Source organism: Blautia sp. MB18-30 (assembly GCF_023669475.1).
GTDB lineage: Bacteria > Bacillota > Clostridia > Lachnospirales > Lachnospiraceae > Blautia_A > Blautia_A fusiformis.
Map to the genome: position 1 here is coordinate 115,344 of NZ_JAMOYY010000003.1, position 45,678 is coordinate 161,021.

Annotated in this window: 32 protein-coding genes, 8 tRNA genes and 1 riboswitch (1 of these 41 cut by a window edge); of the genes, 5 read left to right on the forward strand and 35 right to left on the reverse strand. The window is 45.9% G+C overall.

The window, feature by feature from the left end; all coding sequences use genetic code 11:
- The 17 genes from dusB to NCY57_RS02380 form a co-directional block, all read right to left on the reverse strand.
- Positions 1–405, reverse strand: partial view of a tRNA dihydrouridine synthase DusB gene (dusB, locus tag NCY57_RS02300; protein ID WP_059086948.1) — the 5' portion only. The gene continues 564 nt to the left of window position 1, outside the view; only the first 405 of its 969 coding nucleotides appear in the window; the start codon lies at positions 403–405; its stop codon lies beyond the left edge, outside the window.
- A gap of 9 nt (positions 406–414) precedes the next feature.
- Positions 415–783: a DUF6145 family protein gene (locus NCY57_RS02305; RefSeq protein WP_015526724.1), complete on the reverse strand. Its 369-nt coding sequence runs from the start codon at positions 781–783 to the stop codon at positions 415–417.
- Positions 784–914: 131 nt separating this feature from the next.
- Complete coding sequence (locus NCY57_RS02310) at positions 915–1,721, reverse strand: biotin--[acetyl-CoA-carboxylase] ligase (protein WP_173739829.1); 807 nt, start codon at positions 1,719–1,721, stop codon at positions 915–917.
- Positions 1,721–2,719, reverse strand: a complete 999-nt coding sequence (gene argF, locus NCY57_RS02315) for an ornithine carbamoyltransferase (RefSeq protein WP_015526726.1) — start codon at positions 2,717–2,719, stop codon at positions 1,721–1,723. The genes NCY57_RS02310 and argF overlap by 1 nt, the downstream gene beginning before the upstream one ends.
- Before the next feature lie 26 nt (positions 2,720–2,745).
- A complete protein-coding gene (locus tag NCY57_RS02320) occupies positions 2,746–3,687 on the reverse strand; it encodes an SPFH domain-containing protein (RefSeq protein WP_015526727.1) in 942 nt (313 codons plus the stop codon).
- A 3-nt stretch (positions 3,688–3,690) separates the two neighbouring features.
- Positions 3,691–4,131: an NfeD family protein gene (locus NCY57_RS02325; protein ID WP_021652591.1), complete on the reverse strand. Its 441-nt coding sequence runs from the start codon at positions 4,129–4,131 to the stop codon at positions 3,691–3,693.
- Positions 4,132–4,147: 16 nt separating this feature from the next.
- A complete protein-coding gene (locus NCY57_RS02330; RefSeq protein ID WP_173739828.1) occupies positions 4,148–4,924 on the reverse strand; it encodes a TrmH family RNA methyltransferase in 777 nt (258 codons plus the stop codon).
- 36 nt (positions 4,925–4,960) lie between these two features.
- Positions 4,961–5,620, reverse strand: a complete 660-nt coding sequence (locus NCY57_RS02335) for a potassium channel family protein (RefSeq protein WP_129975155.1) — start codon at positions 5,618–5,620, stop codon at positions 4,961–4,963.
- Positions 5,621–5,633: 13 nt separating this feature from the next.
- A complete protein-coding gene (locus tag NCY57_RS02340; protein WP_021652589.1) occupies positions 5,634–7,028 on the reverse strand; it encodes a TrkH family potassium uptake protein in 1,395 nt (464 codons plus the stop codon).
- 8 nt (positions 7,029–7,036) lie between these two features.
- Positions 7,037–8,026: a 6-phosphofructokinase gene (pfkA, locus tag NCY57_RS02345; RefSeq protein ID WP_059086454.1), complete on the reverse strand. Its 990-nt coding sequence runs from the start codon at positions 8,024–8,026 to the stop codon at positions 7,037–7,039.
- 68 nt (positions 8,027–8,094) lie between these two features.
- Positions 8,095–11,562, reverse strand: coding sequence for a DNA polymerase III subunit alpha (locus NCY57_RS02350; RefSeq protein WP_250789441.1), 3,468 nt, complete (start codon positions 11,560–11,562; stop codon positions 8,095–8,097).
- A gap of 105 nt (positions 11,563–11,667) precedes the next feature.
- Positions 11,668–12,510: a CvfB family protein gene (locus tag NCY57_RS02355; RefSeq protein WP_021652585.1), complete on the reverse strand. Its 843-nt coding sequence runs from the start codon at positions 12,508–12,510 to the stop codon at positions 11,668–11,670.
- A gap of 178 nt (positions 12,511–12,688) precedes the next feature.
- A complete protein-coding gene (locus tag NCY57_RS02360) occupies positions 12,689–14,275 on the reverse strand; it encodes a Na+/H+ antiporter NhaC family protein (protein ID WP_373152707.1) in 1,587 nt (528 codons plus the stop codon).
- 185 nt (positions 14,276–14,460) lie between these two features.
- A riboswitch (Lysine riboswitch) is annotated at positions 14,461–14,631 on the reverse strand.
- A 193-nt stretch (positions 14,632–14,824) separates the two neighbouring features.
- On the reverse strand, positions 14,825–15,067 hold the full coding sequence (locus NCY57_RS02365; protein ID WP_015526736.1) for a helix-turn-helix domain-containing protein: 243 nt from the start codon (positions 15,065–15,067) through the stop codon (positions 14,825–14,827).
- A gap of 204 nt (positions 15,068–15,271) precedes the next feature.
- On the reverse strand, positions 15,272–15,973 hold the full coding sequence (araD, locus tag NCY57_RS02370; RefSeq protein ID WP_015526737.1) for an L-ribulose-5-phosphate 4-epimerase: 702 nt from the start codon (positions 15,971–15,973) through the stop codon (positions 15,272–15,274).
- A gap of 64 nt (positions 15,974–16,037) precedes the next feature.
- Positions 16,038–16,745 (reverse strand): acyl-[acyl-carrier-protein] thioesterase, encoded by a 708-nt coding sequence (locus tag NCY57_RS02375; protein WP_147603692.1) that lies wholly within the window; start codon positions 16,743–16,745, stop codon positions 16,038–16,040.
- Between the two features lie 146 nt (positions 16,746–16,891).
- Positions 16,892–16,963: transfer RNA gene (locus tag NCY57_RS02380), tRNA-Gln, on the reverse strand.
- A 275-nt stretch (positions 16,964–17,238) separates the two neighbouring features.
- On the opposite strand from NCY57_RS02380, the gene NCY57_RS02385 reads away from it, so the two are divergent.
- Positions 17,239–18,699 (forward strand): nicotinate phosphoribosyltransferase, encoded by a 1,461-nt coding sequence (locus NCY57_RS02385; RefSeq protein ID WP_015526739.1) that lies wholly within the window; start codon positions 17,239–17,241, stop codon positions 18,697–18,699.
- Between the two features lie 72 nt (positions 18,700–18,771).
- Positions 18,772–19,335 carry a M15 family metallopeptidase gene (locus tag NCY57_RS02390; protein ID WP_173739827.1) on the forward strand — a complete coding sequence of 188 codons (564 nt, stop codon included), beginning with the start codon at positions 18,772–18,774 and terminating at the stop codon, positions 19,333–19,335.
- 76 nt (positions 19,336–19,411) lie between these two features.
- Here the strand turns inward: NCY57_RS02390 and NCY57_RS02395 are convergent, their stop codons facing one another.
- Complete coding sequence (locus NCY57_RS02395; RefSeq protein WP_022426132.1) at positions 19,412–19,960, reverse strand: stage V sporulation T C-terminal domain-containing protein; 549 nt, start codon at positions 19,958–19,960, stop codon at positions 19,412–19,414.
- Positions 19,961–20,073: 113 nt separating this feature from the next.
- Positions 20,074–22,188 (reverse strand): polyphosphate kinase 1, encoded by a 2,115-nt coding sequence (gene ppk1, locus NCY57_RS02400; protein ID WP_330605175.1) that lies wholly within the window; start codon positions 22,186–22,188, stop codon positions 20,074–20,076.
- Between the two features lie 343 nt (positions 22,189–22,531).
- On the opposite strand from ppk1, the gene trhA reads away from it, so the two are divergent.
- Positions 22,532–23,197: a PAQR family membrane homeostasis protein TrhA gene (trhA, locus tag NCY57_RS02405; RefSeq protein WP_022426134.1), complete on the forward strand. Its 666-nt coding sequence runs from the start codon at positions 22,532–22,534 to the stop codon at positions 23,195–23,197.
- A gap of 164 nt (positions 23,198–23,361) precedes the next feature.
- On the opposite strand, the gene NCY57_RS02410 is transcribed toward trhA, so the two are convergent.
- The 8 genes from NCY57_RS02410 to NCY57_RS02445 all read right to left on the reverse strand — a co-directional run bounded on the left by NCY57_RS02410 (position 23,362) and on the right by NCY57_RS02445 (position 38,584).
- Positions 23,362–24,159: a leucine-rich repeat protein gene (locus tag NCY57_RS02410; RefSeq protein ID WP_173739825.1), complete on the reverse strand. Its 798-nt coding sequence runs from the start codon at positions 24,157–24,159 to the stop codon at positions 23,362–23,364.
- A gap of 10 nt (positions 24,160–24,169) precedes the next feature.
- Positions 24,170–30,532 carry a leucine-rich repeat protein gene (locus NCY57_RS02415; RefSeq protein ID WP_250789442.1) on the reverse strand — a complete coding sequence of 2,121 codons (6,363 nt, stop codon included), beginning with the start codon at positions 30,530–30,532 and terminating at the stop codon, positions 24,170–24,172.
- A 295-nt stretch (positions 30,533–30,827) separates the two neighbouring features.
- Positions 30,828–31,070 (reverse strand): GIY-YIG nuclease family protein, encoded by a 243-nt coding sequence (locus NCY57_RS02420; RefSeq protein WP_022426137.1) that lies wholly within the window; start codon positions 31,068–31,070, stop codon positions 30,828–30,830.
- A 432-nt stretch (positions 31,071–31,502) separates the two neighbouring features.
- Positions 31,503–32,930, reverse strand: coding sequence for a glycoside hydrolase family 32 protein (locus NCY57_RS02425; protein ID WP_173740152.1), 1,428 nt, complete (start codon positions 32,928–32,930; stop codon positions 31,503–31,505).
- Between the two features lies 1 nt (position 32,931).
- Positions 32,932–34,851, reverse strand: coding sequence for a PTS beta-glucoside transporter subunit IIBCA (locus NCY57_RS02430; protein WP_173740151.1), 1,920 nt, complete (start codon positions 34,849–34,851; stop codon positions 32,932–32,934).
- A gap of 541 nt (positions 34,852–35,392) precedes the next feature.
- Positions 35,393–36,373 carry a LacI family DNA-binding transcriptional regulator gene (locus NCY57_RS02435; protein WP_021652887.1) on the reverse strand — a complete coding sequence of 327 codons (981 nt, stop codon included), beginning with the start codon at positions 36,371–36,373 and terminating at the stop codon, positions 35,393–35,395.
- Between the two features lie 255 nt (positions 36,374–36,628).
- Positions 36,629–37,597: a M23 family metallopeptidase gene (locus tag NCY57_RS02440; protein WP_173723512.1), complete on the reverse strand. Its 969-nt coding sequence runs from the start codon at positions 37,595–37,597 to the stop codon at positions 36,629–36,631.
- Positions 37,598–37,762: 165 nt separating this feature from the next.
- Positions 37,763–38,584, reverse strand: a complete 822-nt coding sequence (locus NCY57_RS02445; protein ID WP_173740150.1) for a SpoIID/LytB domain-containing protein — start codon at positions 38,582–38,584, stop codon at positions 37,763–37,765.
- Between the two features lie 293 nt (positions 38,585–38,877).
- On the opposite strand from NCY57_RS02445, the gene NCY57_RS02450 reads away from it, so the two are divergent.
- Positions 38,878–40,023: a metallophosphoesterase gene (locus tag NCY57_RS02450; RefSeq protein WP_330605219.1), complete on the forward strand. Its 1,146-nt coding sequence runs from the start codon at positions 38,878–38,880 to the stop codon at positions 40,021–40,023.
- Here the strand turns inward: NCY57_RS02450 and NCY57_RS02455 are convergent.
- Entirely contained in the window at positions 39,987–43,991 is a 4,005-nt protein-coding gene (locus tag NCY57_RS02455; protein WP_173740148.1) for a carboxypeptidase regulatory-like domain-containing protein, read from the reverse strand. The genes NCY57_RS02450 and NCY57_RS02455 overlap by 37 nt on opposite strands.
- Before the next feature lie 129 nt (positions 43,992–44,120).
- Here NCY57_RS02455 and NCY57_RS02460 point away from each other — a divergent pair, with 129 nt between their 5' ends.
- Positions 44,121–44,540, forward strand: coding sequence for a DUF3592 domain-containing protein (locus NCY57_RS02460; protein ID WP_173740147.1), 420 nt, complete (start codon positions 44,121–44,123; stop codon positions 44,538–44,540).
- A gap of 302 nt (positions 44,541–44,842) precedes the next feature.
- On the opposite strand, the gene NCY57_RS02465 is transcribed toward NCY57_RS02460, so the two are convergent.
- From NCY57_RS02465 to NCY57_RS02495, 7 genes are all read right to left on the reverse strand, one after another.
- A tRNA-Lys gene (locus NCY57_RS02465) sits at positions 44,843–44,915 on the reverse strand.
- A gap of 64 nt (positions 44,916–44,979) precedes the next feature.
- A tRNA-Phe gene (locus NCY57_RS02470) sits at positions 44,980–45,052 on the reverse strand.
- 5 nt (positions 45,053–45,057) lie between these two features.
- Positions 45,058–45,131 (reverse strand) — tRNA-Met (locus tag NCY57_RS02475).
- 15 nt (positions 45,132–45,146) lie between these two features.
- Positions 45,147–45,219: transfer RNA gene (locus NCY57_RS02480), tRNA-Thr, on the reverse strand.
- Positions 45,220–45,226: 7 nt separating this feature from the next.
- Positions 45,227–45,308, reverse strand: a tRNA-Tyr gene (locus NCY57_RS02485).
- Positions 45,309–45,316: 8 nt separating this feature from the next.
- A tRNA-Val gene (locus tag NCY57_RS02490) sits at positions 45,317–45,389 on the reverse strand.
- A 29-nt stretch (positions 45,390–45,418) separates the two neighbouring features.
- Positions 45,419–45,492: transfer RNA gene (locus NCY57_RS02495), tRNA-Asp, on the reverse strand.
- Between the last annotated feature and the right edge of the window lie 186 nt (positions 45,493–45,678).

Here is a 45,678-nt window from a genome sequence, read left to right on the forward strand (position 1 = left end):
GGAAACTGCTCCGGAAACACTGCGGACGATCTCTTCGATTAGCTGAGGATCCTTCAGAAGAGCTGAGCCCTCGCCATTATTTACCACCTTGGGAACCGGACATCCCATATTGATATCGAGAATGTCAAAGGGACGCTCCTCAATGCTTTTTGCCACCTCTGCCATAAGGTCCGGCTCGCTGCCGAAAAGCTGCATGGATACCGGATGCTCCCCGGGATCGATTTCCATCAGCGCCTCTGTATTCTTATTATGAAAAGAGATCGCCTTGGCACTGACCATTTCCATACAGATCAGGCCTGCACCCTGCTCCTTGCAAAGTCTTCGAAATGCCAGATCCGTAACCCCTGCCATCGGTGCAAGCACAAAGGGGTTCGGTATCTCCACATTTCCGATCTTCCACTGCATCTTCATGGATCATTCCTCAACGGCATCTGCTTTTTTCTGCAGTTCCTCATCCGGGATATCTCCCAGGAAAAATACCTTGTAATACATTTCCAGAGATTCCAGAAGCTCTCTTTTGTCCCGCTGGAGTTCCTTGATCTTCAGTGCACTTCCGATCTCGTCAAAACGGGCATCTGCCTCCAGGGCCTCAGTCTTAAACTGCAGACTGCCGTCCTCATCAAATTCCAGTGTCAGGATCCCGCCTACATCCTCTGTGAAAAGCACACACATGATCTGCAGCTCCTGCTTTACCGTCTCAGGAAGAGACGCAAAATCCTGGTTAAAATAATATTTCTGCTCATAAGAGCTTGCTCCGCAGAGCACAATGTTATCCTGATACATAAAATCTCCTTTATTTATAACTTGACACTCCCCACAGCTAAAGCAGGGAGATTCTTGTTTTTTCCACTACTGCAATAAAACATCAACGGAAAATCGCTGCCGGAAATTTTATCCGATCTGTGCTGCATGTTTTACACATAGCTGTATAAACCACGTACAGAAACCTCTCCGGAATTTACTTCCTCGACTGTACCGTCTGCACGCTCTACCAGAAGCTCTCCGCCGGCATTGATCCCTCTTGCGATCCCCTCATATGGATCATTCTGATCCAGTACACGTACCGGCTGGTTCAGATTGGCCAGCATTTTCTCATAATCCGGTTTCAGGCCGCTGAGATCCTCTGTCTGTACAAATCTCTCATAATTTTCCTCAAAATGCTTCATCACAAGTCCGACTACCTGTGCCCGGTCAAAGGGATGTCCGCTTTCCAGATACAGAGAGGTAGCCTTATCTGCCGTCTCTTCCGGGAAGCTTTCTATATTTACGTTAATCCCGACTCCGATAACTGCACAGCCGATCTTATCCTGCTTCATGGTCATTTCGGTTAAGATACCGCAGATCTTTTTGCGGGAAACAACTACATCGTTAGGCCATTTGATCCCTACCTCAAGACCGAGCTCTGCTACTGCCTGTGCAACTGAAAGTCCCATAACAAGTGTCAGCATCGGCGCCTTCTGCGGAGAAAATTCCGGGCAGATAAGGATACTCATAGTAATGGCACTGTCCGGCGGCGCACTCCATCGTCTTGTAAAACGTCCGCGTCCTGCGGACTGATATTCTGCCACAAACAACTCTCCGTGTCCTGCGCCTTCTTCCCTCCAGGCACGTTTTCCCCAGAGGTTGGTGGAATCTGTTTCTCTTGCAAAATGGACGGTTTTGCCCGCCCATTTTGTATGTGTTGCCTGTGAAATTATTTCTTCATTAAATAAATCTGACATTATTTCTCCGGCTCTCCTAATGTTGCAACGATCACAGCCTTAATGGTGTGCATACGGTTCTCAGCTTCGTCGAATACCTTGGACTGCGGAGACTCGAATACTTCGTCTGTAACCTCCATATCTGTAAGGTTGAAACGCTCGCCCATCTCTTTTCCGATCTTTGTCTTAAGATCATGGAATGCCGGCAGACAGTGAAGGAAGATTGCCTTTTCACCGGCGTTCTCCATTACATGTCTGGTAACCTTGTATGGTGTCAGGTCGTGGATACGCTCTGTCCATACTTCGTCAGGCTCGCCCATGGATACCCATACATCTGTGTAGATGATGTCCGCATCTTTTGTTCCTGCCTCCACATCCTCTGTGAGAGTGATGGTGGAACCTGCCTCTTCTGCCCACTGCTGACACTGTGCTACAAGCTCATCATTCGGGAAATATTTCTTATTGGTGCAGGCTACGAAATCAAGACCAAGCTTGGAGCATACAACCATCAGGGAGTTACCCATGTTGTAACGGGCATCGCCCATGTATACAAGCTTCAGGCCTTTCAGTTTGCCGAAATGTTCACGTACTGTCAGCATATCTGCAAGCATCTGTGTCGGATGATACTCGTTTGTCAGGCCATTCCATACCGGTACACCTGCATGCTTCGCAAGCTCCTCAACAATATCCTGACCGAAGCCACGGTACTCGATTCCCTCATACATTCTTCCGAGAACTCTTGCAGTATCTGCAATGCTCTCCTTCTTTCCGATCTGGGAGCCTGTGGGATCCAGATAGGTAGAACCCATTCCCAGATCATGAGCTGCCACTTCGAAGGAACAGCGTGTTCTTGTGCTTGTTTTTTCAAAGATCAGGGCAATATTCTTACCTCTGTAATACTCATGAAGCTCTCCTGCTTTTTTCTTTGCCTTCAGATCTGCTGCAAGGTCGATCATGTAAGTGATCTCTTCCGGTGTAAAATCTTTCAGTGTCAGGAAATTTCTTCCTTTAAGATTCATAATATGTCCTCCTCATGGCTGCAGATTTATTTCTGCTCTGCCGGTTTATCTGTCATGATTTCCTTCAGGGATGTTGCCAGCCCTGCGATGCCCTGTATCTCGGACGGAATGATGATCTTCGTTGCCTTGCCGTCAGCAACCTTTGTAAGAGCCTCCAGACTCTTCAGAGTAAGAACAGATTCATCTGCTCCTGCTTCCTTGATCATACGAAGTCCTTCTGCAGTTGCCTGCTGTACTTTAAGGACTGCCTGTGCCTGTCCTTCAGCCTCTTTGATCATACGCTCCTTCTGAGCCTCCGCATGAAGGATCGCCGCCTGCTTCTCAGCCTCCGCATCCAGGATAGCGGACTGTTTTTTACCCTCTGCAACAAGGATGGTGGAACGTTTCTCTCCTTCTGCTTTCAGAATGGCTTCTCGTCTCTCACGCTCAGCCTTCATCTGTTTCTCCATGGCATCCTGGATGGCTGCCGGAGGAATGATGTTCTTAAGCTCCACACGGTTAACCTTGATTCCCCATGGATCTGTAGCCACATCAAGGGAAGCACGCATCTTGGTATTGATAACCTCTCGGGATGTCAGTGTCTCATCCAGCTCCATATCACCGATGATGTTACGAAGTGTTGTAGCAGAAAGATTCTCGATCGCCATGATCGGATTCTCAACGCCATATGCGTAAAGCTTCGGATCTGTGATCTGGAAAAATACAACCGTATCGATCTGCATGGTTACATTATCTTTGGTAATTACCGGCTGCGGTGGAAAATCCACAACCTGTTCTTTCAGGTTTACTCTTCTTGCAACACGCTCAATGAACGGAACCTTGAAATGGATTCCTGTACTCCAGGTAGCCTTGTAAGCGCCAAGACGTTCCAGTACCACTGCATAGGCCTGCGGTACAATGCGGATACAGGATGCAAGTACCCACAGCACAAGAACGATGACTACAAGCAAAACAACAACTCCACCCATAATTTAGCCCTCCTTGCTAATTTCTTTTACGATCAGCTTCACTCCGCGGATCTCTTCGATTTCAACCACTGCACCTGTTGGAATTTCTTCCCCGTCATCTGCGGTCCGTGCAGTCCACTCGATGTCATTGATCCTCACCTGCCCGGTCTGGGCCAGGTTGTTGACCGGCTGTATCACTACGGCTCTTTTTCCCAGAAGGCTCTCTGCATTGGTCTTTTCCACGCCCTTGTTCATGTAGCGGACCGCCAGAGGTCTGGTAAAGATCAGAAGCACCACGGAAACTCCGAAAAATAAAAGGAGCTGTACAACAATTCCCCCACCAAGCCACGAGGCAATGCACGCCACAAGAGCACCGCCTGCAAACCAGACAGTGGTAAGTCCTACCGTGATTGCTTCAATTACCAGTAAAATTGCCAGTATTCCAAGCCAGGCCAAAGGTGTCATAAAACCCCCTCCTCTCTTATTCTCTTCTCTGTCTTGCAGCTTCGTACATCAGAATTCCTGATGCCATGGCAGCATTCAGCGATTCTACCTTTCCGCACATGGGAATGCGGATCAGACAGTCTGCTGCCTCCGTTGCCTGATCAGTCAGGCCCTTTCCCTCGTTTCCGATGAAAAATGCGGTACCACCCTTATAGGATTCCTGATCATAGGAATTCTCGCCCTTCAGATGAGCTGCAAAACTGCGGATTCCCTTTTCTTTCAGCTTCTTTTCTAATGATACCACATCTTCCACGTATAGAAAAGGCATTCTGTAAATGGAGCCCATGGTAGAACGGATCACCTTGGGATTTGTGATATCCACGCAGGTTTTTGTGAGGAAAACTCCGCTTACGCCGGCGCCCTCACCGGTCCTGAGAATGGTTCCCGCATTTCCCGGATCCTGAAGATCCTCCAGAACCATGACCAGAGGATTTTTTCCCGCCAGTACCTCCTCCTCGCTCCAGGAAGGCAGCTTCAGAACTGTCAGGATCCCCTGGGGAGTCTTGGTATCACACATCTGACGGAATACGGAATCCTTCACGATCTCGCAGGGATATTTTTCTGCCTGAGACATCAGCTCTCCATCCTGGGAAACGGTCTCGGAGACAAACACCTGGGAAACCCAGCTTTCCGGTGCTTCCAGAAACATTTTCCGGCCTTCTGCCACAAAAAGTCCCTGCTCTCTTCTGGCTTTTGCCTTCTGGTTCAGCTGCATGACATTTTTTATTTTTGCATTTGATACACTGGTTATCATACTTTTATTTCTCTCCTTCCGGCAATCCGTATTCGGTTAACGTAATTCCTCACGACTTGCATTCAGATCCTTGTTTTTTCCTATGGCGATTATGGAACAGTTGTCCGGAAGCGGTTCGGAAGGATCCAGATCTACCGTGACATTTTCACCCTGCTTGATGCCAATGATATTAATGTGAAAACGCTCCCGTACATTCAGATCTGCCAGATTTTTTCCAATCCAGGATACCGGCATGGAAAACTCCGCCATACTGAACTCCGCCGAAAGCTCAAACACATCCAGATACCCGCCGGACATAAGATTTCTGGCAACCCGCAGTCCCATAGACTGTTCCGGATAAATGATCTTATCTGCACCAATTTTGTCAAGTATACGTCCATGAAGAGAATTCATACTTTTTGCAACTACAAAGGGCACTCCCAGATCTTTGGCCTGCATGGTTGCGGAAATACTGGCTTCCAGATTTTCGGCAACTGCGATAATGGCTACATCCACATTCTGAACTCCCAGAGCCTTCAGGATTCCCGGTTCACGGACATCTGCTTTTACCGCATAGGTTACTTTTTCGGAAATCTCTTCGATATTTTCTTCTTTGTCATCAATGGCAAGGACATCACAGTCTGACTCTGCCAGCGTCACCGCCAGAGTCATTCCAAACTGTCCAAGCCCGATCACGGCAAAAGATTTATTTTTCATTCTATTCTCCTGTTTAACCGATCATGATATCTTCTTCACCGAGATGCGTGGTGCTTCCCGGCCTGTTGCGTACACGCATCACAACTGCTGTTCCAAGTGTCAGCGGTCCGATACGTCCCAGATACATGGTAAGGATCACGATCCACTTGCCTGCCACATTCAGCTGAGGTGTCAGTCCTCTGGAAAGTCCTACTGTAGCCCCCGCAGAAGTGATCTCATATAAAACATCTGCCAGATCCACTCCCGGCATTACTGCGGACAAAAGCACCGTCATGGTAAAAAGGATCAGCACACTGGTTCCTGCAACAACCATGGCAGAACGGAGATAGCTCTCACGGATCCTGCGGCCGTATACCTCTACATCCTTTTTTCCCTGAAGATATGCTGCAATAGAAAGGATCAGAACCGCAATGGTAGTAGTCTTCACACCACCGGCAGTGCCCATGGGTGATCCTCCGATAAACATCCACAGCAGGGAAATGATCACGGTAGGTGTGGACAAAAGCGACTGATCCATAGTATAAAATCCCGCCGTACGTGTTGTCACTGACTGGAAAAAGGATGCCATGAGCTTTGTTCCCAGTGGTGCCCCCTTTAGCGTGGAAGGGTTTCCGGATTCAAAAATAAATACCAGAAATGCTCCTGAAAATACCAGGATCCCGGTCATCGTAAGGACCAGCTTGCTCTGAAGCCGCAGTACACGAAAAACTCTGGATGGGGAGAGCTCTTTTCTCAGAACCTTGCGGAATTTATCCCACAGATCCCACCAGACGATAAATCCAAGACCTGACACAATGATCAGGCCAATCGTAGTGATATTGACCAGCGGATTGCTCACATATACCGAAAGGCTTGTTTCCCCGAAAAGATCGATCCCTGCGTTGCAGAATGCAGATACCGCCAGAAATATGGCATGCACCAGACCTTTTTTTATTCCAAATTCCGGTACAAAGCAAAACGCATACAGGACCGCACCGATTCCTTCTGCAAGAAACACGCATTTCACCACACTGCGGACTACAGCCACGACTCCACCCATTTCATCCAGGTTGTAGGATTCCTTGATGATCCGCCGGTTTTTCAGGGAAATTTTCCGCCGGAGGCTGATGAATATCATATTCGCCAGTGCGATCAGTCCGATCCCGCCGATCTGTATCAGGCACAGGATAACCGCTTTTCCAATGGGGCTCCACTGGACTGCCATAACAACTGTGGAAAGTCCTGTTACACATACGCTGGTCGCCGCTGTAAAAACAGCATCCGGGAAGGTAACAGCCTGCCCGGGTGCACTGCAGAACGGCATCCACAAAATAAGTCCACCTACAAAAATCACCCCCGCAAAGCCGAGGGCAATTATTTGTGACGTATTCAATTTATGCAATCCGTCTGAAACTTTTTTTAAGTTCATAAATATCTTTATTTTCTGTAATTATGAGAAAGAGAATTGCAGACCTCCCACATGTAGGAATCTACATTCTTCTGCATTGCAAGAGCCTCATTGATGTCGAAATCAACAAACTCACCATGACGGTATCCAACCACACGGCTGCGTTTTCCGGCAACAAGAAGATCTACTGCAAGAGCACCCATCATGGACGCATATACACGGTCCTTACATGTAGGGCTTCCACCACGCTGCATGTGACCAAGGATCGTTGCACGTGTCTCGATACCTGTTGCAGCCTCGATACGCTTCGCCATAGCCTCTGAATGGCCGATACCCTCAGCATTTACGATGATATGGTGTTTCTTGCCTTTCTTACGGCTCTCTACGATATTGTCAATAAGCTTCTGCTCATCGTAATCATATTTCTCCGGGATCAGGATATCCTCAGCACCGTTTGCGATACCGCACCATACTGCAAGGTATCCGGCGTTACGTCCCATAACCTCTATGATACTGCATCTCTCATGGGATGTGGATGTATCACGTACCTTGTCAATAGCTTCCATAGCTGTATTTACAGCAGTATCGAAACCGATGGTGTACTCGGTACATGCGATATCAAGGTCAATAGTTCCCGGCAGGCCAATGGTATTGATTCCAAGGTTCGCAAGCTTCTGAGCACCTGCGAAGGATCCGTCTCCACCGATAACAACAAGGCCGTCGATCCCATGCTTTCTGCAGATCTCTGCAGCCTGCTGCTGTCCTTCCTCTGTTCTCATCTCTGCACATCTGGCAGTATAAAGAATTGTTCCGCCTCGCTCAATCGTATCGGAAACGTCCTTTGCTGTCATATCTCTGATCTCCTCATTTAAGAGACCGCTGTATCCTTTATAGATTCCCTTTACGTTCAGTCCGCTGCTTAATCCTCTTCTGACAACAGCACGGATTGCAGCATTCATTCCAGGTGCGTCACCGCCACTGGTCAAAACGCCGATCGTTTTGATTTTGTTCTCTGCCATATTGTTATCCTCCATCTTATGAAACAACCTATTGTAATACACATATTCGGGTATAGTTTATAGCATTTTTATAAGTTTTTCAATACTCTCTCCACAATTTTAACATTGGAACTTCCATATTTTTTACACATGCGCTCCAGCCAGGAATCCTCGATATGGACCTGATAAGCAGGGGGAAGTTTCTTCATTGCCTTGACATCTTTGAGATAAATAACCACCGTGCTGTTTCCTCTGGATTCCATCAGATCATCTACCAGACCGGTCTCGGCTTTTGCGTACTCTTCCCGGCTTTCAAACTGGAGCCACAGTTCTCTTGGCATATCATCAAAAAGACGGACCTTTTCCAGGATCAGCTTGCTGGCTTTGTCGTCTTCTGCGGATACTCTTCCCTGAATAAAGAGCCGGGCATCTTCATTCAGGAACATCTGGCATTTTTCGTAATCACGTGGAAATACCACAACCTCCACGGTGCCTACCAGATCTTCCACTGTAAGGAACGCCATTACCTTATTATTCTTTGTATATTTTATGGTTTTATCCGTGATCATTCCACCCACGATCACTTTCTGATTATCGTAAACCTCCGGTATCCCTGTTTCATCATCCGGCTGAAAATCAGAAGTTTTTGCAGAGATCATTTTTTCCATCATATTCCGGTAACGCTCCAGCGGATGACCGCTGAGATAGATGCCGAGAACTTCCTTCTCAAAGGTCAGTATCGTCTCCTTCGGATATTCTGCTGCCTGCGGCATACGGATCTCAAATTCCTTTTTATCTTCTTCAGGCGCAATATCAAAAAGACTCAGCTGTCCCGCCATGGTATGCTTCTTATCCTGGTTGATACTGTCTATGATCTGCGTATAAACCGTCATTTTCTGATTCCGGTTTCCCTCCAGGCAATCCAGCGCTCCGGCCTTGATCAGATTTTCCACAACTCTCTTGTTGATCTGGTCGATATTTCGCTCAATAAATGTTTTCAGGGAGGTATATTCTCCGTGCTCCTCACGCTCCCGCACAATCCCCTCGATTACCGGACGGCCGATACTCTTGATGGCAGAAAGTGCATAACGAATGGAACCATTGTCAACAGAAAAGCCATAAACACCATGATTGATATCCGGCGGAAGGATCCGGATCCCCATCTGGCGGCATACAGAAATATACTCGGCAACCTTGTTCGGCATTTCCACAACGGATGTCATCAGTGCAGCCATAAATTCTACCGGATAGTAATATTTGAGATATGCCGTCTGGTAGGAAACCACTGCATAAGCGGCAGCGTGAGACTTATTAAAGGCATACTTTGCAAAATCTGTCATCTCATCGTAGATCTTGTTTGCGATCTCCTCGGAAATACCGTTGGCGATACATCCCGGTACTCCCTCTTCCACGTTTCCGTAAACGAAATTCTGGCGTTCTTTTGCCATAACAGAAGCTTTTTTCTTGGACATGGCACGGCGCACCAGGTCACTTCGTCCAAGGGTGTAGCCTGCAAGCTCACGGACGATCTGCATAACCTGCTCCTGGTATACGATACAGCCATAGGTCGGCTTCAGGATCGGCTCCATCTGCGGACAGTCATAACGGATGGTATCCGGACGGTTTTTTCCGCGGATGTACTGCGGAATGAAATCCATGGGACCCGGACGGTAAAGCGAAATTCCCGCGATCACGTCCTCAAGGCTCTGAGGCTTCAGCTCCTTCATGAAGCTTTTCATTCCGGCACTCTCCAGCTGGAACACGCCGTCAGTACGTCCTGTTCCGATAGAATCCAGTACCTTTTTGTCGTTGTAGTCGATCTTTTGCATATCCAGAAGCATACCGGTACTTTTTTCCACCATTTTCACAGCATTCTGGATAACCGTCAGGGTACGGAGACCCAGGAAATCCATTTTCAGAAGTCCCAGCTCTTCCAGTGTTGTCATGGTAAACTGCGTGACAATGGAACCATCCTGTGCTCTGGAAAGGGGTACGTATTCCGATACATCCTTCTGGCTGATCACAACACCTGCCGCATGCATGGAGGTATGCCTCGGAAGCCCCTCCAGACGTTTTGCCAGATCGATCAGACGATGGATATCGTCCTGTTCCTCGTAAGCCTTGCGAAACTCCGGATTCATTCCCAGTGCCTTGTCAATGGTGATATTCAGCTCCTGTGGGATCATCTTGGCGATGGTGTCCACCTGGGCATAAGGCATATCCAGAACACGGCCTACATCACGAATGACACCGCGGGCTGCCAGTGTACCGAAGGTAACGATCTGAACCACGCAGTCATCACCATATTTTCTTCTTACATAATCAATAACCTCCTGTCTCCGTTCGAAGCAGAAATCCACATCGATATCTGGCATGGATACTCGCTCCGGATTCAGGAAACGTTCAAAGAGCAGATCATACCGGATCGGGTCCAGCTGGGTGATCCCAAGTGTATAGGCAACCAGGCTTCCTGCGGCAGAGCCTCGTCCCGGACCGACCATGATATCGTTGTCCCTGGCATATTTGATAAAATCCCATACAATGAGAAAGTAATCTACATATCCCATGTTTTTGATCGTAGACAGCTCATAATCCAGGCGCTTTTTCAGCTCCTCTGTTACCGGATGATAACGCTGCTCAAGTCCCTCATGGCAAAGCTTGTTCAGATATTCCCAGGAGGTAAATCCGTCCGGCACATCATATTTCGGCAGCTTGGTCACACCAAATTCAATCTCCACATGACATCTCTCCGCGATCCTGTGCGTGTTTTCCAGCGCTTCCAGCGCATATGGGAAAAGCCTCGCCATCTCCTCCGGTGATTTCACATAATACTGGCCGCCCTCATAGCGCATTCTGTTCTCATCGCTGAGCTTTTTCTGAGTCTGCAGACAAAGAAGAACATCATGTGGTTCCGCATCCTCTGCCATAGTGTAATGCACATCATTGGTGGCAACCAGATCGATCCCCGTCTCTCTGTGCATACGGAGAAGCTGCTGGTTTACAGTCTGCTGCTCCGGGATCCCATGATCCTGAAGCTCCAGAAAGAAATTTCCTTTTCCGAAAATATCCTGGTAACGTAATGCCGCGATCTTAGCATCCTCATACATTCCACGTGCAAGATATCTGGCGACCTCTCCCGCCAGGCAGGCACTTAAGGCAATGATACCCTCGTGATATTTTTCCAGAAGCTCCAGATCCACACGTGGCTTGTAATAAAACCCTTCCACAAATGCCTTGGATACAATTTTCATCAGGTTGCTGTATCCTTGATTATTCTCAGCCAGCAGGACCAGATGATAATAACGGTCATCCCCACTTCCCACTTCTCTGTCAAAACGGGAGCCCGGAGCCACATAAACCTCACATCCGAGGATCGGATTGATCCCGGCTTCTCTTGCAGCCCTGTAAAAATCGATCACACCATACATAACGCCATGATCGGTGATCGCCGCACTGTCCATACCCAGCTCTTTTACTCTGGCTACATATTCTTTGATCTTATTGGAGCCATCCAGAAGGCTGTATTCTGTATGGACATGTAAATGTGTAAACTCCAAATTTATTCTCCTTATCGTAAAAAACAGGGCTCCGGATCCTCCCCGCTCTGCACTTTTCTCTGAACGTGCCGGAGCGTGTCTGATCCGGAGCCGGTCAACACCTTGTTATTTTTTAATGTAGATCCTCTTGTCACGGATCTCTACTTTTCCTTCCTTCATCAGATGACCGACTGCACGCTTGAATGCGTTCTTACTGAGGCCAAACTCTCTCTTGATGACTTCCGGTGAGGCATGATCATCAAATGGCAGCACCCCTGCAAATTCCTCGATCACGCTGAATACGCTCTCTGCATCCTCATTGATCTGGATGTAAGCCTTCTGGCGGTCACTGACGTTCATCTTGCCATCCTCTTTCACCTCTGTGACACGAAGATCAAGAATAGCTCCCGGTCTGTACTTGCCTGTTGCCTCCCGTGCCGGGATCAGAGCGGAATATTTATCATCTACCGCAACAAAAACGCCGAAATTCCCACTGATCTCATAGACACGCCCCTTTACCGAATCTCCCGGTACATAAGGAGTTCTGGTGGAAAGATAATGATACACCTTCATGGTTGCACAGAGTCTGCTGCTCTTATCTACATAAAGAGCTACCAGACACTCCTCGCCTTCACGGACCCGGTTGGTCTGCTCATGATACGGAAGAAGAAGATCCTTCTCCAGTCCCCAGTCAAGAAAAGCACCAATCCTGGTAACCTGTTTTACCTTAAGGACTGCTGTCTGTCCTACCTGAAGCATCGGCTCACGGGTAGTTGCGATCAGTCTGTCCTGGGAATCCTTATAGATGAATACTTCGATCTCATCACCTGCTTTGGTTCCTTCCGGTACCTGTTTGGACGGAAGAAGCACTCGCTCATTCTGAGGTGCGTTTCGGTCCTCTCCAAGATATATTCCGAAATCCACGGTTTTTACAACCAGTAATTTCTGTTTTTTACCTAATTCTATCATTCTTACTCCTGTTCCTTAAAACTATATATGATCATTTACTATTTGCTGTCTGTCCTGCATTATAACATAAGAGAATTATTATAGAAAGCACAAAAAAGGCAGCTTCGGAAATTTCTTTCCGTCACTGCCTTTTATTTGCCATTCATGGGGGAATCTGCCCCCACATTGGGTCAGTCTGTTATTCTGTTGGTTTCTCAACCGGCATCGGGTTCATCATTTTAATGACAAAAAGTACGATCAGCATCAGCACGATTCCCACCGGAAGAGCGATCCATGCTGTTTTTACAAAGCCTGCAACAATATAAGTTACAAAGGATACTGCCGCAGCCAGGATCGCATACGGAAGCTGTGTGGAAACGTGAGTCACATGATCACACTGTGCTCCTGCGGAAGCCATGATCGTTGTATCGGAGATCGGTGAGCAGTGGTCTCCGCAAACTGCACCTGCCATGCAGGCGGACATGGAAATGATCATCATCTCAGGACTGGATTTCTCAAATACCGCAACAACGATCGGGATCAGGATACCAAAGGTTCCCCAGGAAGTACCTGTAGCAAATGCAAGTCCACATCCAACCAGGAAAATAATGGCCGGAAGGATAACTTCAATACCACCGGCAACAGAACGCATGGCTTCTTCTACGAATACCGCTGCACCAAGTGAGTCTGTCATAGCCTTCAGTGTCCATGCAAAGGTCAGGATCATGATCGCCGGTACCATAGCCTTGAATCCTTCCGGGATGCATCCCATACAGTCTCTGAAATTGACCACACGGCGGATCATATAGAAAATAATGGCAAACACCAGACCAAAAGCACTTCCCATTGCAAGGCCTGTAGAGGCATCACTCTGTGAAAATGCGGTAACAAAATCTGTTCCGCTGAAAAATCCTCCTGTATAGATCATACTGATGACACAGCAGATAACAAGCATAACGATCGGGATCACAAGATCGATCACCTTTCCTCTCGGATTCGGTGTCTCATCATCCGTTGCATTCTCATACGGTCTTGCAGATGTTGTATAAAGATCTCCGTTCAGAGCATTGATCTCATGTGTTCTCATGGCACCAAACTCGGTTTTCATCAGTACCATGCCAACCATCATTACAATCGTAAGGATCGCGTAAAAGTTATACGGGATGGTTCTTACAAAAATCGCAAGTCCATCCTGTCCCTCTACGAATCCGCTGACTGCAGCAGCCCAGGATGAGATCGGTGCGATGATACATACCGGAGCGGCTGTCGCATCGATCAGGTATGCAAATTTCGCTCTGGATACGTGATGTCTGTCAGTTACCGGACGCATAACGCTTCCTACTGTCAGACAGTTAAAATAATCGTCAATGAAGATCAGGATTCCAAGGATGATCGCTGCAAGCTCTGCACCTACACGTGTGTGGATCTTTTTGCTGGCCCATCGTCCGAATGCGGCAGAGCCGCCGGCCTTGTTCATCATACATACCACAGATCCCAGGATTACCAGGAAGATCAGGATACCTACGTTATAGCTGTCAGAAAGAACCTTGATGATTCCTCCCTCAAAAATCTGTGTTACCGTTCCTTCAAATTTAAATCCAGAATAGATCAGTGCTCCTACTACAATTCCCACAAACAGAGAACTGTATACTTCTTTTGTGATCAGTGCAAGGACGATCGCAACAAGAGGTGGAAGCAGTGCCCAGATCGTTGCATACAGAGCAGGCTGGTAAGTCTCCTCCGCATCCGCAGCCAGCACAGTCAGGGGACTTGCCAGTGCGCCCATGAATACCATTGCCATAACAGACAATGCTGTTCCTGCTTTTTTACTCATTTTTCTCCTCCCTTTTCGGGGACAAAAAAACGGAGGCTGTCTCTTCTTAAGAACACCTCCGGTTAAATAATCCTTATTTAACTAATAGCCTGTCAGAAAATCTCCATTCAGCATATTAAATGCAGATCTCCCGAAGTGCTACCGATAGCGCTCCACATCCGTGACAGTACAACGCATATTCTGCGTTATCCCAGCACCCTGTCATCTGGCCTTCCAGAGCACTTCGGCAAATTTTCCTTTCTTTATGAACAGCCTGCCAGGGCCTTGCATCCATAAATACTGATAAAATCCGCGCCTCTATCTTCTTATCCGTGACCGTTTGCCCTCCGCAGGACTTCCCGGCCATCTTTTTTTCTTTATACTGTAGCAGTTTCCGACATAAATATCAAGTAGTTTACACAGATTCCTGCCATTCAGACCAATATTGTTACTTTTCACTCCGTTTTCAGTAACACGCTTCGCGGAATATTACCAGCGAACTGTAATCCAATTTTGCCTTATTTACTGCTCATTCAGCAGCCACTTCACATCCACTCCCAGCACCTTTGCAAACACCCGCAGTTCATAATCTGCTACAAAACGTTCTCCTCCTTCGATCCGGCTGATACTGTCACGCTCCAGCATCACTCCTTCCACCTGCATTTTTGCTGCCAGCGCAGATTGCGACATCCGTTTCATATTCCTCATCTGGCGTATTTTTTCTCCGGAAACGTTCTTTTTTCCCTGATAAGTGTATATTTTCATCCTGCCACCTATTTTAATAAATGTGTTAATGTTCTGCATTTTTCTTGACATTAGCATATATTTCGGCGGCACCTGTGTTAAAGGTCAGCAAATCTGACATTTTCTGCATTTTTCGACAAAAAATGCCGCGGTACTGTTCCGCGGCATTTCCACTCAAGCGGATATTGACGATCCACCATCGGGTTAAACTGTTTTTTCTTCTGATCAGTCTTCCTGTCCTACCTGACCATAATATGCATTTGCACCATGTTTTCTGTAGTAATGCTTATCCTGAAGCTCCTGCGGTGCCGGTTTTACATCCGGATTGATCAGCTCGCAGCGAGATGCCATCTTGGCAACCTCCTCAAGAACAACTGCGTTATGAACTGCCTCATGAGCATCCTTACCCCAGGTAAAAGGTCCGTGGTTCTTACACAGCACAGCCGGTACTGCTTCATAATCTTTGTTTTTGAAATAATCAGCAATAAGAACTCCCGTGTTCTTCTCATATGCCTCTTCGATCTCTCTTTTGGTCAGATTACGTACACATGGTACTTCTCCGTAAATGTAATCTGCATGTGTGGTTCCATAACACGGGATCGATCTGCCTGCCTGCGCCCAGCTTGTTGCCCAGGATGAGTGGGTATGTACGATACCGCCGATATTCGGAAACGCTCTGTAAAGAACTGCATGTGTCGGTGTATCAGAGGATGGATTGTATCTTCCTTCTACTTTATTTCCATCAAGATCTACCACTACCATGTCTTCCGGTGTCAGCTTGTCATAATCCACACCACTTGGCTTGATCACAAAAAGTCCCTGCTCCCTGTCGATCCCGCTGACATTTCCCCATGTAAAGGTAACAAGACCATATTTTGGCAGATCCATATTTGCTCTGTAAACTTCTTCTTTTAATTTTTCAAGCATAGCGCGCCCTCCTTTTACGGTATAGTTGTTTCAAAAACGATGTACTAATCTCTACCGCCTGTATTTATTTTGTAAACTCAACTACTGCGTAAGGTTCTTTATCCTCCGCGTTAAGAACTACAGCTTCTTTATTTTCTGTCATATATACTTCCGGAATGATAACATTATCCAGTACTGCCTGACGTTTATATTCAGCACGAAGCTGACCAACTTTAAAATCCTCAGGCAGATGATCCGCTGCCATCCGGATATACTGACAGTTGTTCACATGATGATTGGTGTCCAGATGATGCTTCTGTACGGAAAAAGCATTCTGCACTTCCCGTTCCTTCGGAAGCGCGATCTTTCTTGGTGCATAATCCATCTCTATTTTTTCGCCCAGATCATAGGGATCTGTATCTACCGGTGTCAGCTTTTCCGGAAGACCGGTTTCTGTATTGATAAAGGACCAGTAGGAATTGGCCCATGCCAGCTTCTCACCATCCATTGTCTCAAGAATAAAATTACGCATTCCGATAAATCCACGAAATCCATAAGGAATTGTTGTTACTTTTATATTTTCACCAAGCTTTGGATACCGCTTCATGATCACCTGCCATGCAGAAAGTACCCAGGCTCTTTTCTGTTCCTTTAATACTTCCATGCCGACTCCTGTCTGCTCGGATTCAAAGGTACAGCAATCCTGAAAATAATCCAGAACTCCCGGCAGCGTCAGACATCCATCTTCTCCGATCTCACTGAATCTTACTCGACTCTCAAAACTGTAACTCATTCATGCCTCCTGTCATACTGTCTATACTTTATTGTAACACTTGGCAGGAAGAAACGCACTTGTTTTTTTTGGGGCGCAGCGGATTGCGAATATCTTCTTATTTTTGAGTACAAAAAAAGTACCTCGTAACTGAGGTACTTAAGAAGCAGGGCTACAAGGATTCGAACCTTGAACTGACGGAGTCAGAGTCCGTTGCCTTACCGTTTGGCGATAGCCCTATGTGTTTTGTTTTTCGCTTGCCTTATCGCTTGCGACGGATGTTATTATATAACAGCTTTTTTGAAATTGCAACCCCTTTTTTTAATTTTTTTTATTTTTTTTCAAAATTTCTTAAACTGCTGTTAAAACTCCTTATTATATGCGGGTTTACGCAGTAAAAAAAATTTTACAATCCACTCCTTTGTGTTATAATAAGCCGTATAATAAAAAGAGCGGAAACAACCGTGTATTTCCCTCCGGTCACAATATCCGGAGGCATCCAAAGGAGAACGCTATGCGAGCAAATAACCTTACTCTGCTCACGGACCTCTATGAGCTTACCATGATGCAGGGATATTTCAAAAACCCTACCAACCAGACCGTTGTCTTTGACATGTTCTACCGCAACAATCCGTGCGATGGCGGTTTTGCCATCTGTGCAGGACTGGAGCAGATGATCGAATACATCGAAAATCTCCGTTTCTCAGAAGAAGACATTACCTATCTGAGAAGTCTTGGCATCTTTGAGGATGATTTCCTTGAGTATTTGAGCAACTTCAGATTCACCGGTGATATCTACGCAATTCCGGAGGGAACCGTGATCTTCCCGAGAGAGCCGATGGTCAAGGTTATCGCACCGATCATGGAAGCTCAGCTTGTAGAGACGGCCATCCTGAACATTATGAACCATCAGAGTCTTATTGCCACTAAGGCAGCACGTGTATGCCACGCAGCCAAGGGCGATCCCATCATGGAATTCGGTCTTCGCCGTGCCCAGGGTCCGGACGCCGGGATCTTCGGTGCCAGAGCTGCAGTGATCGGCGGATGTGCCGGTACTTCCAACGTACTGACCGGCCAGATGTTTAACGTTCCGGTTCTCGGAACACATGCTCATTCCTGGATCATGAGTTTCCCGGATGAGTACACTGCCTTTAAGACCTATGCGAGACTTTACCCGAATTCCTGTACTCTTCTGGTTGACACCTACGATGTCCTGAAATCCGGTGTTCCCAATGCGATCCGTGTATTTGAGGAGATGCGTGAGGAAGGTATCCAGCTGAAAAACTATGGAATCCGTATCGACAGCGGTGATCTTGCATATCTTTCCAAAAAAGCTTACAAGATGCTGGCTGCTGCCGGTTTCGATGATGCTACCATTTCTGCATCCAGCGATCTTGATGAATATCTTATCGAAAGCCTGAAGGCACAGGATGCCAAGATCAATTCCTGGGGCGTCGGAACCAAGCTGATCACAGCCGATAACAATCCGGCATTCGGCGGCGTATATAAACTTGCCGCTGTAAAGGACGCTGACAGCGATGCCTTCCAGCCGAAGATCAAGCTTTCCGAAAACACAGAAAAGGTTACCAACCCGGGCAACAAGACTGTATACCGTATCTACAGCAAGAAGACCGGCAAGATCAAGGCCGATCTGATCTGCCTTGCAGATGAGAAATTCGATCCGGAAGAAACTATGGTGATCTTCGACCCGGTTGACACCTGGAAAAAGACCAAGGTTCTTGGCGGAACCTACGAACTCCGTGAGCTCCTTGTTCCGGTAATTAAAGATGGTAAGAGCGTTTACAAGTCTCCATCTGTCATGGAACTCCGCGACTACTGCAAACAGGAGCAGAACACACTGTGGGATGAATCCAGACGTTTCGTTAATCCGCAGAAGGTTTATGTAGATCTCTCCCAGTCACTCTATGACATGAAGAAGGCTCTCCTGGAAGAAATGAGTGAAAAAGAGCTCTGATAAACAGAAATAAGCATTCATAAACCCTCCTTTCTTATCATAAGCTTATGGATAAGGAAAGGAGGGTTTTTATTGCACAGAGAATTTTATACCCGGCTGATCAGTAGGGAGCATCCTCTGCCGGAAGCCTTTGTGCCGGAACATCTTATCGATATCGGACTTCCATTTGAAGCAGCACCGGGAGATCCGAAGCGGCTTCTGGAGTATCAGGCTGCAAAAGCCGCTTCCCAGCTTTTCCATGCCTGTCACAGATGCGGTCTGAACCTGTGGGCAGTTTCCGGATATCGTTCCTACCAGCGACAGAAGGAGCTTTTTACAGGAAGTCCTTTCGTTGCAGAGCCAGGAACAAGTGAGCACCAGAGCGGACTTGCTCTGGATGTATCCTGTCCTTCCATCCATATGGAGCTCTCCGAAAGGTTTTCCGCAACAGGAGAAGGCCGCTGGCTGAAAAAGAACGCTCCGCTCTATGGTTTTATCCTCCGGTACCCCAAAAGTAAAGAGGAGATCACCGGCATCCCTTACGAGCCCTGGCACATCCGCTATGTGACCAAACCTCTGGCTTCCTGGCTCACCATCACAAATCTGACTCTGGAAGAATACCACAGTTTTCCTTCCCGGTGCCCGCACCCTCCCTGATCTGCTGCCTCCTGGCATCTGCATCTGATGTTTATATCTTGATCTTCACACATTTTTCTGTACATCTGATGCACGTTTACTGCTCCATCTGTCTGCCAAGAAAACCGGCTGCTGTGCGGACAAGTGCACGCTCCGTGTCACCCATTTCCGCTTTTTCGCTTCTGGACAGAAGGATCACGGCCCCGATCGCATCGCTGGCACACAGAACAGGCTGTATCATTTTTCGTTCAAAAGAATCACTGTCATCGACAATGATCGGGATATTTTCCCTGCTGCTCCGACTGATCAGTCTGCATTCTCTGCCGGCAATGACTGCATCCAGATCAGAACTGATCTCTTTTCCTTCCAGTTCCCGGCTTCCGCTGCCGCATGCCGCCACGACCTGATCACGATCTGTAATACAGGCAGTCAGTCCGGTGGTCTGTACCAGCGCTTCCGCATATTCCGCAGCAAACGTATTCAGCTCTCCAATGGGCGAATATTTTTTCAGGATGATCTGTCCTTCCCTGTCTGTAAAAATCTCCAGTGGCGTTCCTTCCTTGATCCGCAGTGTCTTTCGTATCTCTTTTGGAATCACAACCCTGCCCAGATCATCGATCCTGCGAACAATTCCCGTTGCTTTCATCTTCCTGAATTCCTCCTGTATTTTCTGTTCATTGTACGTCAATGTTATGTTAACTATTTGTTTTTCATATGGTTATTATGCGAAAAACTGGGAGAAATATGCATAAAAATCTCTTATTTATCTGTCGCAGGAGCCGCATTGTCGTATGCCTGCTGCAGAAATACTTCCTGAGAATTAAGCGGAGCATTATCGGATGGTTCGATCTTATAAATTCCCTTATTGTTCATGCTCCTTGCTTTTCGATTATCACTGAGCATTGTCACAAACATTTCCTGGATCTGCATACGGATATCCGGATCCTCGATAGGTGCCGCAACTTCTACACGACGAAGAGTATTTCTTGTCATAAAGTCCGCAGAGGAAATATAGATCCTTGCTCTCTCCTGTGTTCCGAAAATATAAATGCGGGAATGTTCCAGAAAACGTCCTACAATACTGATAATGTGGATATTTTCTGTCTGTCCCTTCACTCCCGGGATCAGACAGCAGATACCACGAATCACCATATCAATGTGTACTCCTGCACAGGATGCTTCTACAAGCTTGCTCATAATACGTTTATCTGTCAGAGAATTCATTTTCAAGCCAATATATGCCGGTTCTCCGGCCTTCGCATGCTCGATCTCCTCATCGATCATGGCAAGCACTTTGTTCTGAAGACATCTTGGTGCCACAAGAAGATACTCCATATCTTCAACGGTTTCTCCCATTGCCAGTGCCTGGAACACTCTGGCCGCCTCCATACCGATCTTCGGGTCCGCAGTCATCAGAGAAAGATCTGTATACAGACGAGCTGTTTTTTCATTGTAGTTTCCTGTTCCGATCTGTGTATAATATTCCACATTTCCATCTTTTTTCTTCATGATCTGGCAAAGCTTGGAATGTACCTTATAACCATCCAGACCGTAGATCACGTGACAGCCCGCATCCTCCAGGAGCCGGGACCATCCAATATTGTTTTCCTCATCAAAACGCGCCTTCAGCTCCACCAGAACGAAAACTTCCTTTCCGTTTTCTGCTGCTTCGATCAGAGCCTCCACAACCTTACTCTGTTTTGCCACACGGTAGAGTGTCATCTTAATGGAAACTACAGCCTCATCATTGGCAGCCTCATGAAGCATTGTAAGAAACGGCTTGATGCTTTCATATGGGTAGGAAAGAAAACGGTCCTTTTTCGCGATCTGGTCAAGGATCGGTTCGTGATTGTTAAACAGAGGAGACTTCTGAGGAATTCTTTTTTCATAAAAAAGCTCTGTTCTTTTTCTCAGGCCATCCTGGATCTGGAATACAAAAGAAAGATCCAGTGGTATATCTCCCCGGAATACATAATTCTTGTCCACTTCCAGATACTCGCAAAGTGTTTCAACAACATCTCCGTCCATTTCTCTTGACAGCTCCAGACGGATCGGTGCCAGTTTCTTTCTTGCCTTGATCAGTTCTACCATAAACTCACGGTAATCCAGATCTTCATCATAAAGAGCATCTGCGTCAATATCCGCATTTCTGGTAATACGAAGCAGGGACTTTGCCTTGATGTGATAGCCCTTGAAGATTTTTGAAACAAAGTGAAGGATCAGCTCTTCAGACAACATGTAGGTGCCGGTTTTTCCCGGAACCGGGATCAGACGCTGGATACCTGCACTGCTGCACGGAATGATACCCAGCTTTTCTTTTCCTTTTTTTGTTTCCAGAACTACTACCGCATAGATCTCCTTATTCCGGAGAAATGGAAACGGCTGTCTTTTTCCGACGATAGACGGAGAAATAACCGGAGCCACCTCTGCTTCAAAATAGCGGTCCAGATAATTGCGATCCTCTTTTTCGATCTTATGGAAATTCAGCATATGTATGCCGTATTGTTCCAGCTTTTCCATGATCTCTTCATAAACAACATCTCTTTTCCGGTTCAGCTTTTTTGTTCTGGCAAGGATCGCGTCCAGCTGTTCCTCCGGCGTCATATTGGTTTTATTTTCACGGATATCCTTTGCCAGAAGCATCTGATCCACCAGAGATCCCACACGTACCATGTAAAATTCATCCAGGTTGCTCTGATAGATAGACGCAAATGTGAGGCGTTCACACAGCGGATTTTCCGGATTCTCAGCCTCCTCAAGTACCCTTTCATTAAACTTCAGCCAGGATAATTCCCTGTTCATGTATATTGTATCTGCCATTTTTTCCTCCTGCGTCGCCATGTATTTTTCTTTTTCGGCCGACTTTGTCTGTATTTATCCGTATCATATCAAGCAGGCATCCAGATTTTGCCTGACTGCAGGTTCATGAATGCCTTTGCTTCACGGTTTGCATACAAGTATACTGATCGAATGTTTATTCAATAACAAGACTTTGTAAAATCCTGATAAAATTTTTTTTGAAATTAGGGGTTGCATTTTTGAATAATAGTGGTATAGTATTCATATACTTGATATGTAGTTTTGAATACTACATGTTATTTTATCAATTTCTACATTGCTATATCGTGAAACGTCACTATGATCCATCATTGATGAACTGATCATGAAGTTGTCCATATGATATAAACAGCAGTTTTTTTGCAGGAGGTGTTTTTATATGAAATTTAAATTAAAAGATCCGGGAAGTGCCATAACCCACGGAATCGGCATGCTTCTTGCCGTGGCCGGAGCCACTCCGCTGATCGTGAAGGCGGCCAGAAGCGCAGACGTTCTCCATGTTTTTGCAGTAAGTGTTTTTATCCTTACCATGATCCTTCTTTACCTGGCAAGCACACTTTACCATTCCGTAAACTCTACAGTCAAGGTGAACCGCCGTCTGAAAAAAATGGATCACATGATGATCTTTGTGATGATCGCCGGCAGCTACACTCCTGTATGCCTGATCGTTCTCCACGGACGCACCGGCTATATCCTCTGTGCCCTCGTATGGACCGTTGCCATCATCGGAATGATCCTCAAGGGCTGCTGGATCAACTGCCCGAAATGGCTTTCCTCTGTGATCTACATTGGAATGGGCTGGCTGTGTGTACTTGCTTTTGTTCCGATCTTCCACAATCTGCCCCGCGCAGGCTTCGGATGGCTCCTTGCCGGCGGTATCATCTATACCATCGGCGGTGTGATCTATGCTTTGAAGCTTCCGATCTTCAATGCGAAGCATAAGAATTTCGGTTCCCACGAAGTATTTCATGTTTTTGTGATGCTGGGAAGTGTGTGCCATTTTGTTGTAATGTATTTCTTCGTAGCCGGTATGGCAATCCACTGAGTTACTCTGTAGTCAGATGGATAAAAGCCTCCTCGAATATCTGCAAAACTTAAAGCCCCGGAATACGGGCAGACCTCAGGAAGTTGAAGTTATGACTTCTCTGAAGTTGCCTCGTGTTCCGGGGCTTCTTATTATACCTGATCCGGCCTGTGATCCCGATGATCTCAGCCGATGGTCAGTGTGGAAAGGCCACTGCAGTTAAAATATGCAAATGCACCTATAGTCTGAACGCTGTCCGCAATGTCAAGCTTTACAAGATTTTCGCAGTCTGCAAATGCATAAGGTCCGATGCTGGTAACGCCTTCCTCGATCCGGACCTCTGTTATCTGGTCGCGGTATCCATTCCAGGGGACTTCTTCCTCATTTTGCCATTCATTCATAGCTCCCTGTCCTGTGATCTCGAGAACTCCGTTTTCATCAAGGCTCCAGGATACGGTATTCTCCTCCGCTCCGCAAAAACCACTCTTTTCTCCTGCCGGATCGATTTCTGTTTCCATATCTTCCGATGCTGCGCTCTCCTCAAATGCTGCTTCCGGCTGATCTTCCTGATCATCCGGGAGCATTTCCTGCGGAATGTCCGCTTCTTCATTTTCCGGAAGCTCTATTTCTTCCGGTATTTCCGATGTATCTTGTGTCTCCGGATTATCCGGTGCCTCTGAAACGTCCGCTGTTTCCGTATCATCCGGTACTGCCGGTTCCTCTGACATGTCTGGTGTCTCTGAGATCTCAGATTTATTTTCCGGTTCTGCTTCGGAAATTTCTGCTGCATCCATTGCCGGAGCTTCTCCTGTTTCAATCCCTGTAATGGATTCTGCCGACAGATCCGTCACAGTATCCGATACAGCTTCTGCTGACTCCTCCGCACTGAATGTATCCGCCGCAAAAACACTTTCCATCCATATCCCGCAGGTCAGCATACTGACTGCTGTAAGCCCTGCAAGTATTTTTTTATTTATCCTCATTTCCATGCCTCTACTTTCTGATCCTTACTGCTTTTACCTTGCTCCAGGAAGAATAGTATTTCTTTGTTCCTGATTTTTTGTATGTGCGGATCCTTACATAATACGTTTTGTTTTTCTGAAGCTTTGTCAGCGTGTATTTCGTTTTGGATACTCCGGCCACTGTTTTTTTGCTGCCGGATCTGAAATTTTTGTTTACGGAATACTGGATCTCATATCCGGTCACGTATCGGTTTTTCTTCCATGTGATCTGCGCTTTTCTGCCGGACAGGTTCTTTGCTGTCGTCAGGGTGGTTCCTGCCGGATTCACTGTGACTGTAATACTCTTTGTGGCGGCATTATATCCTGCTGTGGCAGAAGAACGGATCGTGATCCTTGCACTGCCGGTGAATTTTGCCGCAATGGTGATCCTTCCTTGTTTGTCTACTTTTACAGATTTACTGCTGGAAGAATATTTCAGCTGAGCTTTTCCGGAAGCTTTTGCATTGATGCTGATCTTTCTGGCTTTTGCATACCAGGTCCGCCGGATATTGGATGCTTTGATGGTATTGCTGCGTTTCGTTACTTTGATGGTGCAGAATGTGGAACCGGAGGTATAATTGGTTCCCTTTGCAGCGTATGCCATGATCGCCGCGGTTCCTCCGCCTTTGATGGTTACTTTACCGGTGGATGGATCGACAGCTGCAACTTTCGGGTTGCTGGAACTGTAGGTTATGGTTCCATCTGTTGTTTTTTCAGACAGCACACAGAGGAATGGTTTTGTGCCGTATTTTACAGTTATTGTTTTTTTGTCAAATTTCAGGCTCGGCTCTGTCTGTTCGATGAGGAATCCTGCTTTATAGGTTCCGCTGTAATTTCCGGCTCCTGTGATCTCCAGTTCTGCATTTCCCGCATTGGTGTTATTGCTGCATTTTACGGTGTAATCTGTATTTTTCTGCAGTGTATAGTTTCCATCCATGATGACCATTTCCGGTGTTTTTTCGGTTCCGTCATAGGTGTATTTCTGCTCTGTGATCTTGATATCACACAGCGCAAGGCTTCGTTTTGCCGGACTGTTTGTTTTTGGATCCCATGGCACCCAGGTAATGTTTCCACCGTAATCCTGGAGAATATCCAGAGACCAGGTTTTGTCTGTGTATGGATAGTATACGGTTGCAGTTACATTTTTGAAGATGTTATTTCCGAGTTTCGGGCTGTTGCCGTAGAAATAGATATTCTGCAGATTTTTGCTGTCTGCAAATGCGTTGTCGCCTATTTCTGTTACGTTTTCTTTGATATTCAGATCCACCAGGTTTGTACAGTTACTGAATGCGCCCGGTTCGATCACAGTTGCATTTTCCGGAAGTGATTTTCGGATCTCAAAGGTTATTGTGGCTGTTCCTGTATAATCGCTGTCGGTTTTGGCGATCGCAGTGATCTTTGCTGTTCCTGGATTTACATTATCTGCGAAATATACCTGGTAGTCTTTTCCTTCTGTCAGTGTTTTTTCGTTGTAAGTGATGGTTACTGTCGGTGTTTTTTCGGTTCCATCATATACATAGGTCTGTTCTGACAACTGAATGCTGCAGGCTGACAGATCGATCTTCGCTTTTTCCAGTATCGGAAGCTGTCTGTATTCTTTGTGTGATGCATTTCTCCTGCAAACTCTTTCTGCCTGTCCCGGTTCTGTATAAGTTGCAGCCTTTATTGTTTTCCACTCTCCGTAATCATGGCCTAATGCCGCTGTTGTGGTCTGGGCTTTGAGTACGGTTCCGCAGACGCTGCAGTGACTTCCTTCGGTTTTTCCGGTTGTCTCACAGGTAGCTGCTACTGCTGCGTCTTTCACTACTTTGTGGCCTGTTGCTGCGATCGTTTCTGTGCGTGTTTTCTTGCAGCGGGTACAGGTGTAGGTCTTCGTTCCGGCTGCGGTACAGGTCGCTGCTTTTGTTACCTTTCCTCCGTCCCAGCTGTGGCCTAACGCTGCCACTGTGGTCTGGGCTTTGATCACTGTGTTGCAGACACTGCAATGACTTCCTTCTGTCTTTCCTGCGGTCTCGCAGGTGGCTGCTACCGCCGCGTCTTTTACCGCCTTGTGACCTGTGGCTGCGATCGTTTCTGTGCGTGTCTTTTTGCAGCGGGTACAAGTGTAGATCTTTGTTCCGGCTGTGGTGCAGGTCGCTGCTTTTGTTACTTTTCCACCGTCCCAGCTGTGGCCAAGCGCTGCTGTTGTGGTCTGGGCCTTTATTACTGTATTGCAGACGCTACAGTGACTTCCTTCGGTTTTTCCGGTTGTCTCACAGGTGGCTGCTACCGCTGCGTCTTTCACTGCTTTGTGACCTTCCTTAACAACAGTTCTTGTGCCGAGTTTCTTTAAAGTGCCGCCGCTTCCGGTGCCTGAATTATCAGCATACATCACCCAGATTTCCAGAGTATTATTTCCTTCCTTCAAGCTGCTTCCGGAAATCTTCACTTCATATGCCCTGGCATTCGGGATTGTCTGTGTAGTGGCATTCGCGGATGTAGTATAACTGATTCCATTTACCACATATTTAAAAAGTGAAATCTCTCTTGAACTGTCTCCGGCCCATCCTTTAAGGATAATCTCCTCACTGTCCTTACAGCTGATCTTCGCATTATCAGCCGGTGAAAGAATCTCGTCACCAGACTGTACTTCCTCCGAAGTATCATCATAAAATTCCACACTTACCGTATAAGACTTCTTTGTAACCCCATCCGGCGCTGTAAGCGTATATACAACCGGGCTGGTAAAATCATGCGTCGAACCATTCCAGAAGTCTGAAGAAAGTCCAGTTCCCATACCTGAGCCATAATCAATCGAAGGCTTCAATTTTGTAACATTCGTCCCCTTCGGCACCCGAAGAACGATCGTATCCTCCCCGATCGCACCGATAACATCCTGCTTCAGTCCAGGATTTTCCACCTTCTTAAGCACAAAACTGTAAAATGCAGCCTGATCAGAAGGAACCACATGGATCGTCACAGTCACCTGAATACTCTCCTGTGTCTCTGTATCGCTGATCTTATACTGTGAACTGTAATCTCCGGCTGACGCCGTAACAACACCCGTATAGCCAAAAGCATTATATTTTTCTCCGGGCAGATTCGTGCGATTCAATCCTGCCGGCAGCTTTTCCTCAATTACTGTAGTCGCATACGTTCCACTTCCACCAGTCACATTATCTGTGCACAGATACTGCGCCGCACTTTTTCCTACACTGACATACAAATCCAGTGCCGGTACAGTCAGCGGACTCCGCACCGTGATCGTCGATGACGCCACAACTACCGAGCCATACTCTGACGGCAGTTTATCCGTCGCATAAAATACGATCGTACTTCCGCTGTCATCACTTTCCAGAACCTTATCTGCTGCAACCGTTGTAAAGGATCCATTCTTTCCAAAAGCAACATGAACACCATATTTCTCCAGCTCATCCGCTTTAAATATCGGGGTCTGCGTCCCATCATTATATGTGATCTGCAGTTTCACACCGGACAGATCCAGCGTGTTCCCAACTGTAAACTGAGTTTTTGCCGGTGCTGCAAGCACGGAAAGCTTCTTTGCTTTTCTGGCTGTTACCGTAATACTTACCGGAATTTCTTTTCCAAAATAATTGAATATCACGGAGGTATCCTCAGACTTCAGCGGACCTGTTTTATCATAGGAAAAGCCACTGTAAATATATACATAACGTCCACCTATTGTGGCAAAAAAGCTGGCGCCTGAAGGATCAAACTTCTGGTTTTCACTGTATGTCGTCTTCGGATGACCGGAAAGCACAATACTTGTAATATCACTGGCAGATGGTTTTTCGACTGTCATCGACCAGCTGGTCTGTTTTCCCTTATAATTGATCGTCAGTTCCCTTGTCCCCGTTTCCGAATTTTCAAATCCGGCGATCATATCCTTCGTGATCGTTACTGATGTAGAATTATTAACAATAAGCCTTCCCCAATACGCCGGAACTTCTCCCACGTAACATTCTTTCGGTACACCGGAAACAGACAGCGATCTGATCGCCGATGCATCTGCACGTTCCGGCAGTCCATCCTTGGAAATCTGCCAGTCTCCGTCAAAGCTCCAGCCTTTATATGAGTTCGGATTCTTCATCTGCTCTGCTGTAAGAACACCACCTGTTGTAAGCGTCTGTTCCGTGTTTGTCCCAATGAGCGCTCCCTGGCCGTTTTTACCATAACAGTCCGAAACATGTCCATTCAGACCGATAGCAGAATTGAGTACATTTGCATTTACCTGTGCACAGATCTGACCTGTAACTGCTGTTCCGCCAGTCACGCGAAGCGTACCTGTAAAAGCACACTGTTTCACATATCCGCCCATGTTTCCAAACTGTTCGATCCGGCCGGCAATGCCTCCAAGGTAAACCTGATAAGAATTTCCGTTAGCCTGTGTGACAGAAAGATTTCCTCCTGCAACACATTTTTCAATAGTACCAATGTTTACTCCTGCGATACCACCAACATAGCTGTCTGTAGCTGTCATGGATATGGAAATATTTACTCCGGACGAACAGCCGCTGATAGTACCGGCCACCTCATTCTCTCCGACAATCCCGCCAAAAGCCGGATGGCTCATGGAACTGGTAGAGCCCATATGTCCTGTTACCGTTCCGGTTACCCTGCAATCCTGGATCTTACCGGTATTATACTGTGCCACAACACCATGGATATCATGACTGTCATAATCAAAATCCGCAACAATATTCAGATCCTTTATCGTTCCTGCATTCTGCTGGATCAGAGGCTTTTGGAGACCGGTTATTGTGAAACCGGCTCCGTCCAGCGTTCCACTGAAATACGATGCCGAAAAATTTGTCCTTCCGTCTGTACTGATATTTTTTGTCAGACGATAGTATGCTCCCTGGTTTGCCTGAATCAGATTAAGATCATCGATCGAAGATATCTTATATGGATTTGCAAACGTACCATCTCCCTCTGCCGGTGCAAGGGAAGAGCTTCTGCTTCCAATGATACGATAAACAATCCCTGCGGAGCCATCCGTCGGAACGGTAAACTTACCGTTCGACAGCTTCACCAGGATTGCCGATGCTGCCGGCAATGTATGGTTTTCATTGCTGTCCCCTGCATAAAACGGAAATGTCGCTGCCTTTGCCGCAGCAATGGTATCCCCGTAAAAGCTGTATTTACCGGAGCTCTCACCGGCTGCAACTGCCGTATAAAAATCCGCCATAAGCTCCTTAAAAGAAACTCCGGTTACTTTCTCCAGATATTGCTCACAGCTGAGAGAAGAAGCATCGATCGTATAAAACTTTGGAAGCACCTTCATAGGCTGATAGCTTCCTGCCATCCGGTCGATAACATATCTTACAAAAAGATACGGCATTCCATAGTCCTGTGCATTGTCATCCCGGTAATTCTCGTAGATCAGCGAAGATCCTGAACGGATGACCGTATTACTTCCAATACCATTCAGCCAGCCGCTGCTGTCCGTTCCTCCCCAGAGATAGTCCATGACAGCCACTGCAAGACCCTCATTCAGCCACGAATATCTGCCGGTACTCATAAATCCGGTTTTCAGCCAGAGGATTGCATGCTGTCCCTCATGAACAAGAAGGCCATTTCGCTTTGACATCTCCCCCGAAACATAAGAGGATGCTGACGGTGTGTTGATATGGATTGCTGTGATCCCTTCATCATACATATACATACCGCTGGCGCTGCTTAAAGACTCCAGCAGGATCGACAGCTTGCCTGAGCCATCCTGTGCCGGAAAATCACCTGCACAGAGCTGGTTAAGGATACGGTAAGGCTGACCATCGTAGACAGCTGCCATATCCGCAGCAATCAGAGATGTTTTCCCTGCGGTATCGTAATCTGCCTTCAGGGTCTCATCCATCCACACATAGCAGTGTTCCCCAACTCCGATGCATACATATGTTTTTCCATATGTATCATGGCCGTTAGTTCTATAGATGTACTTTTTTTCACCTACCTGATAGGTGGTCGCCGCAGCCTGTACAGCAGTCAGCATCGGTTGGTCATCCTGCATGTATGCCTGCAGCTGATCATCCTCCAAACTCTGTACCTGCCCCACATCTGCTGCCTCTCCCGCAGTTCCCTCTGTTGCCGCCTGCGCCGATGCATTGCTTCCACCCTGCACGACTGCATAATCTTCTGCTTCAGAGTCCGCCGCCTGTGCCGATGTCCCGTCAAACTGCAAGGTTCCCGTATTTCCGGGATTTGTGGTATCTGTGTTAATGATAACTGCATATTCCCCGGAAAATGTTTCTCCTGGCTTACCCTCCTGAACTGCTGCAAAAACCTCTGTTCCGCAAAATAACCCCAGAAACAGAAAACAGCACATAAGCCGGAGACAAAAATCTTTTGTCTTTTTCATCCTCTTTCCTTTCCTCTTCTCAGCTGACTGAGTTCTTTGATTTTTGTGTTTATTCTACCATGTTCACAATATTCACACAATTCCAAATATTTGATTTTTATTATCATAAAGCGTCTTTTTCTGCCTCCGTTGCAGCTGCCCGCCTGCCGTGTATACAAAAAGAGCGATAAGCTCTGATATTGGTATCGTGCAGAACTTTTCGCTCTTATTGAACTACTCTTATTGATATTCAGCATGACTGCCTTCAGCTCCAGTGACGGGTCTGCATCCGGAATTGAAAAGATTTCCGACAGTTTCAGAACTTCATCAACTCCAGCTTCTTCTCCCTGGTCAGCTGCTTGATCCGGTACTCCCGGCTCATGGCCTCCTCCTTTGTGGCAAAGCCTTCGTAATACACCAGCTTCACCGGCCTTTTGGCCCGGGTATATTTGGCGCCTGCTTTGCCTTCATTATGGGCTTTCATCCGCCTGGCAAGGCAGTTTGTCCAGCCGGTGTAGAGCGTGCCGTCCGCACACTGCACGATGTATGTATAGTTCATAGCAGTCTCCTCTTCTATAAAAAATTTATGCAATACAATGCCAAATGCCAGTACATCTTCAGTAACATCAACCCTGATATTTGCCTTCCTGTAAAACAAATATCTGAACACTTTTCTGGACAGTGTGATCTGTCTTCCGTGATATTTCCTCTCCTGTAAAACAAACATCCAGTCGGCCGCATTCTTTCTATGTAAAGACAGCCACCAACATTTCTTCAGCAGCCGTCCTTCTATCCTCAAGCAGCCGGCACAATTCATGTATTTCACTTACATCAAAAAAATAAAAGCAGGTCGGGATTCCGGCTGCGGATTTTCCCACCTGCTTTATTATACGGTCATTTCTTATTTCTGTGAATATGGAATTCACTGCATAGCTGCTCTATAGGTATTCGTATTCTGATCTTGCTGTATTTCACGATCAATAAGCTCTGCCTACTCCATCACATAATTCTTCAGCACATAAATCTTCCCATCACACTCCACAGCCTCCACCTTCACAGTCTGCTCATCCGTTTCCGGATAATACCTGGTAGAAAAAACAATTTCTCCACCATTCACATAGATTTCCACTGCTGTGGTATCTGCAAGGATTCTGAAAGCTTCAACCTTACCGGACGGAACATGCGCCTTACGTACTTTACGTCCGGCACCGGCCTTCTCGGAGAGAGTTAAGATCACATCTCCGTCCTGATATTCCAGGAAGAGATTTTCCCCAAGGCTCACTTTACCCTGCTCACCTTTTACCTGAACATCCAGATCAAACGGTCCATTCACCGGAATCTCCGCACTGGAACCGCTGACAGAAACGCCAGTCTTTCTCAGCCCGTTCAGTTCTTCCACCGGATACTGATAAAGCATTCCGTTTTTATACGTAACTTCCCTTGGAACAGTCAGGCAATGCTGCCAGCCTTCGCTCTCTGCTGTAGGATTCACATACTCCTCATCTGCATCCGGCATTCCCATCCAGCCGATCAGGATCCGTCTGCCCTTTCCATCCTGGAATGTCTGGGGTGCATAGAAATCAAAGCCGTGGTCCCATTCCCGGAAAGCTTTTTCCTCCGGCTTTCCATCCTTCAGGATAAAGTATCCGGACTGATAGATGTTCTGAAAACGGAACTCTTCTCTGGTCAGTCCCTGGGGAGATACAGAAAGCACCTCCTGTCCCTCAAGAGTGAAAAAATCCGGGCACTCCCACATGTATCCGAATGCCTTTTCTGTAGTAAGCTCACTGTCAAATTTCCAGTTCTTCAGATCTTCGGATCTGTAAAAAAGTACGGCGCCCTGGTCGCTTTTCTGACGGCCGCCAAGGATCATCCGGTACTCTTCCCCCTCCTTCCAGACCTTCGGGTCACGGATGTGGCAGGTGTAATTCTCCGGATAATCCTCACAGGAAACTGCAACCTCCTTTGTTCCGAAATGAAGGCCGTCCGCACTCTCCACATGAAGAGTGCTGGACTGTCTTCCGTTATTGATATAATCATAATCTCCATCCATCTTGATGTTTCCTGTGTAGAAAAGATGAAGCTTATCTTTCTCCGCAATCGCAGAGCCTGAGTAAACACCATGACAGTCATAAATGCTGTCCGGCAGAAGCGGAACCCCTTCATATCTCCAGCTGATCATATCTTCACTGGAGTAATGTCCCCAGAATTTCAGTCCACCGTTGGCCTCAAACGGAGAATACTGGAAAAACACATGATATCTTCCCTTGTACCAGCATAATCCGTTCGGGTCATTGAGCCATCCCACAGGCGGCATCAGATGATGGGTCAAACGGTTTGTCTGCATCGTCCTATCAACTGCTGCCGTTTCCTCGATTTTTCGCACTTCCTCTGCAAGGACCTTGGTCAGAGAACTCATTTTATTTTACCTCCAGTACTTCAGAACCATTATTTACTGTTCCTTCTGCAAGCATTTTTACTTCTTCATAATCATCGGTATTGGTTACGATCAGCGGTGTGGTCACATCATAGCCGGCTGCCTTAATAGCATCCATATCAAAGGTGATCAGTGTCTGGCCTTTTTTGACCACGTCACCGTCCTTTACATGAGCGGTGTAGAATTTACCGCCAAGCTCAACAGTGTCAACGCCGATATGGATCAGCAGCTCCAGACCACTTTCTGTTGCAAGCCCGATGGCATGCTTTGTGTCAAAAATTGTAGAAACCGTAGCGTCACAGGGTGCTTTTACTTCACCTTTGGACGGAATCACTGCCATGCCCCTTCCAAGGACTTCAGATGCAAAGGTTGCATCCTTTACTTCTGAAAGCGGGATCGCAGTTCCCTCAAGCGGGCTGTAGAGGGTCTGTGCACCTGTCTCTGAAGTTTTCTCCTGGGCAATTTCTGCCGGAGCATCTGATTTTTTCTCTGCTTCAATATTTTTTTCAGCTGTTTCCTGTACCTCATCCTTATATCCGAACATCCAAGTAAGCACAAAAGCCACACCAAATGCGATGGCAAACATCAGGATATAACCAACTGGATTATTCAGGCACAGCAGGATTCCGAAGATACCGGTAACACCTGTTCCTGTGGCACCAAGACTGCTAATGGAGGCAAAAAGTGCTCCGCATGCACCACCCAGGCAGCCCATGATAAACGGCTTTCCGAAGCGGAGGTTTACACCGAAGATTGCCGGCTCTGTGATTCCCATGCATGCGCTTAAGGCAGAAGGAACAGCCATGGATTTGATCTTCTGATTTCTGGATTTCAGGCCTACAGCAAGAGCTGCACCACCCTGTGCAATGTTAGCTGCAGATGCAAGTGGCAGCCAGTAGGTAACGCCGAATTTGGCCAGCTGTCCAAGGTCAATGATAGTGTACATGTGATGAACACCAGCAACAATAGTCGGTGCATAAAAGGCACCCATGATAAAGCTTCCGATTCCAAATGGCAGTGCGATCAGCCACTGGATCCCATCCAGAAGTCCGTTCTCAACTGTTACGAAGATCGGTCCGATAATGGAAAGTGTAAGATAGCCGGTTACAAAAACACTGACAAGCGGTGTTACAAAAAGATCGAACATTGCAGGTACGACTTTATGAAGTCTCTTCTCAATCTGTGCCAGTACCCAGACTGCAATGATAACCGGGATTACATGTCCCTGATATCCAACCATGTCAATGGAGTAAAGTCCGAACCATACTTTCTGTGTGGCCTGTACGCCTTCCGTGGCAACTGTCCAGGCGTTCTGCAGATTCGGATGAATCATGATCATACCGATAACCGCACCAAGGTAAGGGTTGGCGCCGAATACTTTTGCACCACTGTAAGCGATGAGGATCGGCAGGAATGTGTACGCTGTGTTACTGAAAAGCTGTGCAAATACATAAATGGAACCATTGGTGTTAATATTCAGGAAGCCGTTGTTTACCATAAAGTTCAGGGCTTCCATGATTCCCATCAAAAATCCGCTTGCTACGATAGCTGGGATGATCGGGACAAAAATATCTCCCAGTGTCTTGATCAGTCTCTGTATCGGATTAGCCTTGGATGCTGCCACCTTCTTAAGCTCATCCTTACTACTCTCTGATATTCCGGCGATCTGGATAAATTCATCATAAACCTTGTTTACAACTCCTGTTCCCAGGATGATCTGCATCTGTCCCTGTGCGAAAAACACGCCCTTCACACCGTCGATGTTCTCTATATATTCCTTATCCGCCTTGTCATTATCCGCAATGACCAGACGAAGCCTTGTTGCACAGTGCGCCGCGGAAATGATGTTTTCTTTCTTTCCTACATGATCATAGATTTCCTGTGCTGTCTTTCTGTAATCCATGTCCTTCCTCCTTTTCTGCTACTGTTCCCGGACAGTCATCTCTTTCTTCTTTCCCTTTCTTCGGATCAGATCTGTCTGTTCTTTCTTCAGCTTCCCGGGATTTATTATCTCTGATCCATTGTTTTTCATTTATTTATGAGATTGATTTCATACATCCATTCATACAAGGGACGGTAATTTTTCCATTTTTTAAGCTTTTTGATGATTTCAGCACTTTTCAATGGTATGTTTTATGTTATTGCTTGTGTTCTTATGTGGAATCGTTCTCACATCTTACTTGTATTATAACTACTGCATTATTATTTGTAAATCCGCAACATCGCACAAATTTCTTCAGTCAAAATTGTACATATTCCATAAGAACAGATGCAAAACAGACAAACCAGTCAGGACATCGCAGAAAAAATCTGGCATTTTTCTGTGTTTGCTCAGCCATAACACAGCACCACACCAAAAGAAGCAGGTCTTTTTCTCCCAAAAGATCTGCTCCTGTTCCACAATAACTTATAATTTCTTCCTCTGTCTGCGAGGATATTCTCTGTTACCTGTGAGATTCCCGTTCCACAAGCTCACATCCCATTTTTATTTCCTTGCTGATCCCGGTATCGTTCTCAATAAGATCAGCCAGCATGGCTGCTGCCTCCATTCCGCTGGTCTTATAATAAAAATGTACCGTTGTCAGCTTCGGTTCCACGATCTTACCCGGAACTCCATCCCCAATCCCTGCGATCTGAACATCCTCGGGAATGCGAAGCCCGATCTCCTTCAAATAAGTCATGGCTCCCACCGCCATAGTATCCGTAGCACACACAAGAGAATCTATGGAAGGCTCCTCCTCAAAAAGCTCCTTCGCCATCTCATACCCGGAATCCATGGTAAAGCTTCCGATCTTCATCCTCTCCGGCACGACCTCCAGCTTAGCTTTATGGATAGCATCCATAAAACCCTTTTTCCTGCAGGCACCAACTGCCTCGTCCTTATCTGTAACGCCGATATAGGCAAACTTTTTCCCCTTCTCCGCCAGCTTCTCCGTGACCTGAAAAGCTGCTTTATGATCATCCTGATAAATACATGGATATCCGTCCAGATGCTGTCCCAGGATCACGATCGGTACCTTATAATCCTTCAGCATCTGTTTATGCTTTCTGGTAAACATGGTAGCAATAAAAACCACTCCGTCCACCTGACGTTCTTTAAACAGAGAAAGGTATTTCAGCTCTTCTTCCACATCATTATTGGTATTGGCCAGAATAAGCTGATATCCTCTCCGTGTAAGAATATCACTGATCCCTGTCACCTCACGGCTTATGGTATCTGAATTGATCTTTGGAAGGATGACACCGATGAGACTGGTTTTTTTGGTCCGCAGTGTCTGTGCCTGGGAGGATGGCTGATATCCTGTCTCCTGGATCACCCTGCGGATGACTTCCTTTTTTTCACTGCTGACATATCCATTATTCAGATATCTGGATACCGTAGCTCTGGAAACTCCGGCAAGCCTGGCTATTTCATTAATGTTCATAACTTATGTACCTCTTCTTTTGTCCTGTTATATCTGTCCTTGTATGCATATTTATAATATAGATTATACACGGTTTCTTTCCGGTAAAAAAGATTCTTTTCCTATGTAAATGGAAATTTTTATTACTGCTCACTCCGTTCTCACTAATACGCTTCACAACGCAGAGAATACGGGATGCATATATCTCCCATCCCGTATCCTCCATACTCTGTTTCTAAAAATCTCCCCGGCATATCTGTTTTTCGGTTTTCCCTGTCATTCCAGATATTCAAACGGATCTACCGGCACGCCATCCTTTTTCATTGCAAAATAAAGATTCGGGCCTTCTACAGAATAATATTTGGTAGGTGCGCTGATATTTCCGATCACTTCGCCCTCCTTTACTGTGTCACCTTCTGCCACAGTAAGGTCCTTCAGCTGCCCATATACTGCCTGATAACCATTTCCCAGCTCCATAGTCACAGTCGTTCCCGTACAGGCATCCTGTACAACAGAAAGCACCTGGCCATCTGCCGCCGCATACACCGGCGCATCCTCCACTGCCTGCAAAGCAATGGCAGAGCTCACACGATACTGATCCAAAGTCGGATAATATACGGTTTCATCCATATTGTAATCCACAAGAACCGTTCCTCTGACCGGCCATTCCATAATGGAATCCTCCGTAAAATCCAAAGCCTGTGCCGCAATTCCGACAGCTGAGGTCTCTGCGGTATCTGTGGAAGCTCCAGCTCCGTTATTCACCGCTCCCTCTGCCGATGTATTTCCGGCATTATCTGCTGTATTTCCAGTGCCATCTGTGCGGCTTCTGTCTGCACCTGCTGCCGCAGACACGCTCCTATCCTCCGTACCACTTCCATTATCTGCATCTGCCGCTGCATTTTCGGCTGTACCACTTCCTGCAGTCTCACGGATGCTTCCTGTCACTCCATCTGCTCCGGCTTCTGAAGCTCCTGACAGACCTGCTTCATCTCCGGTTTCTCCATCAGAGATCTCATCCTGTGCTGCATCCTGCCAGCCATCTCCGGCAGCTGCCGCATCCTCTGCGTTTTCCCCGTCCGAAAGCTCTTCTTCCAGCCCGGTCTCTTCTACCTGTACAGAATTTTCCTCCTGGGGATTTTCTGCGATGGGCTTTGTTCCAAGCTGATAAACAGTAATCCCAAGTGCCGCCACTGCTGCCAGAACACCTCCGTTGATAATACCTCTCACGATTTTACTTTTCATATTCTTTCCACCTCTGTCTGATATGTTCATTTTCAGTAACAGAAAAAGCAGTAAAGCTGCCGTTTCGGTCACCATTTCTATATCTATAGAGTGTCCAGAATATGGCTGTCTATTCATTTTTTGAATATTTTTTTATCAGACGTTGCTTCGGATGCCTGACTTTCTTTAATCCTCAGCTTTCAGCTCCATCTCCGGAAAATATTTTTTCAGGATCTCCTCCGCACTGCTTCCGTTTTTTGCCATCTCATTTCCACCAAACTGGGAAAATCCCACACCATGACCGCTACCACGCACTCGCAGATAATAAATATCATCCTTTTTCTTCAAACTGAAATTCGCGGATTCCAGTCCCATTCCCGCTGCAAAGCTTTCTCCCTCCAGAAGTGTTTCCCCAATCGTAAGCTCTGTCACATAACCGGCACTGTCCCGTTTTTTGATCTTCAGCTCCCCGGAAAGCTGCCCCGCAGGAATTTCCACGATTTTTATATGATCCGGAGATTTTTTGTCCTCACTGCTATCTGCCGATTTCAGATATGTATACGCCTCATCATGAAAAGCCTCTTCCCCGCTGCGGGTTTTCCCTGCGCTTCTCTTATGCCAGGGAGTCAGCCTCACTTTTCCTTCATATGTAAGTACCTGTCCATCCGTCTCTTTTTCTGCCTGCTCATAGATCTGCCTTTTTTCTGCAAAAAAATATCTCCAGACTTCCTCTGTACTTCCGTTTTCCCTCAGGATCTCTGCCAGATTTTTCCCCTCGCCCAGCCACCTTTGAATATTCGACCGTGCGATCACAGTCTGCGCTTTTATGGTTTCTTTTTTCATATCCGGGGAAATCTGCGAAAAAACAATGACCGGGAGATATTCTTCCATATCCGGCACCCTCTCTGCCAGGACCCTGTCCGGTCCATTAATGGTTGCCGCCGAAAAATAAGGAAGAACAATTGCTAAAAACACCAGACAATATCGAAGAAGCGCATATTTTTTCATAAAAACACCATAAGCGTTCTTTTTCCTAATATATGTTCTTTTGCCAAAAATTATTATTTGCTGTATACTATAGCAGTTCTATGAATCAATGCATCAAAAAAAGTTATTCCGAACATGCTGCAGTAATTTATGGAAATGCTATGTATCAATCCAAAAAGTATCTGCAGCGATCAGTCCTGCTCACCGCTTATTGCTTGCCACGAATGGAGGTATCACACACCATGCTTGCCATCTTTCTCGCACCATTATATATTCTCATTAATATTTATATCGTCCGCTGGATGATTTTGTGGATGGGTGCCTGCACTCATTTTTTCCAGACCTTTGCGTTCCGGGCATGCTTTGCAGGTGTTTATATTTTTCTGTCCACTTCTCTTCTGACCTGTTTTCTCATCCGGAAGCCCCCTGCGCTCCATCGCTTCCTGAAAAATACGGCAAATTATTTTCAGGGAACATTTCTTTACATCCTGATCGTAATCGTAACTACAGATCTCTGCAGACTGATCCTGAAGCATACGCTTCATCCGGCCTGGATGTATTCCCGGAAAGCCTTCGTAGTCACAGGCGCTGTCTGCACCCTTCTGATCATTGGTGTCAGTCTCTATGGGATTTTTAATCAGTGGAACATTAAGACAAAAACTTATGATGTGAAAATAGACAAGCAGGTGAAGGGAATGAACTCCCTGAAGATTGTCCTGCTCGCAGACATTCATTTCGGTTACAGTATCGGAGAAAAACATGCCGGGCTTCTTGTAAAAAAGATCAACGCCGAATATCCGGATCTGATCTGTATTGCCGGCGATATTTTTGATAACGAATATGAAGGGATCAAAAACCCGAAAAAAACAGCGGCCATTCTCCGTTCGCTGAAATCCAGATACGGCGTTTATGCCTGTTGGGGCAACCATGATCTCAGCGAACCGATTCTGGCCGGTTTTACCTTCCGCAATGCAAAAAAAGATTATGATGATCCCAGAATGCGGAATTTTCTGGAATCTGCCAACATCCGGCTTCTCGATGACGAAACCGTCCTCATAGATAAACGGTTTTATCTGACAGGCCGTAAGGATCCTTCACGCTGCCGAAAAATGTCCGACACCCGTAAGGATCCTGACCAGCTTACAGCCTACCTTGACAAAACACTCCCGATTATTTTTATGGATCATCAGCCCGGTCAGCTGGATGAAGTGGCAGCCGCAGGCGCAGACCTTGATCTCTGCGGCCATACTCATGACGGCCAGCTGTTCCCTCTGAACATCATCACCGGCCTGGTCTGGGAAAATTCCTGCGGCTACCTGAAAAAGGGGACTATGCACAACATCGTTACCTCCGGTGCCGGCATATGGGGCCCGAATATGCGTACTGCCACAAACAGCGAGATCTGTTCGATCACAGTACATTTTTATCCTGCCAGACCTAACTCCTCTGATCCCTCATAAATATCTTCCACCGGCAGCTCCTCCGCACTCTCACTATCCTCTTCTGTTCCGTCATTTTCTTCTTCCGTTTCAGAGTCCTTCGGAAACTCAATTACTTCAGCCGTATCACCACTTTCTGATATCTCCGGCTCTTCACTGGAATCATCAAATATCTCTTCCTCAGTATTATCGTCCGTCTTTCCTTCTTCAGAACTCATATTGAGTTCCTCGCTGCTCTCTTCTTCAGCTTTCTTTTCACTGTTTCGGATGATCGCAAGGGCTTCTGTTTCTGAAATAATGCCTGAATTATCTTCCATTGCATTTGCTTCCGGCACTTCATAATCATATACAAAGGTATTGACTGGCATAAGCTTGTTTGACTGTACATCATAGTCAAATACATGCCACAGGTATCCTTCCCTGTTAACCGGTACATTTGCCTGGTAGATCTGTTTTCCACCCCGGTAAACGGTTACTTTGGCTGACGAAGCAGATAATTCTGTACTCGCATCATCTTCACCGTTTGTATAATCGTATACATAAAAGCTATATTTTCTTCCGGTGAAGCCTTTGTATATGGTTGTTGTTTCCGGTCCATAGCTGCTTGTATCATCCAGATCCAGATTTGCTATTACATCTCCATCCTCTGAATATGCATTTTTATCCCTGTAGTATACATGGAAGTAGTCATCTCCGTTTTCATCAGCAGGTCCCAGCAGATGAGAATCCAGGTCTCGCGGAGTTTCTCCCCATGTAAGCACGATCTGAAGAAGTCCCTCATCTCCTGCACTGATATTGGTCGGTGACATTGTTACATCACGTTCACTGCATGCATTTGCCTGAACTACAACATTGATATGAGCAGAAACAAAATCTTCATTGCTTGCATTCAGCGTATAGTTTCCGGCTGGCACGGTCAACGTATAGGTTCCATCTGCTGATACGCCTTCTTTCACAGTCTCTCCGATCACATTATCCCAGCCCTTACGTAATTCATAAGTTACATTTTCTATATTTCCACCGGTCATGGAATGAATAAATCTTCCACTCAGCTCACCATCTCCGGCTTCTGCTCTGGATACCATCAGGAAAGATTCTGCGTATGTGATCTGGTTCGCTGATACTTCCATGGAACTGCTCTCATATTTCTGGTAACCGGTTGCTGTGACAACAATTTTGTAGACTCCTTCATCAAGATCATTAAATGAATAAGTTCCATCTTCTTTCGTGAAAGTTTTTTCAACCTTGACTGTTCCGGAATATGCTTCCACGCTAGCATTTTTTACAGGAGCTTTGCTGTTTGAATCCAAAACGCTTCCCTCAATGCTTCCGGCTCCGACTGTACATTTATCCACCAGTGTTCCATTTTCAAAATGAACCTTCAATTTTAGTGGATTATCGTCATCATCAGACAGAAAATCCTTGGACAACGTATAATGCCATACCATTTTCAGGAACTTTCCGACCACCGTATCCGGATTCAACTCACCCGCTGCGTAAATATAGGTTCTTACATCAGAACAAAGCACATTTCCGGCATCACGAACTGTATAGGATACGCTTGCCTTTGCCGCAGGTCCTACCTTAATATCAATTCCTGCCAGATCCCATGTCTCCAATGCAGTCAGATTTAATCCAAACTGAAGACCGCATTTCGCAGATCCTTCTATTGTGACCGGTGTTAAAGTCTGACTGAAATCATGGATAAATCTTCCATTTCCATCTTTGAATTCATATCCGCCAGTTGCTTCAACGGAATATTTCACAACAAACTGCCCGGACACATCATAAAACAGAGAAACCACCAGATCTGCAGAAAGACCAGTTGTCCCAAGCTTTATAGGAACTCGTCCCAGTTCAAGTACATCGCTGACTGTTTCCATAGTTCCACTTGCATGTTTGATCTGCTGCTCTGAATTCACGCCACTTATATAAAGTCCGCCTTCGAAATCAGCTTTTCCTGTAACTGACGCAATAAAATGCCTTACCTCTATCTTTCCCCAGCTAAATCCGGCATCCAGCTTACAGCTTACATCCGGAATCGTAACAGCAACAGAACCGGATAGCTTCACCTTATCATTAAATTTATGATTAAGATCAAATTTCAATTTACCTGGAACCGGAATACTTCCGCCGAGAGTAAGTCCTCCTGCCGGCACCTCACTTGAATTTTCCGGAATATACTCATATTGAACACCCTCTGCAGTTACCTGCATATTTTCCGGATCTGCAATTCCTGCACCTTCAAAATCAATTGATTTGTAAACCTCTGAAATATCATCCGGTTTGCCGGCCTTAATGATCAGACGTCCCTGTCCGTCCTTTGTGATATTCTGGACTTTTAATGCAATATCTGTATCTGTTCCCATTTCCTTTGCAGAAAACAGTACAACCTTTCCGGTTTCCAGATTTTTATAAGCATTTCCATCTTTTACTGTGATCGTATACGTTCCGTCACTATTCTGGACAACATTGTATATATTTTTGGAAGTATCTTTGACTTCAACTACATTTGTTGCATAGGTAACCTTGCTGTCATAATTCTCATCAATTACTGAGTCCTCAGTGATCTGGTCGATAGCTTTTAAGATCTGAGCTGCATCATTTCCGTTAATTGCCTTCTCCGGTTCAAAGGTATCTCCATTCAGAGACAGCATATTCTTTTTCAGTGCAATAGCTACAACATTTTTATACCTGATCTGAGCCGCATCTGCACATGTCGGTTCTTCATCCGTAGTTTCATATCCCATAAGCATTACTGCTGTATATGCGGCAAACTCTCTTGTTGCATATTCGTCAGGATAAAAATATGGAACATCCTGCTCATCGGTTTCATCGGGAATGATTCCCATAGTTTTTGCAATTTCTGCTGCGATTCCATTTTCATTTTCTCTGGTATCAGCATAATAATAATTTTTGCTGTCAAACTGCTCTTCATACTTGCAGCCAACTTTATCCAGAAGAAGTTTTACCCATTCACCTCTGGTGTATTCATGTCCGGAATCCTGCACGTATTTTTTCGTAACAAAAATCCTTGCAAAGATTTTTATTCCTTTTACTTTGGCAACAATCGATGTATTTCCCTCTCCGACCGCCTGGACAACACCTGTTTTTGTTACTGTTGCAATTTTCTGATCAGCAGATGACCAGCTTACTTTAACACCTTTTTCCTTAAAACCAAGCTGGATACTTTCCCCTTCTTCCAGAGTAGCTTTTTGATTTTTCAGTGTTGGTTTCACAACTGTTATCTTACATCGATATGTTCTCTTCTTAGAATCTTTAAAGGTTACTGTACATGTTCCTGTTCCTGTTACAGAAACCGTACCATCTTTTTTTACCTTGGCAACCTTTGTATTTGAACTTGAGGCAGCTTTGATCACATCACCCTTTATCGAAAGTTTCCTGGATGTATTCGCTGTTCCCCATACAAATTTTAAGCTCTTTGCAGACAGATAAGGATTTTTTACAGTAACCTTACAGGTATATACTTTTTTTCCTATTTTAGCTTTAACCACGGTTGTTCCGGTTTTTACTGCTGTTATTTTTCCCTTAGAGCTGACTTTAACGATTTTTTTATTGGCAGAACTCCATACCGTCTTTCCCGAAACACCGTTTACTTTTAACTGCAGACTTTTTCCCTTTACATACAATACGGCTTTTTTCACTGACATTCCCGGGCTTTTTACTGTAACCTTACAGGTTAATGTCTTTTTGGCAATTCTGGCCTTTACTGTTGCGGTTCCGGTCTTCACAGCCGTTATCTTTCCCTTTGACGAAACCTTTACAACTTTATTATTGGAAGAAGACCATTTCACGGCTTTCTTCCAGTTTACAACCTTTAACTGTGATGTTTTTCCCACGTACAAAACCTTTTTTGTACTGTTCAGTCTGGGATTTGCAGCTGCATTTGCTGGCATGCTGATTCCTAAGATCAACATCAGGATCAGCATCAGCGGCAGCAATTTTTTTGATGCACTTTTTCTCTTCATAAGCACTTTTCCCTTCTGCTGTACTATGCTATAATGTTCATCAATTATAAATTTTCGAGATCATTCGAAATCATTTATAATTAATCCCCCGTAAATTATCAGACTATCAACCAAGAAAGGAGAAAAATCATGAGTGTCACCGTAAATCCAAAAGCACGCCAAATTTTACCGGTTATTCTGGGCTGCTGCGTAATCGGAACTGTTTTTTTTCTGGCAATAACTATCTGTTCCGCCATAAAATATCATGATTACGTACCTGTAGATGCTGTTATATCATCTGTCAGCCGCTCAAATAATCCTAACAAGCCTCATAGTTCCAATTATCATAACTATGTGAAGTACTCTTACACCTACAAGGAACAAAACTACACAGCTGACCGAATCGAGTTTTTACGCCTCGGCAAAGCCCCCGGAAAGCATGTTCAGATTAAATGTGATCCGCAGAATCCAAACCAGATCCAGAATATCTATTCTATGACCATCTGTATTGTCTTCCTAGTAATCCTGCTCATAACAGATTTCCTGCTCATTCTTATGATAAAGTCTTAATACTGTACAGCTATGCTCTAATTATATAACATTTTTATCTCTTGAACTTTGTCAAATTTGTCGCAAAGTGAACATTTTTTGTCGAAAATGTCCATAATATTTTTTTATCGCATTGACATACTCCTATCATTGAAATCCTACTCGATGGCTCTGCTGATTCGTTCGTCAGTAAGTAATTTTCTATGATATAAAAAAGACGGTTACGCTGAATCACAACGTAACCGTCTTCCACAGATATAAAACAAAATTCCCACCTACTGCCTTGAGCAATAAATGGGAATTTATCTGATCCACTTAAAAAGTGAGGCATCGGGGATTCGAACCCCGGACAACTTGATTAAAAGTCAAGTGCTCTACCGACTGAGCTAATACCCCATATTAAATTAATTAATACTCAGGCTTTTTCTAACCAGCCGTTTGTATGTTTTACATTAAAACATGCCCAGAGCCGGAATCGAACCAGCGACACGAGGATTTTCAGTCCTCTGCTCTACCAACTGAGCTATCTGGGCATAAGTAGCGGGGACAGGATTTGAACCTATGACCTTCGGGTTATGAGCCCGACGAGCTTCCAGACTGCTCCACCCCGCGTTATTAAATGTTAAAAGCCGATGATCGGACTCGAACCGATAACCTGCTGATTACAAATCAGCTGCTCTGCCAATTGAGCCACATCGGCATTTAAGTGGATGGAGAAGGATTCGAACCTTCGAAGGCGGTGCCAACAGATTTACAGTCTGCCCCCTTTGGCCACTCGGGAATCCATCCATAATCTATGGGACCTATAGGGCTCGAACCTATGACCCTCTGCTTGTAAGGCAGATGCTCTCCCAGCTGAGCTAAGATCCCATATTTAATTCGTTACAGCTAAGCTGTAACGACCCAGAAGAGACTCGAACTCTCGACCTCCGCCGTGACAGGGCGGCGCTCTAACCAACTGAGCCACTGGGCCATTTTAAGGTTTGTACCTTAAAAACTACATACATGCTTGTTGATCGTTAATCAAACTCTTTGAATCAATTCTTAACCTGCGTTTCTTGGTCAAGCCCTCACCCGATTAGTAACAGTCAGCTCCATGTGTTACCACACTTCCACCTCTGCCCTATCTACCTCGTCGTCTTCAAGGGGGTTTACTTCA

Excerpts from the sequence above, each read along its gene's own strand:
- NCY57_RS02335 (WP_129975155.1), bottom strand. The coding sequence starts at position 5,620 with ATGAAAAATAAATCTTTTGCCGTGATCGGGCTTGGACAGTTTGGAATG.
- NCY57_RS02305 (WP_015526724.1), bottom strand. The coding sequence starts at position 783 with ATGTATCAGGATAACATTGTGCTCTGCGGAGCAAGCTCTTATGAGCAG.
- NCY57_RS02330 (WP_173739828.1), bottom strand. The coding sequence starts at position 4,924 with ATGATAACCAGTGTATCAAATGCAAAAATAAAAAATGTCATGCAGCTG.
- NCY57_RS02340 (WP_021652589.1), bottom strand. The coding sequence starts at position 7,028 with ATGAACTTAAAAAAAGTTTCAGACGGATTGCATAAATTGAATACGTCA.
- NCY57_RS02435 (WP_021652887.1), bottom strand. The coding sequence starts at position 36,373 with ATGAACATTAATGAAATAGCCAGGCTTGCCGGAGTTTCCAGAGCTACG.
- NCY57_RS02415 (WP_250789442.1), bottom strand. The coding sequence starts at position 30,532 with ATGAAAAAGACAAAAGATTTTTGTCTCCGGCTTATGTGCTGTTTTCTG.
- NCY57_RS02375 (WP_147603692.1), bottom strand. The coding sequence starts at position 16,745 with ATGAGTTACAGTTTTGAGAGTCGAGTAAGATTCAGTGAGATCGGAGAA.
- NCY57_RS02455 (WP_173740148.1), bottom strand. The coding sequence starts at position 43,991 with ATGAAGAGAAAAAGTGCATCAAAAAAATTGCTGCCGCTGATGCTGATC.
- NCY57_RS02460 (WP_173740147.1), top strand. The coding sequence starts at position 44,121 with ATGAGTGTCACCGTAAATCCAAAAGCACGCCAAATTTTACCGGTTATT.
- trhA (WP_022426134.1), top strand. The coding sequence starts at position 22,532 with ATGAAATTTAAATTAAAAGATCCGGGAAGTGCCATAACCCACGGAATC.
- NCY57_RS02320 (WP_015526727.1), bottom strand. The coding sequence starts at position 3,687 with ATGGGTGGAGTTGTTGTTTTGCTTGTAGTCATCGTTCTTGTGCTGTGG.
- pfkA (WP_059086454.1), bottom strand. The coding sequence starts at position 8,026 with ATGGCAGAGAACAAAATCAAAACGATCGGCGTTTTGACCAGTGGCGGT.
- NCY57_RS02450 (WP_330605219.1), top strand. The coding sequence starts at position 38,878 with ATGGGTGCCTGCACTCATTTTTTCCAGACCTTTGCGTTCCGGGCATGC.
- NCY57_RS02430 (WP_173740151.1), bottom strand. The coding sequence starts at position 34,851 with ATGGATTACAGAAAGACAGCACAGGAAATCTATGATCATGTAGGAAAG.
- NCY57_RS02355 (WP_021652585.1), bottom strand. The coding sequence starts at position 12,510 with ATGATAGAATTAGGTAAAAAACAGAAATTACTGGTTGTAAAAACCGTG.
- NCY57_RS02365 (WP_015526736.1), bottom strand. The coding sequence starts at position 15,067 with ATGAAAATATACACTTATCAGGGAAAAAAGAACGTTTCCGGAGAAAAA.
- NCY57_RS02425 (WP_173740152.1), bottom strand. The coding sequence starts at position 32,930 with ATGAGTTCTCTGACCAAGGTCCTTGCAGAGGAAGTGCGAAAAATCGAG.
- argF (WP_015526726.1), bottom strand. The coding sequence starts at position 2,719 with ATGAATCTTAAAGGAAGAAATTTCCTGACACTGAAAGATTTTACACCG.
- NCY57_RS02420 (WP_022426137.1), bottom strand. The coding sequence starts at position 31,070 with ATGAACTATACATACATCGTGCAGTGTGCGGACGGCACGCTCTACACC.
- NCY57_RS02325 (WP_021652591.1), bottom strand. The coding sequence starts at position 4,131 with ATGACACCTTTGGCCTGGCTTGGAATACTGGCAATTTTACTGGTAATT.
- NCY57_RS02445 (WP_173740150.1), bottom strand. The coding sequence starts at position 38,584 with ATGAAAAAATATGCGCTTCTTCGATATTGTCTGGTGTTTTTAGCAATT.
- NCY57_RS02360 (WP_373152707.1), bottom strand. The coding sequence starts at position 14,275 with ATGGGCGCACTGGCAAGTCCCCTGACTGTGCTGGCTGCGGATGCGGAG.
- NCY57_RS02395 (WP_022426132.1), bottom strand. The coding sequence starts at position 19,960 with ATGAAAGCAACGGGAATTGTTCGCAGGATCGATGATCTGGGCAGGGTT.
- NCY57_RS02410 (WP_173739825.1), bottom strand. The coding sequence starts at position 24,159 with ATGAGGATAAATAAAAAAATACTTGCAGGGCTTACAGCAGTCAGTATG.
- NCY57_RS02440 (WP_173723512.1), bottom strand. The coding sequence starts at position 37,597 with ATGAAAAGTAAAATCGTGAGAGGTATTATCAACGGAGGTGTTCTGGCA.
- NCY57_RS02310 (WP_173739829.1), bottom strand. The coding sequence starts at position 1,721 with ATGTCAGATTTATTTAATGAAGAAATAATTTCACAGGCAACACATACA.
- araD (WP_015526737.1), bottom strand. The coding sequence starts at position 15,973 with ATGCTTGAAAAATTAAAAGAAGAAGTTTACAGAGCAAATATGGATCTG.
- NCY57_RS02385 (WP_015526739.1), top strand. The coding sequence starts at position 17,239 with ATGCGAGCAAATAACCTTACTCTGCTCACGGACCTCTATGAGCTTACC.